This window comes from Micromonospora sp. DT62, assembly GCF_049847285.1.
Taxonomy (GTDB): domain Bacteria; phylum Actinomycetota; class Actinomycetes; order Mycobacteriales; family Micromonosporaceae; genus Micromonospora; species Micromonospora reichwaldensis.
Genome location: NZ_JBNCOB010000012.1, coordinates 111571 through 166314, shown reverse-complemented (window position 1 = coordinate 166314; position 54744 = coordinate 111571). Strand labels below are relative to the sequence as shown.

At 73.3% G+C, this 54744-nt stretch carries 56 protein-coding genes and 2 pseudogenes (2 of these 58 cut by a window edge); 27 read left to right on the top strand and 31 right to left on the bottom strand.

Annotation, left to right across the window (positions count from 1 at the left end; all coding sequences use genetic code 11):
• Positions 1-594, top strand: partial view of an NUDIX hydrolase gene (locus ACPXCB_RS18725; RefSeq protein WP_425876928.1) — the 3' portion only. 240 nt of this gene lie to the left of the window's left edge; 594 of the gene's 834 nt are visible here — the last part of the coding sequence; the start codon falls outside the window, past its left edge; it ends in the stop codon at positions 592-594.
• 91 nt (positions 595-685) lie between these two features.
• Here the strand turns inward: ACPXCB_RS18725 and ACPXCB_RS18720 are convergent, their stop codons facing one another.
• From ACPXCB_RS18720 to ACPXCB_RS18685, 8 genes are all read right to left on the bottom strand, one after another.
• Positions 686-1099 (bottom strand): VOC family protein, encoded by a 414-nt coding sequence (locus ACPXCB_RS18720; RefSeq protein WP_358122781.1) that lies wholly within the window; start codon positions 1097-1099, stop codon positions 686-688.
• A gap of 142 nt (positions 1100-1241) precedes the next feature.
• Positions 1242-2018 (bottom strand): phosphate ABC transporter ATP-binding protein PstB, encoded by a 777-nt coding sequence (gene pstB, locus ACPXCB_RS18715; RefSeq protein ID WP_425876927.1) that lies wholly within the window; start codon positions 2016-2018, stop codon positions 1242-1244.
• Between the two features lie 20 nt (positions 2019-2038).
• A complete protein-coding gene (gene pstA, locus ACPXCB_RS18710) occupies positions 2039-3127 on the bottom strand; it encodes a phosphate ABC transporter permease PstA (RefSeq protein WP_425876926.1) in 1089 nt (362 codons plus the stop codon).
• Positions 3124-4215, bottom strand: coding sequence for a phosphate ABC transporter permease subunit PstC (gene pstC / locus ACPXCB_RS18705; RefSeq protein ID WP_425876925.1), 1092 nt, complete (start codon positions 4213-4215; stop codon positions 3124-3126). The genes pstA and pstC overlap by 4 nt, the downstream gene beginning before the upstream one ends.
• A gap of 52 nt (positions 4216-4267) precedes the next feature.
• Complete coding sequence (pstS, locus tag ACPXCB_RS18700; RefSeq protein ID WP_425876924.1) at positions 4268-5365, bottom strand: phosphate ABC transporter substrate-binding protein PstS; 1098 nt, start codon at positions 5363-5365, stop codon at positions 4268-4270.
• 280 nt (positions 5366-5645) lie between these two features.
• A complete protein-coding gene (mshD, locus tag ACPXCB_RS18695; protein WP_425876923.1) occupies positions 5646-6572 on the bottom strand; it encodes a mycothiol synthase in 927 nt (308 codons plus the stop codon).
• A 112-nt stretch (positions 6573-6684) separates the two neighbouring features.
• A complete protein-coding gene (locus ACPXCB_RS18690; RefSeq protein WP_425876939.1) occupies positions 6685-7614 on the bottom strand; it encodes a polysaccharide deacetylase family protein in 930 nt (309 codons plus the stop codon).
• 108 nt (positions 7615-7722) lie between these two features.
• Complete coding sequence (locus tag ACPXCB_RS18685; protein WP_197697787.1) at positions 7723-8442, bottom strand: winged helix-turn-helix transcriptional regulator; 720 nt, start codon at positions 8440-8442, stop codon at positions 7723-7725.
• 246 nt (positions 8443-8688) lie between these two features.
• Here ACPXCB_RS18685 and ACPXCB_RS18680 point away from each other — a divergent pair, with 246 nt between their 5' ends.
• From ACPXCB_RS18680 to ACPXCB_RS18655, 6 genes are all read left to right on the top strand, one after another.
• Positions 8689-9750, top strand: a complete 1062-nt coding sequence (locus tag ACPXCB_RS18680; protein ID WP_425876922.1) for a hypothetical protein — start codon at positions 8689-8691, stop codon at positions 9748-9750.
• Between the two features lie 82 nt (positions 9751-9832).
• Positions 9833-10621 carry an LmeA family phospholipid-binding protein gene (locus ACPXCB_RS18675; protein ID WP_311411780.1) on the top strand — a complete coding sequence of 263 codons (789 nt, stop codon included), beginning with the start codon at positions 9833-9835 and terminating at the stop codon, positions 10619-10621.
• Positions 10622-10806: 185 nt separating this feature from the next.
• Positions 10807-10884, top strand: coding sequence for an Ms5788A family Cys-rich leader peptide (locus tag ACPXCB_RS18670; RefSeq protein WP_311202345.1), 78 nt, complete (start codon positions 10807-10809; stop codon positions 10882-10884).
• A 203-nt stretch (positions 10885-11087) separates the two neighbouring features.
• Positions 11088-11936, top strand: a complete 849-nt coding sequence (locus ACPXCB_RS18665; protein WP_425876921.1) for a sulfurtransferase — start codon at positions 11088-11090, stop codon at positions 11934-11936.
• Between the two features lie 3 nt (positions 11937-11939).
• Positions 11940-12263 (top strand): DUF1416 domain-containing protein, encoded by a 324-nt coding sequence (locus tag ACPXCB_RS18660; RefSeq protein WP_132230747.1) that lies wholly within the window; start codon positions 11940-11942, stop codon positions 12261-12263.
• Positions 12264-12362: 99 nt separating this feature from the next.
• Positions 12363-13217: a hypothetical protein gene (locus tag ACPXCB_RS18655; protein WP_425876920.1), complete on the top strand. Its 855-nt coding sequence runs from the start codon at positions 12363-12365 to the stop codon at positions 13215-13217.
• An 8-nt stretch (positions 13218-13225) separates the two neighbouring features.
• Here the strand turns inward: ACPXCB_RS18655 and ACPXCB_RS18650 are convergent, their stop codons facing one another.
• From ACPXCB_RS18650 to ACPXCB_RS18640, 3 genes are read right to left on the bottom strand one after another with little or no spacing between them, the layout of a single operon-like run.
• Positions 13226-15271, bottom strand: coding sequence for a glycogen debranching N-terminal domain-containing protein (locus ACPXCB_RS18650; RefSeq protein ID WP_425876919.1), 2046 nt, complete (start codon positions 15269-15271; stop codon positions 13226-13228).
• Positions 15268-15648: an SCP2 sterol-binding domain-containing protein gene (locus ACPXCB_RS18645; RefSeq protein WP_132230750.1), complete on the bottom strand. Its 381-nt coding sequence runs from the start codon at positions 15646-15648 to the stop codon at positions 15268-15270. Before ACPXCB_RS18645 ends, ACPXCB_RS18650 begins: the two co-directional genes overlap by 4 nt.
• 54 nt (positions 15649-15702) lie before the next feature.
• Complete coding sequence (locus ACPXCB_RS18640; RefSeq protein ID WP_425876918.1) at positions 15703-16077, bottom strand: DsrE family protein; 375 nt, start codon at positions 16075-16077, stop codon at positions 15703-15705.
• Between the two features lie 12 nt (positions 16078-16089).
• On the opposite strand from ACPXCB_RS18640, the gene mtfM reads away from it, so the two are divergent.
• Together mtfM and ACPXCB_RS18630 are read left to right on the top strand one after the other, a co-directional pair.
• On the top strand, positions 16090-16194 hold the full coding sequence (gene mtfM, locus ACPXCB_RS18635) for a small membrane protein MtfM (protein WP_267897534.1): 105 nt from the start codon (positions 16090-16092) through the stop codon (positions 16192-16194).
• Positions 16191-16784, top strand: coding sequence for an FABP family protein (locus ACPXCB_RS18630; RefSeq protein WP_425876917.1), 594 nt, complete (start codon positions 16191-16193; stop codon positions 16782-16784). Before mtfM ends, ACPXCB_RS18630 begins: the two co-directional genes overlap by 4 nt.
• Before the next feature lie 15 nt (positions 16785-16799).
• Here the strand turns inward: ACPXCB_RS18630 and ACPXCB_RS18625 are convergent, their stop codons facing one another.
• Positions 16800-17648, bottom strand: a complete 849-nt coding sequence (locus tag ACPXCB_RS18625; RefSeq protein WP_425876916.1) for an aminotransferase class IV — start codon at positions 17646-17648, stop codon at positions 16800-16802.
• A 70-nt stretch (positions 17649-17718) separates the two neighbouring features.
• Between ACPXCB_RS18625 and ACPXCB_RS18620 the strand changes: the two genes are divergently transcribed.
• The 4 genes from ACPXCB_RS18620 to ACPXCB_RS18605 all read left to right on the top strand — a co-directional run bounded on the left by ACPXCB_RS18620 (position 17719) and on the right by ACPXCB_RS18605 (position 21247).
• Positions 17719-18147 (top strand): Fur family transcriptional regulator, encoded by a 429-nt coding sequence (locus tag ACPXCB_RS18620; protein WP_132230754.1) that lies wholly within the window; start codon positions 17719-17721, stop codon positions 18145-18147.
• Positions 18144-19256, top strand: coding sequence for a YgfZ/GcvT domain-containing protein (locus tag ACPXCB_RS18615; protein ID WP_425876915.1), 1113 nt, complete (start codon positions 18144-18146; stop codon positions 19254-19256). The genes ACPXCB_RS18620 and ACPXCB_RS18615 overlap by 4 nt, the downstream gene beginning before the upstream one ends.
• Before the next feature lie 92 nt (positions 19257-19348).
• A complete protein-coding gene (locus ACPXCB_RS18610; RefSeq protein WP_425876914.1) occupies positions 19349-20191 on the top strand; it encodes a 3-keto-5-aminohexanoate cleavage protein in 843 nt (280 codons plus the stop codon).
• Between the two features lie 96 nt (positions 20192-20287).
• On the top strand, positions 20288-21247 hold the full coding sequence (locus ACPXCB_RS18605; protein ID WP_425876913.1) for an asparaginase: 960 nt from the start codon (positions 20288-20290) through the stop codon (positions 21245-21247).
• Between the two features lie 69 nt (positions 21248-21316).
• On the opposite strand, the gene ACPXCB_RS18600 is transcribed toward ACPXCB_RS18605, so the two are convergent.
• From ACPXCB_RS18600 to ACPXCB_RS18590, 3 genes are all read right to left on the bottom strand, one after another.
• A complete protein-coding gene (locus ACPXCB_RS18600) occupies positions 21317-22276 on the bottom strand; it encodes a sulfotransferase family protein (RefSeq protein WP_425876912.1) in 960 nt (319 codons plus the stop codon).
• Between the two features lie 151 nt (positions 22277-22427).
• Entirely contained in the window at positions 22428-23225 is a 798-nt protein-coding gene (locus ACPXCB_RS18595; RefSeq protein WP_425876911.1) for an alpha/beta fold hydrolase, read from the bottom strand.
• Positions 23226-23330: 105 nt separating this feature from the next.
• Positions 23331-23972, bottom strand: a complete 642-nt coding sequence (locus ACPXCB_RS18590; RefSeq protein ID WP_425876910.1) for a GNAT family N-acetyltransferase — start codon at positions 23970-23972, stop codon at positions 23331-23333.
• A gap of 165 nt (positions 23973-24137) precedes the next feature.
• Between ACPXCB_RS18590 and ACPXCB_RS18585 the strand changes: the two genes are divergently transcribed.
• The 4 genes from ACPXCB_RS18585 to ACPXCB_RS18570 all read left to right on the top strand — a co-directional run bounded on the left by ACPXCB_RS18585 (position 24138) and on the right by ACPXCB_RS18570 (position 26847).
• Positions 24138-24761 carry a helix-turn-helix domain-containing protein gene (locus ACPXCB_RS18585; protein WP_425876909.1) on the top strand — a complete coding sequence of 208 codons (624 nt, stop codon included), beginning with the start codon at positions 24138-24140 and terminating at the stop codon, positions 24759-24761.
• Positions 24761-25579: a hypothetical protein gene (locus tag ACPXCB_RS18580; RefSeq protein WP_425876908.1), complete on the top strand. Its 819-nt coding sequence runs from the start codon at positions 24761-24763 to the stop codon at positions 25577-25579. Before ACPXCB_RS18585 ends, ACPXCB_RS18580 begins: the two co-directional genes overlap by 1 nt.
• A gap of 69 nt (positions 25580-25648) precedes the next feature.
• On the top strand, positions 25649-25963 hold the full coding sequence (locus ACPXCB_RS18575) for a DUF2516 family protein (protein WP_151452982.1): 315 nt from the start codon (positions 25649-25651) through the stop codon (positions 25961-25963).
• Complete coding sequence (locus ACPXCB_RS18570; protein ID WP_151452983.1) at positions 25960-26847, top strand: alpha/beta fold hydrolase; 888 nt, start codon at positions 25960-25962, stop codon at positions 26845-26847. The genes ACPXCB_RS18575 and ACPXCB_RS18570 overlap by 4 nt, the downstream gene beginning before the upstream one ends.
• Before the next feature lie 148 nt (positions 26848-26995).
• Here ACPXCB_RS18570 and ACPXCB_RS18565 read toward each other — a convergent pair whose 3' ends face one another.
• Together ACPXCB_RS18565 and ACPXCB_RS18560 are read right to left on the bottom strand one after the other, a co-directional pair.
• Positions 26996-29293: a trypsin-like serine protease gene (locus ACPXCB_RS18565; protein ID WP_425876907.1), complete on the bottom strand. Its 2298-nt coding sequence runs from the start codon at positions 29291-29293 to the stop codon at positions 26996-26998.
• 152 nt (positions 29294-29445) lie between these two features.
• Entirely contained in the window at positions 29446-30141 is a 696-nt protein-coding gene (locus ACPXCB_RS18560) for a nucleotidyltransferase domain-containing protein (RefSeq protein ID WP_425876938.1), read from the bottom strand.
• Between the two features lie 76 nt (positions 30142-30217).
• On the opposite strand from ACPXCB_RS18560, the gene ACPXCB_RS18555 reads away from it, so the two are divergent.
• Positions 30218-31132 carry an SDR family oxidoreductase gene (locus ACPXCB_RS18555; RefSeq protein WP_425876906.1) on the top strand — a complete coding sequence of 305 codons (915 nt, stop codon included), beginning with the start codon at positions 30218-30220 and terminating at the stop codon, positions 31130-31132.
• Here the strand turns inward: ACPXCB_RS18555 and ACPXCB_RS18550 are convergent.
• On the bottom strand, positions 31123-32109 hold the full coding sequence (locus ACPXCB_RS18550) for a helix-turn-helix transcriptional regulator (protein WP_425876905.1): 987 nt from the start codon (positions 32107-32109) through the stop codon (positions 31123-31125). The two genes, ACPXCB_RS18555 and ACPXCB_RS18550, sit on opposite strands and share 10 nt — an antisense overlap.
• Positions 32110-32162: 53 nt before the next feature.
• On the opposite strand from ACPXCB_RS18550, the gene ACPXCB_RS18545 reads away from it, so the two are divergent.
• Positions 32163-32954 carry an EI24 domain-containing protein gene (locus tag ACPXCB_RS18545; RefSeq protein WP_425876904.1) on the top strand — a complete coding sequence of 264 codons (792 nt, stop codon included), beginning with the start codon at positions 32163-32165 and terminating at the stop codon, positions 32952-32954.
• A 1-nt stretch (position 32955) separates the two neighbouring features.
• Positions 32956-33471, top strand: coding sequence for an O-acetyl-ADP-ribose deacetylase (locus ACPXCB_RS18540; RefSeq protein ID WP_425876903.1), 516 nt, complete (start codon positions 32956-32958; stop codon positions 33469-33471).
• 9 nt (positions 33472-33480) lie between these two features.
• Here the strand turns inward: ACPXCB_RS18540 and ACPXCB_RS18535 are convergent, their stop codons facing one another.
• From ACPXCB_RS18535 to ACPXCB_RS18500, 8 genes are all read right to left on the bottom strand, one after another.
• The gene (locus tag ACPXCB_RS18535) at positions 33481-34377 is read right to left on the bottom strand and encodes a GNAT family N-acetyltransferase (RefSeq protein WP_425876902.1); all 897 of its coding nucleotides are present in this window, start codon (positions 34375-34377) and stop codon (positions 33481-33483) included.
• A 1-nt stretch (position 34378) separates the two neighbouring features.
• Positions 34379-34780 carry a RidA family protein gene (locus ACPXCB_RS18530; protein ID WP_425876937.1) on the bottom strand — a complete coding sequence of 134 codons (402 nt, stop codon included), beginning with the start codon at positions 34778-34780 and terminating at the stop codon, positions 34379-34381.
• Between the two features lie 74 nt (positions 34781-34854).
• On the bottom strand, positions 34855-35859 hold the full coding sequence (locus ACPXCB_RS18525) for a LacI family DNA-binding transcriptional regulator (protein ID WP_425876901.1): 1005 nt from the start codon (positions 35857-35859) through the stop codon (positions 34855-34857).
• Between the two features lie 19 nt (positions 35860-35878).
• Positions 35879-37249: a GH1 family beta-glucosidase gene (locus ACPXCB_RS18520; RefSeq protein ID WP_425876900.1), complete on the bottom strand. Its 1371-nt coding sequence runs from the start codon at positions 37247-37249 to the stop codon at positions 35879-35881.
• Entirely contained in the window at positions 37246-38079 is an 834-nt protein-coding gene (locus ACPXCB_RS18515; protein WP_425876899.1) for a carbohydrate ABC transporter permease, read from the bottom strand. The genes ACPXCB_RS18520 and ACPXCB_RS18515 overlap by 4 nt, the downstream gene beginning before the upstream one ends.
• Positions 38076-39086, bottom strand: a complete 1011-nt coding sequence (locus ACPXCB_RS18510; RefSeq protein WP_425876898.1) for a carbohydrate ABC transporter permease — start codon at positions 39084-39086, stop codon at positions 38076-38078. Before ACPXCB_RS18510 ends, ACPXCB_RS18515 begins: the two co-directional genes overlap by 4 nt.
• 75 nt (positions 39087-39161) lie before the next feature.
• Positions 39162-40463 (bottom strand): ABC transporter substrate-binding protein, encoded by a 1302-nt coding sequence (locus ACPXCB_RS18505; RefSeq protein ID WP_327029674.1) that lies wholly within the window; start codon positions 40461-40463, stop codon positions 39162-39164.
• Between the two features lie 241 nt (positions 40464-40704).
• On the bottom strand, positions 40705-41466 hold the full coding sequence (locus ACPXCB_RS18500) for a maleylpyruvate isomerase family mycothiol-dependent enzyme (RefSeq protein ID WP_425876897.1): 762 nt from the start codon (positions 41464-41466) through the stop codon (positions 40705-40707).
• A 70-nt stretch (positions 41467-41536) separates the two neighbouring features.
• On the opposite strand from ACPXCB_RS18500, the gene ACPXCB_RS18495 reads away from it, so the two are divergent.
• Entirely contained in the window at positions 41537-42628 is a 1092-nt protein-coding gene (locus tag ACPXCB_RS18495) for a UDP-N-acetylmuramate dehydrogenase (protein WP_425876896.1), read from the top strand.
• 17 nt (positions 42629-42645) lie between these two features.
• Here the strand turns inward: ACPXCB_RS18495 and ACPXCB_RS18490 are convergent, their stop codons facing one another.
• Together ACPXCB_RS18490 and ACPXCB_RS18485 are read right to left on the bottom strand one after the other, a co-directional pair.
• Entirely contained in the window at positions 42646-43443 is a 798-nt protein-coding gene (locus tag ACPXCB_RS18490; protein ID WP_425876895.1) for a class I SAM-dependent methyltransferase, read from the bottom strand.
• 23 nt (positions 43444-43466) lie between these two features.
• Positions 43467-44228, bottom strand: a complete 762-nt coding sequence (locus tag ACPXCB_RS18485) for an SDR family NAD(P)-dependent oxidoreductase (protein ID WP_425876894.1) — start codon at positions 44226-44228, stop codon at positions 43467-43469.
• 181 nt (positions 44229-44409) lie between these two features.
• On the opposite strand from ACPXCB_RS18485, the gene mshA reads away from it, so the two are divergent.
• From mshA to ACPXCB_RS18470, 3 genes and pseudogenes are all read left to right on the top strand, one after another.
• Complete coding sequence (gene mshA, locus ACPXCB_RS18480; protein ID WP_425876893.1) at positions 44410-45774, top strand: D-inositol-3-phosphate glycosyltransferase; 1365 nt, start codon at positions 44410-44412, stop codon at positions 45772-45774.
• Between the two features lie 125 nt (positions 45775-45899).
• Positions 45900-46445: a YbjN domain-containing protein gene (locus tag ACPXCB_RS18475; protein WP_425876892.1), complete on the top strand. Its 546-nt coding sequence runs from the start codon at positions 45900-45902 to the stop codon at positions 46443-46445.
• A 925-nt stretch (positions 46446-47370) separates the two neighbouring features.
• Positions 47371-48039 (top strand): annotated as a pseudogene (locus ACPXCB_RS18470) (hypothetical protein); the annotation flags it as partial.
• A gap of 456 nt (positions 48040-48495) precedes the next feature.
• Here the strand turns inward: ACPXCB_RS18470 and ACPXCB_RS18465 are convergent.
• Positions 48496-49911 carry an MFS transporter gene (locus tag ACPXCB_RS18465; protein ID WP_425876891.1) on the bottom strand — a complete coding sequence of 472 codons (1416 nt, stop codon included), beginning with the start codon at positions 49909-49911 and terminating at the stop codon, positions 48496-48498.
• Positions 49912-50132: 221 nt separating this feature from the next.
• A pseudogene (locus ACPXCB_RS18460) lies at positions 50133-51451 on the bottom strand (MDR family MFS transporter); the annotation flags it as partial.
• A 150-nt stretch (positions 51452-51601) separates the two neighbouring features.
• On the opposite strand from ACPXCB_RS18460, the gene ACPXCB_RS18455 reads away from it, so the two are divergent.
• Complete coding sequence (locus ACPXCB_RS18455; protein WP_425876890.1) at positions 51602-52369, top strand: phosphoglyceromutase; 768 nt, start codon at positions 51602-51604, stop codon at positions 52367-52369.
• A 74-nt stretch (positions 52370-52443) separates the two neighbouring features.
• Here the strand turns inward: ACPXCB_RS18455 and phoU are convergent, their stop codons facing one another.
• Entirely contained in the window at positions 52444-53097 is a 654-nt protein-coding gene (gene phoU, locus ACPXCB_RS18450; protein ID WP_425876889.1) for a phosphate signaling complex protein PhoU, read from the bottom strand.
• Positions 53098-53361: 264 nt separating this feature from the next.
• On the opposite strand from phoU, the gene ACPXCB_RS18445 reads away from it, so the two are divergent.
• Complete coding sequence (locus ACPXCB_RS18445) at positions 53362-54648, top strand: sensor histidine kinase (RefSeq protein WP_425876888.1); 1287 nt, start codon at positions 53362-53364, stop codon at positions 54646-54648.
• A 23-nt stretch (positions 54649-54671) separates the two neighbouring features.
• Positions 54672-54744, top strand: partial view of a response regulator transcription factor gene (locus ACPXCB_RS18440; protein WP_334604020.1) — the 5' portion only. Its footprint extends 611 nt past the window's final position; only the first 73 of its 684 coding nucleotides appear in the window; the start codon lies at positions 54672-54674; its stop codon lies beyond the right edge, outside the window.

The following is a 54744-nucleotide window of genomic DNA, read 5'->3' as shown; positions in this document are numbered from 1 at the left end:
GACTGGGCCGGCCCGACGCCGGCCGGGTGGGGTGAGCGGCTGGGGCTGGCCCCGGAGGCCGCCCAGGCGGTCGTCTGCGCCGCGGCCCGGGAGGTCTTCGAGGAGGCCGGGGTCCTGCTCGCCGGCCCCGACACGCAGGCCGTGGTCGGCGACGTGAGCGGCGACGACTGGGAGGCCGACCGGGTGGCGCTGGAGCAGCGCCGGGGCGGCTTCGCGGACCTGCTCGCCCGGCGCGGGCTCACCCTCCGGTCGGACCTGCTGCTGCCGTGGAGCCGGTGGATCACGCCGGAGTTCGAGCCGCGCCGCTTCGACACGTACTTCTTCGTGGCGCTGCTGCCGGAGGGGCAGCGGACCCGGGACGTCTCCGGGGAGGCCGACCACACCCTGTGGGTCCGCCCGGCGGACGCCCTGGCCCGGGCGGAGGCCGGCGAGCTGACCATGCTCCCGCCCACCCTGGTGAACCTGGCCCAGGTGGCGGCCGGCGGCGACCTGGCGGGCGTGGCCCGCGCGGCGGCGACCCGGGACGCGTCGACCCCGGTCACCCCGCGCCTCGACGTGCCCGACGACGGCGAGCCCCGCTTCGTGCTGGCCTGACCCGTTACGGATCCTGGCAGGAAGCGGCCCCGGGAAGGGCCGGTTCCTGCCAGGATCTCTCAGCGGACCAGGGCCGGGGAGGGCGGCGGCGCTAGGCCACGAAGATGCAGAACGGGTGACCGGACGGATCCGCGAAGACGTACAGCGGCTCGTCGGGGTCGTCGGTCCGGTCGATCAGGAGTTTCGCGCCCAGGGCCTCCGCCCGCGCACGCTGCCTCTCCAGCTCGGACGCGTCCGGGACCGTGAAGTCGAGGTGCAACTGCATCGGCACGTCGTGCCGGGGCCAGGTGGTCCGAGGCAGGCGGTCGACGAGTTGGAAGGCGAGCTGGGCCGCCCCGTCGGAGTCTCTGAGCACGAGCCAGTCCCGGTCGTCGGCCGTCCCGTCCGTCGGCGGTTCGTCACCGGGCCGGTATCGCAGCCCGAGCAGTTGCCGGTAGAACTCGGCGAGCTCCCGTGGGTTCGTGCTGTCGAGCACGGTGTGCAGCAACCGGGGATATCCAGACATGCCCGTCCTCCGCAGCGACCGGTGGGCGTTTCCGACCCGACCCTAGGGCAGATCCTCCGATGCTGCCGGGTCTGCCGGCGTGGGCGCGGAGAGGAATGGCCCCTTCCTGTCGGGAGAGCGAGAGAAGGGGCCGCCGCACGGCTCAGCCGAAGCGGCCGGTGATGTAGTCCTCGGTCTTCTTCACCCCGGGGTTGCTGAAGATCTTCTGCGTGTTGTCGTACTCGATGAGGCGGCCCGGGTCGCCGGTCTTCTCGATGGAGAAGAAGGCGGTCCGGTCCGAGACGCGGGCGGCCTGCTGCATGTTGTGCGTGACGATGATGATGGTGAACTTGTCCTTGAGCTGGAACATCAGGTCCTCGATGGCCAGCGTGGAGATCGGGTCGAGCGCCGAGCAGGGCTCGTCCATCAGCACCACCTGCGGCTCGACGGCGATGGTCCGGGCGATGCAGAGCCGCTGCTGCTGACCGCCGGAGAGGCCGGCGCCGGGCTTGCCGAGCCGGTCCTTCACCTCGTCCCACAGGTTGGCCGAGCGCAGCGCCTTCTCGGCCGTCTCCTCCAGGATCGACTTCCTCCGGACCCCGTTGAGCCGCAGCCCGGCCACCACGTTCTCGAAGATGCTCATGGTGGGGAACGGGTTCGGCCGCTGGAAGACCATGCCGATCATGCGGCGGACGGCGGTGACGTCCACGTCCCGGTCGTAGATGTCCTGGTCGTCGATGGTGAGGCTGCCCTCGACCCGGGCGCCGGGCAGCACCTCGTGCATCCGGTTGATCGACCGCAGGAAGGTCGACTTGCCGCAGCCGGACGGGCCGATCAGGGCGGTCACCGTCTTCGGCTCGACCGTCAGGTTGATGTTCTCGATCGCCTTGAAGGCGCCGTAGTAGGCGGTGACGCCCGAGGCTTCGATGCGCTTGGCCATGGTGGTGGTACCTCCGGGGTTCATCGGCCGAGCCGGTTGCGACGGGCCAGCAGCTTCGCCGCGACGGTCAGGATCAGCACGAGGGCGACCAGGGTGAGTGCCGCGGTCCACGCCCGTGCCGGCGCGTACCGGGACGCGTCACCGGCCTGCTGGTAGACGAAGAGGGCCAGCGACGACTGGTTGTTCTCGAACGGGTTGAAGTTGATCGCCGCGCCGCCGCCGGCGACGAGCAGCACCGGGGCGGTCTCGCCGGCCGCGCGGGCGATGGCGAGCATGACGCCGGTGACGATGCCCGGCAGGGCGGTCGGCAGTACGACCCGCAGGATGGTCTTCCACTTCGGCACGCCGAGGGCGTACGCCCCCTCGCGCAGCGGCGCCGGGACGAGACGCAGCATCTCCTCGGTGGAGCGGACCACGGTGGGCAGCATCAGCACGCTCAGCGCGAGCGCGGCGGCGAAGCCGGAGAAGCTGGGCCGCCCGTCGTTGAACCACGGCGAGACGATCAGCACCCAGAACGCCAGCACGAACAGGCCGGCGACGATCGACGGGATGCCCGTCATCACGTCCACGAAGAACCGGATCGCGGCGGCGAACCGGCCCCGGCCGTACTCGACGATGTAGATCGCGCAGAGGATGCCGAGCGGGACGGTGATCAGGGCGGCGATGCCGACCTGCTGGAGCGTGCCGACGATCGCGTGGTAGGCGCCGCCGTTCGGGTCCCGTGCGCCGATGTTGTTCATCGAGGTGAGGAAGAAGTCGCCGTCCAGGCGCTCCGCGCCCTTGCTGACCAGCGTCCAGACCACCGAGGCCAGCGGCAGGACGGCCAGCACGAACGCGGAGTGGATCAGCGCGCTCCAGGTGCGGTTGCGGGCCGACCGCCGCCCCTCGACCCGGTTCGCGGCGGCGAACAGGCCGGCCAGGTAGAGCAGCGCGGCGACCACCACGACCAGCACCGGGCCGCCGGTGCCGGTGCCGTACACGAACGCGGCGGCGACCAGCAGGGCGGCTGCGGCGATGGCCGGCGCGGCGTACCTGGGCAGGCGCCGGGCCTTGAGGGTGGGCGGCTGGGCGGGCGGACGGGGCCGGTGCGACGTAACGACTGTGGTCATGCGGCCGACTCCGTGAACTCCCGGCGGCGGTGGATGATCGCCCGCGCCGTGATGTTGACGATCAGCGTGATGGCGAAGAGCACCAGGCCCGAGGCGATCAGCGCGCCCCGCCCGGTGTCGTTCGCCTCGCCGAACGTGTTGGCGATGTTGGCGGCGATGGTGTTGCCGCCGCTGGAGATGAGGTTGAACGAGATGCCGAAGGTGATGCCGAGGGTCATCGCCAGAGCGATGGTCTCGCCGAGCGCCCGGCCCAGGCCGAGCATCACCGCGGCGACGATGCCGGGGCGGCCATACGGCAGCACGGCGGTGCGGATCATCTCCCAGCGGGTGGCGCCGAGGGCGAGGGCCGCCTCCTCGTTGGCGGTCGGGGTCTGCAGGAACACCTCGCGGGAGAGCGAGGTGATGATCGGCAGCACCATGATCGCCAGGACCAGCGCGCCCAGCATGATGGACTTCCCGAACGGGCCGTCGCCGCCGAAGATCGGAATCCAGCCGAAGTACGTGTTCAGCCAGGCGGAGAAGTCGCGTACCGGGTTGATGAAGACGTCGCGGCCCCAGAGGCCGAAGACCACGCTCGGCACGGCGGCCAGCAGGTCGATCAGGAAGCCCAGCGTGGTGCCGAGCCGGCGCGGCGCGTAGTGGGACAGGTAGAGCGCGATGCCCAGGGCCACCGGCACCGCGATCAGCAGGGCCAGCGCGGAGCTGAACACGGTGCCGAAGGCGAGCGCCCCGATGCCGAACTTCGGCTCCGCGTCGTTCGGGAACCAGCCCTCGAAGGTCCAGAAGCTCTCGGTGTTGGCTCCCAGCGCCGGTACCGCCTTGGCGACGAGGAAGACCGCGATCGCGGCGATGACGACCAGGACGGTGGCGCCGGCGCCCAGGGTGAGGGCGCGGAAGGCCCGTTCGGCGCCGAACGCCCGGGCCCGGGGCAGCGCGCCGCCGCCGCCCAACCCGGCTCCGCCCGGCGTACGGGTGCTGACTGGTGCCTCGGCCGGACGCGCCGAGGCACCGGCGGGCCGGTCGTGACCTTCGGTCACGCGCGTCCCGCCGGTGCCGGCGTGGGCCGAGCGGTGGGGGGTTTCACCCATCTGCTCGCTCGCTTCGGGTTGAGGTGGTGGTGACGGTGTCGGTGCGGGCGGCTCAGGCGAGGTTCTTGACCGCGGCCTCGACCTTGGCGCGGACCGTCTCGGGCAGCGGGGCGTAGCCCAGCTCGGTCAGGTCGGCCTGGCCGGCGGTGCTCGCGGCGTGGCCGAGGAAGCCCTTGACCAGCGGGAGCTTGTCGGCGGCGAGGCCCTTGGAGCAGACGATCTCGTAGGTCACCAGGACGATGGGGTAGGCCCCGGCCTCCTTGGTGTTGTAGTCGATCTTCATCTTGAGGTCGTCGCCCTGGCCGACCACCTCGGCGCCGGCGATGGTCTTGCCGGCCGACTCGGCGGTCAGCTCGGCGAACTCGCCCGCGCCGTTGCCGACCTTGGCGGTCTTCAGGCCGCCGTTCTCGGCGTACGACCACTCGACGTAGCCGATGGTGCCGTCCTGACCCTTGATGGCGCTGGCCATGCCGTCGGACTTCGCCGCGCCGGTGCCGCCGGGGGCCTTCCACTCCTTGGCCTTGCCGAACGTCCAGTCGGACGCGGCGGTCTTGGTCAGGAAGTCGGTGAAGTTGTCGGTGGTGCCGGAGGAGTCCGAGCGGTGCACCGCGTTGATGGCGGTCGACGGCAGCTTGGCGTCCGGGTTGTCGGCCTTGATCGCCGGGTCGTCCCACTTGGTCACCTTGCCGGCGAAGATCTTCGCCAGGGTGGCCGGCTTGAGCTGGAGGTTGTCCACGCCGCTGACGTTGTAGGCGATGGCGACCGGGCCGATGACCATCGGCAGGTTGATCGCGGCGCCGCCGACGCACTTGGCGTCGGCCTGCGGCTGCTCCTCCTCCTTGAGGGCGGAGTCCGAGCCGGCGAAGTCGGCGGTGCCGGCGATGAAGGCCTGGATGCCGGCGCCCGAGCCGGACGGCTCGTAGTTGATCTTGGCGCCGGAGCACTTCTGCTGGTAAGCCTTGATCCACTCGTCCATGGCGTTCTTCTGCGCCGACGAGCCCTGGGTGTTCAGCGTGCCGGTGGCGCAGTCGGCGGCGGCCGACCCGGAGGCGCTGCTCGCGGGCTCGTTGTTGTCCGAGCCGCATGCGCTGAGAGCGAGCGTCGCGGTAAGAGCGAGGCAGGCGAGGGTGCCGTGCCGCTGGAGCTTCACCTGAGGGGTTTCCCTTCACGTCTGACTTCGCCCCCGGATTGGGGGCCCGGGGCACCGGCGCTCACCGGCTGATCCAAAAGTTAGGAGCGCCAGGTAGCCGGTTCGCCGGTCGGAAGTGAACGGGGAGTGAACAGGTGCGACAGGGCAGATGACCGCTCGCTGAGGGCGGGTTGTCCGTTCTGTGAACTCGGCTGCCGCTGTCGGAAGTATGGGGATCTTCCGGGGCGGCGGCACGCGCGGCACGGGGCCCGGGCCGTCGCGACCCGGGCCCGTCCCGACGTCAGGCCGGCTGGTAGTTGACGTGCGCCGACCAGCGGGCGAAGCCGAGCCGTTCGTAGAGCGCGACGGCGGCGGCGTTCGACTCGTCGACGTAGAGCATGACCCGGTCCAGGTCCCGCCGGTCCCGCAGGTACGCCAGGCCGGCCGCGGTCAGCGCCCGGCCGAGCCCGCCGCGGTGGGCTGACGGGTCCACGCCGAGGACGTAGACCTCGCCGATCCGGGCCGAGCCCGGTCGTTCGTGGACCTTCGTCCAGTGGAAGCCGAGCAGCCGACCGGTGGACCCGTCGACGGCGAGCAGGAAGCCCTCCGGGTCGAACCACGGCTCGTCGAGGCGTACCCGCAGGTCGGCGGGGGACCAGCGGCCCTGTTCCGGGTGCTCGGCGAAGGCCCGCGCGTTGAGCGCCAGCCACTCCTCGTCGTCGGCGCCGGGCCGGAACGCGCGCAGCGTCACCCCGTCCGGCAGCGGGTGGTCGGGGATCGGGGCGGTCAGCGGGCGGCGCAGCTGCCAGAGCACCCGGGCCCGGCGCAGGCCCAGGTCGACGCCGAGCGCGGCGGCGGAGGGGTGGTCGCCGTGCGCCCAGACCCGCAGCGGGCCGTCGGCCGCCGCCAGGACGCCCTGGGCCAGCGCGCGGCCCGTCCCGCGCCGCCGGTACGCCGGGTGCACCACCAGTTCCACCCCGATCCCCGTGCCCGGGTCGGTGGTGTCCAGGTGCGCGTACCCGGTCAGTGTGCCGTCGTCCGCCCGGGTGGTCAGGTGCACGGCGGGCGCGTTCGGGTCGCGCAGCCGGAGCAGGACGTGCTCGTCGAACGGGTCCGCCCCGTCCGCGTCGCCGGCGACCCGGGCGAGGGTCGTCACGTCGGCGATCTCCGTGGGGCTGAGGCGGTCGGCCCGGGTCACCCGGCCGCTGCTCGCTTCGGGGTTGCTCATGACGTCACCGTAGTCCGGTCGATCCCCGGCGCCGTCGCGCTCGGCCGGCCGCCGGGGCGGTGCGGCGGTCGCCCGGCCGGACCGCCCGTGGTCGGGCCGTCCGCCGGCCGGCTCACGTCCCACCGTCGGGCAGCGCCTCCACCTCGAACCGGCTGGTCAGGTCGGGCAGGATGCGGTGCAGGGCGTCCACCGTGCCCTGCCGGTCGCCGCCGGCGTCGTGCAGCAGCACGATCGAGCCGGGTACGACGCCCGCCACGACCGTCGCCGCGATCCGGGCGGCTCCCGGCAGCTCCCAGTCCGCCGGGTCCACGGTCCAGTGCAGCGGCGTCATGCCGAGTTCGTGGGACACCGACACCACCTGGCCCGTCCAGGCGCCGCCGGGCTGCCGGTAGTACGCGATCGGCGCGTTGGGCACCGCCGCCCGGATCGCCTCGCTGGTGCGCAGCAGGTCCGCCCGGATGACGGCGGGCGACCGGCGGCCGAGGTCGACGTCGTGGTTCCAGCTGTGGTTGCACAGGGTGTGCCCGTCAGCCGCGATGGCCCGGATGAGGTCCGGGTGGCGCTGCGCGTTCTCGCCGACCACGCAGAAGGTGGCCCGCACCCGGTGCTCGCGGAGCAGGGCGAGCACCTGCGGCGTGTACTGCGGGTCCGGCCCGTCGTCGAAGGTCAGCGCGACCAGCGAGGTGCCGCTGGTGGTCTGCGCGCCGAACGGCCCGTCGGCCGGCCCCGGCGACGGCGTGCCGTCAGGGCTGGCGCCGCCGTCCTGCCCGGCCTCCGCCGGGCTGGTGCTCGGCTCGCCCTCCGGGGTGCGGCGCGGAGTGTCCTTCGTCGGCGGCTGGTCGGCGTAGTGCGGGCCGGTGGCGCTGGTGGTCACGCTGGACCGGGACGTCGACGGGTCGGGGACCAGGCTGCGCCCGAGGGCGTACGCGGAACCGAGCAGCGCGGCGACCACCAGCGTGACGAGCCCGATGGTGCGCGCGGCCGAGGGATCCCGGATCAGTGGGCCCCACCGTGTCCATCCGCCGCCGCCCCCGTGGTCGATGCGCACTCCGCTGCCCCCTTTTATGTCGCAAACCCGGCAGTCAGAATAGAACCGGCGAGCTGCGCAAAAAGGGCATATGCGAAACCGTCCCTGAAAGGGCGGGGGAGGTCAGACCGGCAGGGGCGCGTGCTCGCTCTCCGGCAGGGACCGCGAGGGCGGTACGACGAACTTGTAACCCACCTGCCGCACCGTGCCGATCATCGACTCGTACTCGGAGCCGAGCTTGGCGCGCAGCCGCCGGACGTGCACGTCGACGGTGCGCGTGCCGCCGAAGTAGTCGTAGCCCCACACCTCGCGCAGGAGCTGGTCCCGGGTGAACACCCGGCCCGGGTGCTGGGCCAGGAACTTCAGCAGCTCGAACTCCTTGTAGGTGAGGTCGAGCGGCCGGCCCTTGAGCTTCGCGGCGTAGGTGTCCGGGTCGATCGTCAGCTCCCCGGCGCGGATCGAGCCGCCGGCCCCGGAGGTGGCGTTGCTCAGCCGCCCGACGGCGAGCCGCAGCCGGGCCTCCACCTCGGCCGGCCCGGCGGCGGCGAGGATGACGTCGTCGACGCCCCAGTCGGCGTTGAGCGCGATCAGGCCGGCCTCGGTGACCACCGCGACCAGGGGCACCCCGAGCCCGGTGGCGTGCAGCATCCGGCAGGTCGCCCGGGCCTCGCTGAGCTCGGAGCGGGCGTCGACCAGCACCGCGTCCGGACTGGGGCCGGCGACCAGGGTGCGGACGTCGCGTGGCGCGGTGCGGACCGAGTGCGGCAGCAGGTCGAGCGCCGGCAGCACTGCGGATGGTTCCCCTGCGCGCGCGGTCACCAGCAGCAGGATCTCCACGATCACCTCCGTCCCGGCGGCCGTCGGCCGCGCGCGACCAGCGCACTCCGTGGCGGGGCGTGACGCTGATGAACTTGCGTGGGTCCCGGCGTCGCTGACGGGCGGGTAACGGCTTGAGCGTAACCGAAGGCCCCGGTCGCGCCTCCGAGTCCTTTCCTGTTTGCCCGGCTTGCCCCTGATCGTGACCCCAGGTTTTAACGTTGCCGAAACCGTGGCCCCCGCGTCGGCCGCCGGGTCTGGCACGATCGGGGCGTGTTTCCCTCCAGCTCGCCCGAGACCGGCCGCGACCAGTGGCCCGATGGGCCCCGCCCCGGGCCGTCCGGCCCGTCCCGTGGCCAGCCGCCGGCGCCGCGCACCGGGCCGGCCCCCGACGACGACGGCGAGCGCCGGGAGCGCAGCGGCCCGCGCCGCGCCCGGCGGGCCGGTGAGCCGGCCCGCCGGCCCGACGACGAGCCGGACGACGAGCCGGACGAGGAGCTGGTGGAGCCGGTCGAGGTGCGCCGCCCGCTCGCGCTGACCGTCGCCGGGTTCGCCGCGCTGCTCGGGGTGGGTCTGGTGCTCGGGGCGCAGACCGCCGGCCCGGGGCACCGCCTGCCCTTCGCGTTCGTCGTCTTCGGCGTGCAGTTGCTCTTCGTGCTGGCCTGGACGATGGCCATGCGACCGCCCGCGCTGCTGCTGGTGGCCGCCGTCAGCACCGGCGCCGCGGTGGCGGCCGACACCGCGGCCGTGCAGACGGACGTCGCCGGCCTGGCGCCGCTGGGCTACGTCGCGGCGGGCGGCTTCGCCCTCGGGGTGCTCGGCCAGCTCGTCCGGCGGGTCGACCGGGTGCGGGTGACCGACTCGCTCGGCAGCACCCTGCTGATCGTGGTCGGCGTCGTCGCCTTCGCCACCCTGATCGTGCTCAGCCGGATCCCGGCGGGCACCCAGGCCATCACGGTGTGCCTCACCGCCAGCGCGGTCGCGCTCACCGTCGCCCGGCTGACCGACGCGGTCGCGCCGTGGCCGCGGCTGGCCCCCCAGGTGCCCCGGGGCGCGGCCGGCGTGGTCGCCGGCGCGATGGTCGGCACGCTGGTCAGCGCCGGACTCGGCAGCTACCTGGTGACGCCCTTCACCCCGACCCGCGCCGCGATCATCGGGCTGGTCGCGGCGGTCACCGCCGTGTTGGCCGACCTTGCCGTGGGCTACGCCGAGGCGGGCCGGCTGATGGCGGGGGAGCCGCCGACCATGTGGGTGGCCCGGCACATGCAGGGGCCCCTCGGTGGCTTCGCCCTGGCCGCGCCGGCCGCGTACGCCATGTGCAAGCTCGTTCTCTGACGCGGCGGTTGAGCTTTTCCCCGATCGGGTACCACCGGTGGGCCGCTTCGCGGCACCCTCGGCACTGACGACAGGAGGCGGTGTGGCGCACGACGACACGTACGAGGAGCGGCCCCGGCGACGCGGGCGCAAGGTGCTCATCACCCTCGTCGTGCTGCTGCTGGTCCTGGGCGGACTGATCGTGGTGGCCGACCGGGTAGCCGTGGGGGTGGCCGAGCGGGCCATCGCCGACCAGGTCCGGCAGGAGATCGCCAAGCAGGGGGCGCAGTCCTCGCCGCCGAAGGTGGAGGTCGGCGGGGTCCCGTTCCTCACCCAGGTGCTCGACGGCCGGTACGAGCGCATCTCCATCGCGCTGCGCGACGTGCAGGGCTCGGTGCGCGGCGACGCGGTCGCGCTGCCGAAGCTCGACGTGGACGCCCGCAACGTGCGCGCCTCGCTCGACACCATCCGCTCGGGGCAGGGCGACGTGGTCGCCGAGACGGTCGACGGGACGGGCACCATCAGCTACGACAGCCTCGCCAAGCTGCTCGACCGGCCGGGGCTGACCCTCGGCGAGCAGAACGGCCGGCTGGCCGTCACCGCCCCGGTCGACATCCTCGGCCAGCGGCTCACCGTGACCGGCACCGCCGACATCACGGTCGGCAAGGAGGGGCAGGTGGCGCTGAAGTTCAACGACCTGAACGCCGACGGCCTGCCGAACCTGCCGCTGGCCCGGACGCTGCTCAGCAACTACGCCCGCAGCATCTCCATCGACGTGCCCCTGCCCGAGCTGCCGTTCCAGCTCGCCGTCCGGGAGGTCCGGCCGCTGCCCGAGGGGCTGGCCGTCACCGCGGACGCCCGGAACGTGCCGATCAACTCCGCCGCCGGCTGACCGACCCGACCGATCCACCGCCTCCGGCCCGCCCGCGCCCGCGCCTGCCGGTCAGGAAGGGCCCCTTCCTCTGCCGATTGCGATGGGAAGGTGCCCTTCCTTGCACCCCGGGCTACCAGTACGCGCGTCCCGGATGCTGGTCGGCCCCCTGGTATGCCCGCCCCCGGCTGGTAGGCTCCCTGCTCATGGGGACGCTCCTCACCAAACGGCGCGCGGTCGACCTGTGCCGCGTGGCCACCTGCCTGTGTCGCCCCGTCATCTGACGGCGGGGCTGTCCTCGGCCGCCTAGCGGCCACCGGCACACAGGGATCTTTCTTCTCCCGTGCTCTCTTTCAACGCCCGGCAGCGGCGCCGTCGCACGAACCCGTGATCCGTCCATACGGTGGATCCCGCGCGTGGTGCGATCGTCACGACTTTCGATGCCCTCGTGCTGGTTCACCATCCATCCTCACCAGGGAGTGATCTGATGAGTCGCGACACCGCACTCGTCTCGGCCGAATGGGCCGAGAAGAACCTCGACGCCCCGGGCGTCGTCTTCGTCGAGGTCGACGAGGACACCTCGGCCTACGACACCGGCCACATCGCCGGCGCGATCAAGCTGGACTGGAAGACCGACCTCCAGGACCAGGTGCGCCGGGACTTCGTCAACAAGAGCCAGTTCGAGGCGCTGCTCTCCGAGCGGGGCATCAGCAACGACGACACCGTCATCCTCTACGGCGGCAACAACAACTGGTTCGCCGCGTACGCGTACTGGTACTTCAAGCTCTACGGCCACCGCGACGTGAAGCTGCTCGACGGCGGTCGCAAGAAGTGGGAGCTCGACGCCCGTCCGCTGGTCCGGGACGCGGTGAGCCGCCCGGCGACGCAGTACGTGGCGCAGGAGCCGGACACCTCGATCCGGGCCTTCCGCGACGAGGTGGTGGCCGCCATCGGCACCAAGAACCTGGTCGACGTGCGCAGCCCCGACGAGTTCGCCGGCCGGCTGCTCGCCCCCGCCCACCTGCCGCAGGAGCAGGCGCAGCGGGCCGGGCACATCCCCACGGCGATCAGCGTGCCGTGGTCCAAGGCGGCCAACGAGGACGGCACCTTCAAGTCCGACGACGAGCTGCGCAGGATCTACGCCGACGCCGGGCTGGACGACGGCCGCGAGACCATCGCGTACTGCCGGATCGGCGAGCGCTCCTCGCACTCCTGGTTCGTGCTCCAGGAGCTGCTCGGCCACCGCAACGTGAAGAACTACGACGGATCCTGGACCGAGTACGGCTCGCTGGTCGGCGTGCCGGTCGCGCTCGGCGACGAGCCCGGGGAGGCCTGAGCCATGACCGCACCCACCGCTGCCGGCTGCGCCGCGCCCGACCAGGCCGCCCCGCTGCCCGCGAGTCTGGACCTGGAGAAGGAAACCGTGATCACCGGCGTCGTCCGCTCCGACGCGGGCGAGGCCGTCCCGGGCGCGTACGTCCGGCTGCTCGACTCGACCGGTGAGTTCACCGCCGAGGTGGTGACCTCGCCGGCCGGCCAGTTCCGGTTCTTCGCCGCGCCGGGCGCCTGGACCCTGCGGGCGCTCTCCCGGCACGGCAACGGCGACACCGCCGTGACCGCCGCCCGGGGCATCAACGAGGTCGCCGTCACGGTCGCCTCCTGACCCTCCCACGCTCTGATCGGCCCGTGGCCCGTCGCCTTCGCAGGTGGCGGGCCGCGACCGTCTCCGGGCGCGGTCGACCGGCGTGACACGATTGCCCCCGTGAACGGCGTGGAAGCGGCGGGGCAGGCCCCGCCTACCGGTCCCGATCGGCCGGCGGCCCCCCGACGACGGCTGCCCTGGCTGCTCGCCGGCACGGTGGCGTGGGCGGCGCTGCTGGCGGCGCTGACCTGGCTCTCGGTGCGCGACGATCCGCCGACCGTCCGGGAGCAGCGCACCCTGACCGAGGCCGGTCGGGTCGTCGACCGCGCGGTCGGCGCACTGGTCGCGGCGGCCGGCGACACCGCCGTGCTGACCCCGCCCGTGGTCGATCGGGGCTGCCGGGTCACCCCGTTCGCCGCCGGCGCCGACCTGTCGCGCGGGGTGGACGTCTTCGTCGCGACGGGCGGGGAGGCGACGCTGTTGGCGCAGGTCGCCGACCGGCTGCCGGCGGACTGGCGGGCCGGGGTCCGGGTCACCTCGGACGGTCCCCGGTTGCGCGCCGACGCGGGCGAGTTCGTCACCGTCTCCGGCGGAGTCGCGGGGGACGGCCGGGTCCGGCTGACCGTCGACACCGGCTGTCGGCCGGTGGGCGACGGCTACGACGTACCCGCGACCGGTGCCGCCGGTGCGGAGGCGGACGCCCTGGAGGAGGCCCTGCGGGCCCTGGGGGCTCCGGCCGGTCCGGCCCTCCAGGTGGTCACCGCGCCCTGCCCCGGCGGCGGCTCCGCCCGCTCCGCGCGTTCCGCCGGTGTCCCGGCCCCCGCGTCCCCGGCCGCGTCCCTGGCCCCCGTCACCCGCCTTCCGGTGCTGAACGACCCGCAGGCGTACGCCTACCGTCGGGGCCCGGTGACCGTCGTCGCCGACCTCTCGGGCGACCGGGTCGTCGTCTCGGCCAGCACCGGCTGCCCTGCCTGAGCCGTGGGTCAGTGGTCGTGCGGGGCGCGGCTGCGGCCCAGGGCGTCGACGTGGCCCCAGCGGCCGGGGATGTCGAGCAGCTCGATCCGCCCCATCCCCTCGGGCACGGCGGGGTTGATGATCAGGTGGTCGCCCTGCGGCTCCAGGCCCAACATCACCCGGAGCAGCAGCAGCGGCGTACCCGCCGACCAGGCCTGCGGGCTGCACGCGGTGGGGTACTCCACCGGGTAGTCGGTGAGGTCCCGCTCGTAGCCGGCGAAGGCCTCCGGCAGCCGCCCGCCGAAGAACGGGGACGCGGCCAGCATGGCCTCGCAGATCTGCCCGGCCTCCCGGCGGAAACCGTACCGCCACAGCCCCCAGGCGATGATCGAGTTGTCGAACGGCCACACCGTCCCGACGTGGTAGCCGACGGGGTTGTAGCGCCCCTGGTCGTCGGCCAGGGTGCGGACGCCCCAGCCGGAGTAGAGCCGCGGCCCCATCAGGTGTTCGGCGATCCGCCCGGCCCGCGACTCGTCAACGATGCCGCTCCACAGCAGGTGCCCGATGTTGGAGGTGAGGGCGTCCACCTGCCGGCCGTCGGCGTCCAGGGCGAGCGCGTAGTACTCCCGTTCCGGGATCCAGAAGTCCCGGTTGAACCGTAGCTTCAGCTCGGCCGCCTCCCGCTCCAGCCGGTCGGCGTACGCGGGGTCGCCCCAGAACTTCCGGGCCAGCCGGGCGCCGCGGATCTTCGCGTCGTACGTGTAGCCCTGGAGTTCACAGGTGGCGCGGGGGAAGCCGGGGAACCGGCCGTCGCGGTACGAGATCGAGTCCCAGGAGTCCTTCCAGCACTGGTTCGCCAGCCCGGTCTGCGGGTTGCGGGTCTGGTACCAGAGGTAGCCGGTGCCGAGCAGGTCCCCGTACGTGTCGATCCAGGCGAGGGCGGCCCGGGTCTGGGCCTCCAGTCCCCGTACCAGCCGGTCGTCGCCGGTCCACCGCTCGTACTCGTCGAGCAGGATGACGAACAGTGGCGTCGAGTCCGCCGAGCCGTAGTACGGCGAGTGGGGCTGCTCCTCGAAGCCCGCCGTCTCGCCGTAGCGCAGCTCGTGCAGGATCTTGCCCGGCTCCTCGTCCCGGAAGTCGTCGATCCGGTGCCCCTGGAGGCCGGCCAGCATCATGAGGGTCGGCGGGATCAGCTCCGGCAGGAAGGGCACCACCTGGAGCGAGGTGATGATGCTGTCCCGGCCGAACAGCGTCATGAACCACGGCAGGCCGGCGGCCACCAGGCGTACGCCGAGGGTGATCGACTCGTAGCGCAGCGCCGCCAGGTCGCGGAGGCTCTGTCGGTACGCCCCGCCCAGCGGCTCGCAGTCGCAGCCGAGCTTGGGCGCCCGGGCGACGAGCTCGTCCTGCTCGGCCCGGATCGCGTCCGGGCCGCGACTGCCCCCGTACTGCGGGAGGTTGGCCCGGATGTCCTCGCCGCGCGCGCCGTAGACGACGGTCGACACGTGCAGCCGCGTCGTCCACTCACCGCGCGGGCCGACCCGGACCCGGTAGGTCATGCCGGAGATCTCGATGTGCGCGGGCACGCTGGTGCGGATGACCGTCTCGCGGTGGAACCTGTCCCGGCGGTAGGTCAGGCGCAGCTCGTTCTCGCCGACGGTGGCGGTGGAGTGGCCCTCCTTGCGCCGGACGTGCTTGATCTCGAACAGGTCCGCGAAGTCGGCGCCCATGTCGAGGTGGACGACGAACTCCATCTCCTCGCCGGAGTGGTTGAGCAGGGTCAGCTCCTCCTCGAAGCTGCCGCCGATGGTCCGGCTGCGGATCATCGAGACCTTCGCGTCCAGGTAGTGCGTCGGTTCGCCGGGCACGAGGAAGAAGCGGGTGCGAAAGGACTCCGCGGTGTCGGCGGAGAGGGCGTGCAGCCGTTCGCCGTCGAGGGTCAGCAACCAGGTGGAGAGGTGCCGGGTGTCGAACGAGAAGAGCCCGGTCGGGAAGTCGAGGGACGGCTCGATGTCGCCGCGACTGTCGCTGACCAGGAAGGTGTTGCCGTCCAGGATGCTGACCAGCTGCTTCACGGCAGCCGCCCGGCCTGTCTGCGGGCGACCGTGCGGGGGTCCCGGGTGCCGGGCGGGTCGGGGAAGAACCGGTGGAACAGCAGGAAGAGCACGACGTCGCCGCTGAAGCTGCTCTCGTTGCGCAGCACCGACGAGATCGCCTGGGCCCGGCCGGTGACGAGCCGGTCGAACAGGTCCGCGCTGGTGTACCAGATCGCGTCGGCGGGCCCCCGGTCGCGGCTCACCTCGATCTCGCCCGGACGGAGGCGGACCAGCCAGTGCACCGTCTGGCCGCCTTGCGCGAGGTCGATCTGCATCGTCCCGCTGACCGGGCTGACCAGCACCTCGGGGGCGCGCGCCGGCAGTGATTCGAAGAATCGCTCCGTCGCCTCGGTCACACCCGAATCGTAGGCATCTGCCCGACCTGTCGGGCCGGTATCGGCGGGCGGCGGTCAGTAGACCAGGGCCTGGGCCCCTTCGGCCGTCGCCTCCTCGACGAAGACCGCGGCGCCGGCGATGCGGACGCCCGGCAGCACGTCGTCCGGCCCGATGTCCCGCCGGGCGGCGCACTGCGTGCAGGCGGTCACCGTGCCGGTGGTGAGGATCACGTGCAGCAGCTCGGCGAGCGGGGCCGAGTGCGGCAGCTCGAACTCCTGCGCGCGGCCGGGCAGCGCGAACCAGGTCGACTCCCCGGTCAGCCAGAGCGACACGTGCACCCCGGCGGCGGCCGCGGTGGCGGCGACGGTGAATGCCTGGGCGCACCGCTCCGGGGCGTCCGCGCCGGCGGTGGCCTTGACGACGAGAGTGCGGGCCATGGGGCCCAGCATAGGATGGTCACGATGGTTACCGAGATCGGGTTCGTCAGCCTGCTGGTCGCCGGCCTGGGCGCGCTCGCCGGTGGCCTGGTCTACCTGGCCGTACGCATATCGAGAGGACGCTGGTGAGCGACGAGAACCCCCTGCAGCCGCCGCCGTGGCTGAACGCGCCGCCGGTCGACTCGTATCCCTACGAGGAGAGCCACGACCTGCGCGTCGGCCCGAAGCTGCATCCCACGCTGGACGGCCTGCTGCCGTACGTCGGGGTGTGGCGCGGTCGGGGGCGGGGTGGCTTCCCCACCATCGACGACTTCGACTTCGCGCAGGAGATCCGGATCAGCCACGACGGCCGGCCGTTCCTGTTCTACGAGTCGCGCGCCTGGCTGCTCGACGACCAGAGCCGCCCGGTCCGCCCGGCGGGTCGCGAGGTCGGCTGGTGGCGGCCGGTGATGGACGGCGACCGGGTCACCGACGAGCTGGAGGCGCTGATGAGCGTCCCCACCGGGGTGATGGAGCTGCACATCGGCAAGCGCAAGGCCACCCAGATCGAGTTCGTCACCGACGCGGTGGTCCGCACGGCGACCGCCAAGGAGGTCACCGCCGGTCACCGCCTCTTCGGCATCGTCGAGGGCGCGCTGCTCTACGCCCAGGAGATGGCCGCCGTGGGCCATGGCCTCTCCCCCCACCTCTCCGCCCGCCTCACCCGGGTGGCCGGCTGACCCTCCTTCCGGGGGTCACGGGCGGGGAAAGCCCAGGAGCGCCTGGAGGGCGGGGGTGTGCGCGCAGCGGCGCAGCGGGTCGGCGTCCAGGGTGCGGATCTCCGCGAGGCCACGGACGGACGAGCTGAGCCAGACGCCGTCGGCGGTACGCAGCTCGGCCGGGGTGACCAGGCGCTCCTCGGCGCGCAGGCCGAGCGCGTGGGCGTGCCCGAGGAGCCAGGCGGCGGTCACGCCCGGCAGGATGCCGGTCTCGGCGGCGGGCACCGTGCAGAGGGTGTCACCGGCCAACCAGACCAGGTTGGCCGTGGGCCCCTCCAGCGCGTACCCGTCGGAGGAGACCCAGAGCGCGTCGTCCACGCCGGCGCGGGCGATCCACCGGCGGGCGGCGGTGCTCACCGCGTACGAGATGGACTTGACCCCGGCCGGCAGCCAGTCGAGTTCGGCGCGGGCCCGCGCCGCGACGCCGAGCGGCAGGGTCGCCACGGTGATCCCGTCCCGGCGCGCCGCCCGGGTCGCCGCCGGCACCTCGCCCAGCGTGGCGTAGCCGGTGGGCGGGCCCCCGCCCTCCGGGCCCCGGGTGCAGACCAGGCGCAGCGCCCCCTCCACCTCGGCGGGCCAGCCGGCGCGGACGGCGTCCAGCAGTTCGACCAGCACGGCGGCGGCGGGCAGCATCAGGTCGACGGCCGCCGCCGCCCGGGCGAGCCGGGCCAGGTGCGCGTCGCGCAGCCACGGCCGCCCGTCCCGCAGGTGCATCGTCTCGAAGAGCCCGTCGCCGTGCAGCACGCCCCGGTCGTCGCCGCGCAGCACCGGCTCGCCGGGCGGCACCAGCCCGCGACCCGGCACGGCGATCCTCGACACCACCATGACCGCCGAGCCTAGCGGCGGGCCGGACGACACCGGCGGCGCGCGTGGCGGGGCGAACTATGATCGGACGGTGTCCGAATCCTCCCTCGCGGAAATGCTCCGCGCCCGTGGGCTACGGCTGACGGCGCAACGGCAGTTGATCCTCCAGGCCGTGCTGGACCTGGGGCACGCCACCCCGGAGCAGGTGCACACCGCCGTCCGGGAGGTGGCCGCAGGGGTCAACATCACCACCATCTACCGCACGCTGGAGCTGCTGGAACGGCTCGGCCTGGTCACCCACACCCACCTCTCGCACGGCTCGCCGACCTATCACGCGGCCGGCGAGGACCAGCACGTCCACCTCGTCTGCCGGGGCTGCGGCGCGATCGACGAGATCGATCCGGAGCTGCTGCGCCCGCTGGCCGACCAGTTGGCGAGCCAGCGCGGGTTCCGGGTGGACATCGGCCACGTCTCGTTCTTCGGCCTCTGCGTCCGCTGTGAGAACGGGGACCGGAAATGATCGACATCGCGGGCGCGGTGAGCGTCAAGAGCATCGACGAGGCCAGCCGCGACCAGCCCGAGCCGGCGCACGTGGCGGCCGGCGTGCGGGGCGTGGCGGCGCACTACGGCGACCCGATGCGCGAGCAGCGCACCCTCGACACGGCGGTCGGCCTGGTCGACCGGTCGCACCGGGGCGTCGTCGCGGTGCCGGGCGAGGAGCGGACCGGCTGGCTGCACACCCTCACCAGCCAGCACCTGGCGCAGCTCGGCGCCGGCCAGGGCACCGAGCTGCTGGTGCTCTCCCCGCACGGGCACGTCGAGCAGCACGCCATGGTCGCCGAGGACGGCGTCACCACCTGGCTCGACACCGAGCCGGGCGCCACCGCCGGCCTGCTGTCGTACCTGGAGCGGATGCGGTTCTTCAGCAAGGTCGAGCCGCGCGACGTGACGCCCGAGCACGCGCTGCTCTCCCTGGTCGGGCCGGAGGCGCCCGCCGCGGTGGAGACGCTCGGCGCGACCGGGCTGGCCGCGCCCGACGTGGTCGCGGTGCCGGGCCCGAAGTTCCGCTCCGGCGAGCTGCCGCCACGGCCGACCGCGCTGTACGACGTGCGCCCGCTGCCCGTGGGCGGCTGGGCCCGCCGGGGCCCGCTCGGCGTGGACCTGCTGGTGCCCCGGGCCGCGATGGAGCAGGTGGTCACCCAGCTGCGGGGCAACGGGGTGCCGGTCGCGGGGCTGTGGGCGTACGAGGCGGTGCGGGTGGCCGCCCGGCGGGCCCGGGTCGGGGTGGACACCGACCACCGGACGATCCCGGCCGAGGTGGACCTGGTCGCCCCGGCCGTGCACCTGGACAAGGGCTGCTACCGGGGCCAGGAGACCGTGGCCCGGGTGCACAACATGGGCCGGCCGCCGCGTCGGCTCGTACTCCTGCACCTGGACGGGGTGACCACCGACCAGCCGCCGGTGGCAGGCACGCCGGTGACCCTCGACGGCCGGGCGGTCGGCTTCGTCGGCACGGCCGTGCACCACCACGAGCTGGGTCAGGTCGCCCTGGCCGTGGTCAAGCGCAACGTCGCCGACGACGCCCGCCTCCTGATCGGGGAGACCGCCGCCGCGATCGATCCGGCCTGACCGCCCATCGGCGAAAGAATCTCTGCTTCGTGGCGCTGAGGCCGGAAAAGTTCCGGTCGACTGGCTCGCTGACCTCGGTCTAGGATCCGGGCATGACGACAGGGACGTTGATCACGGTTGCCCCCACCGGCGCGGAGTCGGCCAAGGCCGAGGTGCCGGCGCTGCCGGTGACGCTCGACGAGCTGCTGCTGACCGCCAAGGAGTGCGAGGCGCTCGGCGCCGCCGTGATCCACGTCCACATCCGCGACGACGAGGCCAGGCCCACCCTGGACCAGGGGCGGCTGCGGGAGACCGTGACGGCGCTGCGGGAGAGCACCGACCTCGTCGTGCAGCTCTCCTCGGGCGGCGCGGTGACCGACCCGGAGGCCGACCGGCTCGCCGTGCTCGACGCCGGGCCGGACATGGCCTCCTGCACGATGGGCACGCTCAACTTCGGTGACGACGTCTTCCTCAACCGGTGGGAGTTCATCGTCGACCTGCACACCCGGATGCAGGAGCGCGGCATCGTGCCCGAGTACGAGATCTTCGACCTCGGCCACCTGACGGCCCTGCAACGGCTGCTCGGCAAGTACGGCCTGCCGGCCGGCGGGCACGTGCACGTCGACTTCGTGATGGGCGTGCCGGGCGGCATGCCGGGCACCACCCCGGCCCTGGTCGCCGCCCACCAGGCACTGCGCGACCTGCCCGAGGGCACCACCTTCTCCGCCACCGGCATCGGCCGCAGCACCATCCCGGTCATGCTGGCCTCGCTCTCGGCCGGCGGGCACCTGCGGGTCGGCATGGAGGACACGGTGACCTACGCCAAGGGCCGCCCGGTCGAGTCCAACATGCAGCTCGTCGCCCGGGCGGTCGGCTTCGCCCAGCTCGCCCAGCGTCCGCCGCTGACCCCCGCCGAGGCGCGCGGGCTGCTCGGCGTGCCGGCCGCCGGTAGGTAAGCGGCGACCCGGGCCGGCACTGCTGTACACCGGGTCGTCGACGACCTGCTCACCCGCCCGCCGACCGCTGCCCGAGGTGCCGGTACCGTCCACCCTGTGGGAAAGACGTACGAGGGCGGCGCGCCGCTCGCCGAGGTGGTCCGGTCGGGGTTCGTCGAGGGCGTGCACCGGGGTTCGGTGGTGGTGCTCGACGCCTCGGGGCAGACGGTGGCCGGCGCAGGGGACGTGACCTCCCCGGTCTTCCCGCGCTCGTCCAACAAGCCGATGCAGACGGTCGGGATGCTCCGCGCCGGGCTGACGCTGGCCGATTCCGCCGACGTGGCGCTGGTCTCGGCCAGCCACGCCGGGGAGGAGTTCCACCTGGCCCGGGTCGGGGCGCTGCTCACCCGCGCCGGGCTGGACGAGTCGGCCCTGCACTGCCCGCCGGACCTGCCCGTGGGCGACGAGGCGCGGACGGCCGTGCTGCGGGCGGGCGGCGGTCCCACCCGTACGCAGATGAACTGCTCCGGCAAGCACAGCGGGATGCTGCTGACCTGCCTGGCCGCCGGCTGGCCGCTCGACGGGTACTGGCGTCCGGAGCACCCGTTGCAGCAGCGGCTGCGGGACGCGGTGGAGGAGTTCACGGGCGAGCCGGCTGCGGCGGTCGGGGTGGACGGCTGCGGCGCCCCGGTGCTCGCCGTCTCGCTGACCGGCCTGGCCGGGGCGTACCTCCGGCTCGTCTCGGCGGAGCCCGGCACCGTGGCGCGGACGGTGGCCGACGCGATGCGCGCCCACCCGGACCTCGTCGGCGGCACCCGGGCCGAGGACAGCCGGCTGATGCGGGGCGTGCCCGGGCTGCTCGCCAAGATCGGCGCCGAGGGGGTCGTCGCGGCGGCGGTGCCCGGGGTCGGCGCGGTCGCCCTCAAGATCGACGACGGCGCGGGCCGCGCCCGGATGCCGGTGCTGGTCTCCGCCCTGCGCCGCCTCGGGCTGGACGCGCCGGTGCTGAGCGAGTACGCCGAACTGCCGCTCTTCGGCGGCGGCCTGCCGGTCGGCGCCGTCCGGCCGCTCTGGTAGCCGCTTCGCCCGTCGTCGCGGCGTTCGAGGGGCGCGACGCGGCGTCGTCAGGGTGGCGAGCCAGGGTCGTCACTCGTATCCCATGGCCGGGATGACCTTGCCGAGTGCTTCTTCGATGAACCCGCGGGTTTCGTCGTCGAACTGGTCGTTGCGCTGCGCCAGCTTGTGCGACTGGAACGTCGAACGGGTGTCGAAGTCGTCGACGTCGAGCCGCTCGAAGAGGGCGCGGCGCCGCCCGGGCCAGTCGGCTGCGAGATCTTCCGCCTTCACCTCGACGTATCGCCTGCCCGTCAGGTCGACCGTGTCCTTCCAGGTGCGCCATCGGTCGTAGATCGGCTTGAGGTAGGCGAGCGCGCCGTCAACAGTGGACGGCGCCCATGGCTGGGCCAGGTGGGATGCGAGCACCGACACCGGGTGACGCGTGATGTGCACGATGGTCGCCTCGGGGACCAGTTCCCAGAGGAACTCCATGCACAGCAGGTTGAACGGCGTCTTCTCGCACCAGGTCGGCTTGCCCGCGTCGGCGGCTGCTCCGCCGAACATGGTGTCGACCATGCCCCGCAGGATTCCGAGCAGTTCGCCCCGGTCGCTGAAATACCTGGGAACCACTCGCCGGCGGCTCAGCGGCTCGAACGGTCCGGCAGGACGGTCGGCGTTGCCGAAGCCTTCCGCGGGCGCAGGCTCGTCGAATGTGTACGCGATCAACTGCGGCCAGAGCTGTTCCACCGCGTCCCGGTAGCGCCGCTCGCCGACCAGTTCGGGAACGGTCCTGCCGCGATCGTCGCGCCGGCCGGGCACTCGTACGGTGAGGAAGTCGCTCAGCCGGTGCAGGGCGTCCTCACCGACGGTGGGGTCGTATCGACCGGTGAGCGCGTCGGCCAGGTCCCGAAAGCCGCCCGGGTCGACGAGGAACCTGGTCTCCATGGGAATCCGATGGATCAGCGGATGTTCGCCGATGATGTCGGCGAGCCGTGACGTTCCCGAGCGACCCGTACCCGCAACGAAGACCGGTGAGGGGGAAGGGGGCATGGCGCGCAGTCAAACTCCCAGCCCGGCGCCCGTGCAATCCATTTGTCACCTGCACCGGCCATCGCGAGCGATCGCCTCCACCGCCCACCTCCGCACCTCGCGGAAGCGGACGACGGGCCGTACCGCACCGTCGTCGACGACGGGGCGGGTGTCAGGGCAGGAAGTCGAGCAGGGCGGCGTTGACCGGGGCGGGCCGCTCCAGCGGCAGCAGGTGCCCGGCGTCGGGCACGTCGGGCAGGCGGACAGCGTCGGGCGCCTCGGCGGCGATCCGGTCGGCGAGCCGGCTGATGTCGGGCACGTCGGCCGCGCCGGCGCCGACCAGGACGGGCATCCGCAGCTCGTGCAGGCGGCCGATCGCGGGCGGGTCGAGTTCGGCGACGTCGACCGCGCTGAGCGCCAACTCGGCGGCGAGCGCCCGCTGGTCCATCTCGCGGGCGAAGGCGAGCAGCTCCGGGTCGACCTCGGCGGGCTCGCGGCCCGGGCCGACCACCCAGAAGCGCACCTCGCCAGCGGCGCTGGCGGCGAAGTCCTCCGGGTCGACCTCGCCCACCAGGCTCTCCCAGAGGTCGTTCGCCTCGTCCGACCACTCGTGGCCCGAGGCGGCGGTGCCGAGGAGGGCGAGCGCGCTCACCCGCTCCGGGTGGGCCAGCGCGGTGTCGATGGCGACGGCGCCGCCGAACGAGCAGCCGACCAGGGCGGCCCGGGGGAGGTCGAGCGCGTCGAGCAGTCCGGCCACGTCGTCGTGGTGGGCGAACGGGGTCGGCGGCAGCTCGGAGTCCCCGTAGCCGCGCAGGTCGAGGGCGATCACCCGGTGCCGCGCGGCCAGCGGGCCGATCTGCTCCCGCCACATCCGCCGGTCGGCGATGCCGGCGTGCAGCAGGACGACGGGCGTGCCGCTGCCGGTGTCGTCGTACGCGAGCAGGGCGCCGTTCACCTCGATCTTGGTCACTGCGGCAAGGTACGCACCGGGAGACCGGGGCGCAACCGCCTGTGCCGGCGCGGGCCTCGGGCGAGCGGACCCGGGCGCGACTGCCGGGTGGTGCGGGGATCCCGGTCAGCGGCCGAACATCGGCAGGCAGGCCGCCACGCCGTGGACCGTCGCCGTCGGCCGCTCCTGTCGGCTCCACTTCGTGCGGGTGAGCCGTAGGCGATCGGACACGAGGGCCTCGTCACCGCGGGCGTCGACGGAGATGCCGTCGTGCTCGTAGCCGAGCTTGCGGGAGACCCCCTGGGACGAGTGGTTGTCCTGGAAGACCTCGGTGAGTGCGGCGTCGGCGCCGAGGTGGTCGAAGGCCAGCGTGAGCAGGCCGGCGCGGGCCTCGGTCCCGTAGCCCCTGCCCTGTTGTTCGATTCCGAGCCACGCCGACGTCGTGACCTGCCGGACGACCCGGAAGTCGCGTGCGCCGAGCGTGACCACGCCGAGCGGATCCCCGCGCCGGAAGACGCCCAGCCCGAGCCGCCACGCCGAAACACTCCACCCGCCGAGCCGGTCCCAGTGCCCCTGCAGCACGGCGCGCGCCCGATCCTCCGGGCTGCCGTCGGTCCACGGCGTCAGGAACGGTTGTTCGTCCGGACGGTGCACGCCCCGGCCCGCGAGATGCGCGAGTTCCGCCAGCTCCTCCTCGCGGGGCAGGCGAAGCTGAAGTCGTGGTGTGGAGATGGTGAGGCCGTACAGGGGCCACAGGTCGGCGAGCACGTGCTCGATCGTGACGATCGGGACCGCCGTGACGCCACCGGTTTACCGACGGCGACCGGTCCGCCGAATTCAGCGCGGGCGTGGCCGGCTCGGCGGGATGAGACGTCGCTAACTCTGGTTAGCGTTTTGCTTGCAGGAGCTAGCAGGGCGCGTTAGCGTCGGGCCATGGCCACTGGTAAGGACCTTCCCGACGTCGGCGGGTTCATTCGCGACCTGCGCCGCAACGCGAAGATCTCGCTGCGGCAGCTCGCCGAGCAGGCGGGGGTGAGCAACCCGTACCTCAGTCAGATCGAGCGCGGTCTGCGCAAGCCGAGCGCGGAGGTGCTCCAGCAGCTCGCCAGCGCGCTGCGCGTCTCCACCCCCGCGATGTACCTGCGGGCCGGGCTGCTCGACGACAAGGAGGGCCAGGGCGTGCTCGCGGCCATCTCCGTCGACCCCGACCTGACCATGGCGCAGAAGCAGTCGCTCACCCAGATCTACGAGACGTTCCGCCGGGAGAACGCGCGGCTCGCCGAGGCGACCGCGGCGGCCACCGGCGCGACGCCCACCACCGGGGCCGACGCCGCCGCCGGCGCGGGCACGCCGGATCCCGTCGAGGCCGCGCCCGACCTGGCCAACCTCGCCGCCACGGGCCCCACCACACCGGAGGGCACCCCGACCGAGGCCGTGCTGGAGTCGGTCGCCGTCACCGAGGCCGGCCCCGCCCCCGCACCGATCGACACCACCGAGAAGAAGGCCGCCCGCGACGCGGCCAGGAAGGCCGCCGACGCGGCCGAAGAGGAGAAGTGATGACCCAGCCGAAGACCAGCCGCATCCCGGCCCCGATCTACGCCGCCGCGGGCGCGGGCGAGCTCGCCCTCCAGCAGCTGCGCAAGCTCCCCGCCGTGGTGACCGACCTCGGCACCAAGGTCGTCGCCGACCTGGGTGGCAAGGCCGTCGTCACCGGCGTCGAGCTGCGCCAGAAGGCCAACGACACGCTGCGTACGGCGAACCTGACCGCCGAGGGCCTGCGCGAGAAGGCCGTCCCGACCGAGCTGGACCTGAAGCGCCTGCGTGAGGCCGCCGACCTGAACAAGCTGCGTGAGGTCGCCGACCTGGAGCGGCTGCGCGAGGTCGCCGACCTCGACCGGCTCCGTGCGCTGGCCACCCGCAATGCCGCCGTGGTGGTCGCCGGCGCCCAGGCCGCGCAGGAGCGGGCGCAGGCCGCGTACGTCGCGCTGGTCGCCCGGGGTGAGCGGGTCGTCGGGGCCGGCGTGCTGGAGGCCGCCGAGACCGTGAACGCCGACATCGAGGCGACCGAGGCCGAGCCGGCCGAGGCCGTCGCGAAGCCGGCCACCGTGCGGCCCGTCACCGCCGACGTGCCGACCCAGGCCGTGACCGCCGACGTGCCGACCCCGGCCGCGACCGACGAGGTGCCGACCCCGGCCGCGACCGACGAGGTGCCGACCCCGGCCGACGTGGCCGAGGTGCTGGAGGCCAAGCCGGCCGCCGCGAAGAAGGCGACGACCCGGGCCACCAAGGCCGCCAAGGCCGCCGCCGAGCCGACCGTCACCCCGTCGGCGAAGCTGCCCCGGGCCACCAAGCGGACCCGCCCGGCCGCCGAGTAGTTCGTTCCGCTGGTGACCCCGGATGCGTCCTGTCGGACGATCCGGGGTCACCGGCATAAGCTTGCCGACATGGCCTACGCCGCGCCGCTCTTCGCCTTCGATGTTCGCTACGTGATCGAGCTGATCCTGCTCGTCTTCGCGTTGGTCGTGCAGGGCATCGCCCTGGTGCACGCCATCACCCAGCGTTCCGACGCCTTCTCCGCCATCGGCACCCTGCCCAAGGGCGGCTGGATCGCCATCCTCGCCGTCTGCCTGGTGCTGACCCTGCTCGGCTTCGGCCCGATCAGTCTCTTCGGGCTCGTCGGCATCGCCGCCGGCCTGATCTACCTGCTCGACGTCCGGGTGGGGCTGCGCGACCTGAGCGACGGCAAAGGCTTCTGGTGAGGGGTTTCCGCTGGCCGCCCCCGCCGGACGGCGGGCCCCGCACCTGGGGGCCGGGCCCGGGTGGCCCGCGTACCGGCCGACCGGCCCTGCCGGAGCCGGACACCGAGCTGGTCGCCACGCCGCACGGCGTACACCTGGAGCAGCTCGTCACCGGCGCGGGTGACCCGGTCACGGTGTTCGCCCACGGGCTGGGCAACGGCATCGCCACCACCCGGCCCTTCGGCAGCGGGGTGACGGGCCGCAAGCTGTTCTTCCAGTTCCGCGGGCACGGCCGCTCCGACGCGCCGCCCGGCCCGTGGAGCTACCTGGACCTCGCCCGCGACCTGCGCGCGGTCGCCGACCTCGGCGGCGCCACCCGGGCCTTCGGCGCCAGCCTCGGCGCGGGCGCGCTCTGCCGGCTGCTCGCCGAGAGCCCCGAACGTTTCGAGCGACTCGTCGTCTTCCTGCCCGCGGCGCTCGACCGGCCGCGCGGCGAGGTCGCCCGGGCCCGGTTGACCGCCCTGTTCGAGGCCGTGGAGAGCGGCGACGCCGCCGCCGTGGCCGACGTGGTCCAGGCCGAGCTGCCGCCCGCCGTACGCAACACCCCGGCCGGCTGGGCCTACCTGCGCCAGCGCCTCGACCAGCTCCTGCGCGACGGGCTCGCCCCGGGGCTGGCGAGCCTGCCCGAGCAGGCACCCCTGCGCGACGCCGGTTCGCTGGCCGCCGTCACCGCGCCGGCCCTGGTGATCGGCTGTGCCGGTGACGACCTGCACCCGGTCGAGGTCGCCGAGCAGCTCGCCGCCGCGCTGCCCCGGGCCACCCTGCACGTGTACGACCGGCCCGGCGTCCTCTGGACGGAACGCGCCGACCTGCGAAGCCGGATATCCGCCTTCCTGAACGAGTAACGTGCCGGGCACCGGGCCCGCCGGGAGCCGCGGCGGGCAGCGCCCCGCGCCGGGACTGGGGCGGGCCCGCCGCCCACAGGGCAGCGGTCGGGCCGGACGGAACCACACCGTCCAGCCCGACCGAGCGGGCCCCGCGACCGGCAGCGGATCAGCCCAATGGCCCGAACTCCACCGCGTCCGCGGCGACGCCGCCACTGGGCAGGCCCAGGTGCAGCAGGGCGCGGCCGGTGCCGACGTCAGCGACCAGGACATCGTCGTGGCCGTCGGCGTCGGCGCGGAGCGCCACCAGCTCGTTGCGGCCGGCCCAGTTCCCCGGGGCGAGTTCGACCCGGGCGCCGAACGGCCCGCCCGCGGTGGTGCCCGGGTAGAGCCACAGCTTCCCCGTCGCCTTCTCCACCGCCAGCAGGTCGTCGTGGGTGTTCCGGTCGATCTGGCCGCGGCTCAGCGCGCCCAGATCGTTCCAACCACCCTGGCTGACGATCGTGCTGGGGCCCCAACCGTTTCCGGCAGCGGTGCCCGGGTAGAGCCGCAGCCTGCCCGTGCTCTTCTCCACGGCCACGACGTCGTCGTACTCGTCACGGTCGAACCGGCCACCGGTCAACCGCTCCAGCCCGAGCCAGTTCGCGCCGACCTGCTTCCGGGCCCCCCAGCCGCCCTGCCCGTTGCCGGGGTAGAGCCAGAGCGTCCCGCTGCTCAGCTCGATCGCCAGCAGGTCGTCGTGGGCGTCCCGGTCGAACCGCCCCGCCACGAGGTCACGGTAACCGTTCCACCCGTTCCCGATCGGCACGCGCCTGTCGAAGAGGCCGAAAGCGGTGCCTGGATACAGCCAGAGCCGCCCGGTGCCCTTCTCCAGACCGATGAGGTCAGCGTGGTCGTCCTGGTTGAACTTGCCGGTGACCGCCTCCTGGAGCCCGTGGGGCTGGAGGTGAGGGACACGACCGAGTGGTTGCACCCGAGCGGCGAGTGCGCCGCCCGCGGTCGTGCCCGGGTAGAGCCAGACCTGGTCGCCCTCGACGGCGAGCAGGTCGTCGTACCCGTCCGGGTTGAAGCGACCCGCCGCGACAGAGGTCAGGCCCCTGCCGCCGACAGCGATCGTCAGGATCTGGCCCCAGGTCGAGCCGCCGGCGGCCGTGCCCGGGTACATCTGGATGTCACCGCTGCTCTTGTCGACGGCGACGAGGTCGTCGTAGGTGTCGCCCCGGTTGAACCGACCGGCGGTCAGTTCCCGCTTCAGCGTCCAGCCGCTGTTGCCGAGGATGACGTGTTCGCCGAAGACGAGACCGCCGGCGGCCGTGCCGGGGTACAGGAGCAGTTGGCCGCTCTGCGCGTGGATGGCGGCCACGTCGTCGTAGGCGTCGCGGTTGAACCGGCCCACGACCAGGTCGTTCAGGTCCTGCCAGCCGGACCCGGCCTGCACGCGGCTGCCGAAACCGTTCCCCTGGGCCGTGCCGGGGAACATCCAGAGCGTGTTCGTGGCGGTCTCGACGGCGAGCAGGTCGTCGAAGGTGTCGCCCTCGAACTGGCCGACGACCAGGTCACGGTAGCCGTTCCAGTCGATGCCCTGTCCGAGCTGTACCCGGTCGCCCCACTGGCGGTCGACGGCTGTGCCCGGGTACAACCAGAGCTTGCCGGTGCTCGGCTCGACGGCGACCAGGTCCTCGCGTCCGTCCCGCGTGAACTCGCCGGCGACGGCGTGCGCGAGCGCGTACGGCTGGGTCCCGACGACCTGGTGGAACCAGGCGCCCAGGTCGTCGAGGCGGGTCTGGGTCGCGCCGTCGCGCGTCTCGGTCTCGCCGAGGCAGCCCTTCTGCCAGCTGGTGTTGTTTATCGCGACCAGCTCTGCGCCGCCCGTTGTCTCGCGGAACGCCGGCCCTCCGGCGTCGCCCTTGCAGATGGTGGCAGCGGTGGTGGCGCCCGTGACCGTGACCGTGGTGGGGCCGACGCTGCCCACGGTGAACGTCCCGGTGTGCAGCCGGTCGGGCACCCACTCGGTGCTCGTCCGCCCGTAGCCGGTCACCCGCAGCGTCTCGCCGCTGCCCGGCGCGGTGCCGGTCCACAGGGCGGGGGTGATGTCGCCGACCGGCGCGGACAGCTCGGCCAGCAGCACGTTGCGGTCGGGGTGCGGGACGATCGAGGTGACCGCGAGGCGGTGCCCGGCGGTGCCGGCGAGGTTGGTCCGGCCGACCAGGGCGGTGGTGGGCCGGGCCGGTGGGCCGTCCGCCGGCGCGGTGGCGCCGTCGACGAAGCAGCTCTTCGCCGTGACCACCCAGCGGGCGTCGACCAGCGCCCCGGTGCAGCTCCGGACGTCCCCGAAGGTGATCTTCGCCGTGAAGGCATGGACGCCGTCGGGTACCGGCTCGGCGCCGGCCATCGCCGAGGCCGCGCCACCTCCGATCGTCGTGACGAGGAGGCAGGCGGCCATGAGGCCACCACCCCAGGTGGTCATACGTCTGTTATGCAATGGTTCCCCCGTATAGGTGTGGTGCCGGCTCTGCGGCGCTGACGAAGCGCAGTTTATCGATCTCGATGCGTCACGGGGCGCCGCGAACCATCCGGCGGCCGGCGGGCCCCGCCGTCCGCCGTCCCCGCGACCGCGGCTCAGCGGGTGGCCGGCTGCGGCGGCAGGTGGGCGGCGCGCACGTCGAGCAGCCAGCGTTCCACGGCCGCCTCGTCCGGGCGGTCCGGCAGCGGGGTACGGATCCGGTCGAAGTCGCGCTCCGCCTCGGCGATCAGGGCCCGTGCCTCGGCCAACGCGCCGCCGGCCACCCGCTCGCCGAAGCTGCGGAACCACTGCGGGTCGGCGAGCCGGATCTCCAGTACGCCGGTGGCGTAGAGCAGCCGGCCCTGGTGCACCAGCCGCGCCAGGTGCCGGGCGTGCTTGGCGGTGCGCCGCCGGGTGTCGGCCGAGAACGTGCCGTCGCCCCGGGACTCCAGCTTGCGGAACTGCTGGCCGGCGTAGCCGAGGTAGGCGTCACGGACGCGGGGCGCGCTGAGGAACGCCGAGCGGATGGCGACCAGCCGGTCGCCGAACTCCGTACGGGTCTCGTAGCAGTCCTCCGGCAACCAGGCCAGCTCGGTGGCGGTCGGGTTGCCGCTCAACGCCAGGCGGCACCACTTCGCCGCCTCGTGCAGGGTGATGTCGGGGTCGGTGGTCACCACCGACTCGCGGGGCGGGCGCAGCCCGTGGAAGGCGACGGTGGGCGCGGCGAAGACGCCGATCCGGTCGACGTCGGAGCCCGGCCCGGCCAGCCCGTACGCGACCGAGCCGACGATCCCGGAGAGCAGCAGGTGCATGCCGGCGAGCATGACGGACGACACGGCTTCGCGAAACCGGACTTCGGCTGTCAGGTATCGCTGACAGGCTCGCCGCATGACGAAACCGCTGACAGGAAAGATCGCGCTCGTCGCCGGGGCGACGCGGGGCGCCGGCCGGCAGATCGCGGTGCAGCTCGGCGCCGCCGGCGCCACGGTCTACGCCACGGGCCGCAGCAGCCGGGCCGGCCGCTCCGAGATGGACCGCCCGGAGACCATCGAGGAGACCGCCGAACTGGTCACGGCCGCCGGCGGCACCGGCATCGCGGTCCGGGTCGACCACCTCGTCCCCGACCAGGTCCGTGACCTGGTCGCCAGGATCGACACCGAGCAGGGCCGCCTCGACGTGCTGGTCAACGACATCTGGGGCGGCGACCCCCTGACCACCTGGGAGAAGCCGGTCTGGGAGCAGCCGCTGGAGGCCGGCTTCCGCAGCCTGCGCCTGGCGATCGACACGCACGTCGTCACCGCCCACTTCGCCCTGCCGCTGCTGATCCGCCGCCCCGGCGGACTGGTCGTCGAGGTCGGCGACGGCACGAAGGCGTACAACGACGACCACTACCGGCTGTCGGTCTTCTACGACCTGGCGAAGACGTCGGTCAACCGGCTCGCGTACGTCTGGGGGCACGAGCTGAAGCCGCACGGCGGCACCGCCGTGGCGCTGACACCGGGCTGGATCCGGTCCGAGGCGATGCTGGAGCACTTCGGGGTCACCGAGGAGAACTGGCGGGACGGCGCCGCGAAGGATCCGCACTTCCTCATCTCGGAGACCCCGGCCTTCGTCGGGCGCGCGGTCGCCGCGCTCGCCGCCGACGAGGACCGGGCCCGCTGGAACCAGGCGTCCGTCTCGGCCGGCGAGCTGTCCCAGGTGTACGGGTTCACCGACGTCGACGGCAGCCGGCCGGACGGGTTCCGCTACATCACCGAGGTGGTGGAGACGGACAAATTGGCCGACGTGACCGGCTACCGCTGAACGGGCGCCACCCGGTAGACCGCGGCGGACCGCCTGGCGGCGTCGACCATCAGCTCCCGCAGTTCCGGCGGGTCGAGGACCTCCACCTCCGGCCCCAGGGACAGCAACTGGGGGTACGCGACGTCGACGGACTCGACGGGCAGGCGGGTCACCACCCACCCCTGCCCGTCGGGCTCGCCGGCCGCGGCAAGCGCCTCGTCGTACGCGAAGGGGGCGTCGGCGACGAAGCGGAGCCGGCGCAGGCCGACGGGGCTCAGCCGCATCCTGACCTCGGCCCGGAGCATGCTGCGCAGGAACTCCTCGGCCTGCTCCCGCCAGTATCCGGCCAGGTCGAAGCCGGCGTCCCGGTCGAAGGTCGCGGTCTGGACCCCGACGTGGGTGACCCGGTCCACCCGGTACGTGCGGTACGCGCCGCCGACCCGGCCGACCAGGTACCAGACCCCGCTCTTGAGGACCAGCCCGTACGGGTGCGCCTCCCGTTCGACCTCGCGGTCGCCGCGCCGGTAGCGCAGCTCGACGATCCGGTCCCGCCACACCGCACCGGCCAGCTCGGTCAGCCACGGCGGTGGCCCGGACTCCCGGAACCAGCCCGGCACGTCCAGGTGGAAGCGCTGCCCGGTGCGCACCGGCGCGTCGCGCAGGCTCGGTGGGAGCGCGGCGAGCACCTTCAGCTCGGCCGAGGCCACCGCGTCGGCGAGCCCCATGTCGCCCGCCGGTCCCGGCAGCCCGGCCAGGAAGAGTGCCTCCGCCTCGTCCCGGGTCAGCCCGGTCAGTCGGGTCCGGTAGCCGCCGAGCAGCCGGTAGCCGCCGGCGCGGCCCCGGTCGGCGTAGACCGGCACCCCGGCGGCGGAGAGCGCCAGCACGTCCCGGTAGACGGTCCGCTCGGAGACCTCCAGCTCCCCCGCCAGCTCCGCCGCGGTCATCGTCTCCCGCGCCTGGAGCAGCAGGACCAACGAGATCAACCGGGCCGCCCGCACCCGTCCATCCTGCCCGGTCGCCCGGTCGCCCGCGCCCACTAGGCTCTGCGGTCGTGAACGCACCCCGCACCGCCGCGCCCGTGGCCGGCGCCGCCAGCCGGTTCTTCGCCGGCGTGGGCCTGCTCCTGCGCGGCCTCGGTCTCTACGTCCGGAGCCCCGGGCTGATGCTGCTCGGCGTCATCCCGGCGTTGATCTCGGGCGCGATCTTCGTGGCCGCGTTCGCCACCCTGGCGTACTTCGTCGAGGACCTGGCCGCGCTGGTCACGCCGTTCGCCGACGACTGGTCGACCACCGGGCGCAGCCTCGTCCGGGTGATCGCCGGGCTGGCCTTCCTCGGCCTCGGCGGCCTGCTCGCGGTGGTCACCTTCACCGCCGTCACCCTGGTCATCGGCGACCCGTTCTACGAGAAGATCTCCGAACGGGTCGAGGAGCGCCTCGGCGGCACGCCGAACGCCGTCGACGTGCCGTTCTGGCCGTCGCTGCGGCGCAGCATCGCCGACTCGGTGCGGCTGGTGGGCCTGTCGATCCTCTTCGGCATCCCGCTCTTCGCCGCCGGCTTCATCCCGGTGGTCGGCCAGACCGTGGTGCCGGTGATCGGGGCGGCGGTCGGCGGCTGGCTGCTCGCCATGGAGCTGGCCGGGGCCCCCTTCTACCGGCGCGGGATGCGGCTGCCGGAGCGGCGGGCGCACCTCAAGGCGGACCGGCCGACCACGCTCGGCTTCGGCGTGGCGGTCTTCGTCTGCTTCCTGATCCCCCTCGGCGCGGTGCTCGTCATGCCGGCAGCCGTCGCCGGGGCGGCCCTGCTGGCCCGCCGCTCGCTCGGCCAGTCCGTCACGGAGGGCTGACGTGGAGATCACCCTGGTCGGGGGCGACATCACGACGCAGCGGGTGGACGTGATCGTCAACGCCGCCAACTCGTCGCTGCTCGGCGGCGGGGGAGTGGACGGCGCCATCCACCGGCGGGGCGGGCCGGCCATCCTCGACGAGTGCCGGGCGCTGCGCGCCTCCCGGTACGGCCGCGGCCTGCCGACCGGCCAGGCGGTGGCCACCACCGCGGGCGACCTGCCGGCGCGCTGGGTGGTGCACACGGTCGGGCCGGTCTGGTCGGCCGACGAGGACCGCTCGGCGCTGCTGCGCGACTGCTACACGAACAGCCTGCGGATCGCCGACGAGCTGGGCGCGACGAGCGTGGCGTTTCCGCTGATCTCGGCCGGCGTCTACGGCTGGCCGGTCGAGGACGCCGTACGGCAGGCCCTGTCGGTGCTCAGCCCGGCCACCCCGGCGCACGTCGCCGAGGCCCGGCTGGTGCTCTTCGGCGCCGAGACCCTGGCGGTCGCCCAGCGGGTGCGGGCCGCCGGCTGACCCGGGCCGTCAGGCGAGTTCGCGCAGGCAGGACCAGCTCGAACCGACCGGGCGGTAGCCGAGCCCGACGTTGATCGCCAGCATCGGCGCGTTCGCCTCGTCGTTCGAGGTGTAGGCGACGCGTACCCCGCCGGCTGCCGCGCGGTGCAGCGCCGCCGTCTTGACCAGGCGGGCCAGCCCGCGCCCCCGGTGCGTCGGCAGCGTGCCGGTGTAGTCCGACCACATCCGGTCGCCGTCGCGCTTGACGAGGCTGAACGACACGATCTCGTCGCCGACCTCGGCCACGGTGCTGGCCGCGCGGTCCAGGCCCGGGTTGTCCCAGACCTCGGAGTACCAGTTCTCGTAGCTGATCGAGTCGGCGGGCACGTCCTCCGGCTCGTCGGCCGCCGCCGCCACCTCGGCCCGGTGGACCCGGCGCGGGTCGAGGTCGGTCAGCGGGAGCAGCCGTACGCCCGGCGGCGGCTCCGGCATCAGCGGGGCCGGTCGCAGGTCCAGCGCCGAGTAACGCAGCTCCCGGCTCGGCGTGAACCCGTGCCGGCGGGCGAACGGCAGCGACTCGGGCAGCGCCCAGGTACGCACCCGGCGCGCCCCGATGGCCCGGAGGTGCTCCAGCGCGGCGGTCAGCAGCGCGGTGCCGGCGCCCCGGCCCCGGTGCTCCGGGTGCACCTGCAGGGTGGACACCTCGCCGACGTCGGGCTCGGAGGTCCGGTCGTTGCGGTACGCCGACACCCAGCCGACCACGGTGTCGTCCACCTCGACCACGTACGCGGTCCACTGCTCGCCGGGCGGGGGCTGGGCGATCATCTGCCGGGTCGACTCGACGCCGCGCACCAGGTAGGGGTACACGAGCGCGCGCAGCGCCACCACGGCGGGCGCGTCGTCGGGGCGGGCGGTGCGGATCCGCATCTCAGCCCTCCCCGCGTACGGCGGCGACGGCCTCGACCTCGACGAGCTGGTCGGCGTAGCCGAGCACGGCCACCCCGAGCAGGGTGCTGGGCGGCTCGTGGTCGCCGAACGCGTCCCGGACCACCTCCCACACGGCCACCAGGTCCTCCTGGCGCGACGACGCCACGTACACCGTGGTCTTGACGACGTCGGTGAGCCGGGCCCCGGCCGCCGCGAGGGCGGTCTCCAGATTGGCCATCACCTGCCGGGCCTGGCCGACGGGGTCGCCCGGTGCCACGGTCCGGCCCTCGGCGTCGAGCGGGCAGGCGCCGGCGGTGTGCACGAGCCGGGCCGGCGGCTCGACCGTGGCCGCGTACGCGTACTCGGCGACGTCGGAGAGGGCGGGTACGCGGATCAGGTTCACGGTCACGCGCGCGACGCTACCGGCGCCCGCACCACGCCTCCACGGATTAACTCCGGCACTCGTCGGGCGGCGGGTCAGGCCGACTCGCGGACGATCAGTTCGGTGGGGAGCACCAGGGGTTCGATCGTCTCGCCGGCGGCCAGCCGCAGCAGCAGCCGGGTCATCTGCCGGCCCAGCTGCACGATGGGCTGCCGGACGGTGGTCAGCGGCGGCTCGGTGTACGCCGCCGTCTCGATGTCGTCGAAGCCGATCACCGCCACGTCGTCCGGCACCCGCCGCCCCGCCTCGCGCAGCGCCCGCAGGGCGGCGTGCGCCATCAGGTCGGAGGCGGCGAAGACGGCGTCCAGGTCGGGGTGCTCGGCGAGGAGCTGCCGCATCGCCGTCGCCCCGGACTCGCGGGTGAAGTCGCCGGTCGCCACCAGCTCCGGCAGGCCGGCCTCGGCGACCGTGTTCCGGTAGCCGGCGAGGCGCTCGATGCCGGCCACCATGTCCTGCGGGCCGGCGATGGTGGCGATGCGGCGGCGTCCGCTGTCGAGCAGGTGCCGCACCGCCGTGGCCACCCCGCCGACGTGGTCGACGTCGACGTAGGGCACGTCGGCGCCGTCGAGCGGGCGACCGCTGCACACGACCGGGATGCCCAGCCGGGCGAGCCGGCCGGGCAGCGGGTCCTCGCCGTGCAGCGAGGCGAAGAGCACCCCGTCGACGTGTCGCCCGGTCGTGTAGCGCTCGACCCGGTCGTGCCCGGCGGGCGAGCCGGCCAGCATCAGCACGAGCTGCTTGTCGGCCGCCTCCAGCTCCTGCGCCGCGCCGCGGATGATCCCGGGGAAGACCTGGTCGTCGGAGAAGACCCGGGTGGCGGCCTCCGGCAGCACCAGGGCGATCGAGTCGGTCCGCTGGGTGACCAGGCTGCGGGCGGCCAGGTTCGGCACGTACCCCAGCTCGGCCACCGCCTGGCGGACCGCGTCCCGGATGGGCTCGGCGACCGTCGTGGAGCCGTTCACCACCCGCGACACGGTTGCCCGCGAGACGCCCGCCCGCCGGGCCACCGCCTCCAGTGTCGGCCGCTGCGCCGTCGTCATCCCCGTAACCACCGCCTCGTCACAGCCCGTTCCGGGAGATCACCTCCTGGTACCACCGGGCGCTGGACTTCGGTGTGCGTCGCTGCGTCAGGTAGTCGACGTGGATGATCCCGAACCGTCGACGGTAGCCCTCGGCCCACTCGAAGTTGTCCAGTAACGACCATACGAGATAGCCCCGGAGGTCCACTCCCCGGGAGATCGCCTCGTGCACGGCGCGCAGGTGCCCGTCGAGGTAGGCGATGCGGTCCGCGTCCATCACCTGCCCGGCGCCGTCGGCGTCGGCCTTGTCGGGGAACGCCGCGCCGTTCTCGGTGACCATCAGCGGCACGCCGGGGTAGTCCGTGGCGATGCGTTCCAGCAGCCGGGTCAGCCCGGCCGGTTCGATCATCCAGCCCATGTCGGTCAGCGGCCCGGTCGGCGGGAGGAACTCCACCGCGCCGGCGGTGCCCGGGTAGGCGCCGCCGCCCGCGCCGTCCGTCCGGCCGGCGACGTAGGTGGGGGCGTAGTAGTTGACGCCGAGCAGGTCGATCGGGGCGGCGATCAGCTTCTCGTCGCCGTCGCGGATGAACGTCGGCTCGACGATGCGGGCCACGTGCTCCAGCACGTCGTCGGGGTAGGCCGCGCGCAGCAGCGGGTCGAGGAAGATCCGGTTGTGCAGGCCGTCGACCAGGCGGACCGCCGCCGCGTCCGCGGCGCTGTCCGCGTCCGCCGCGCGTACGTCGGCCGGGTTGACCGTGATCCCGACGGTCTGCGCGCCGGCCGCGCGCAGCGCCCGGGCCGCCAGGCCGTGCCCGAGCAGCAGATGGTGTACGGCGGTGAAGGCCGCGCCCGCGTCCTGCTCGCCGGGGGCGTGCACCCCGTTGCCGTAGCCGAGGTAGGCCGAGCACCACGGCTCGTTGAGGGTCGTCCAGGTGCGGATCCGGTCTCCGAGGCGGGTGTGCACCGCCGTGGCGTACGTGGCGAAGTGCTCGGCGGTCTCGCGGTTGGTCCAGCCGCCCCGGTCCTGGAGGGCCTGCGGCAGGTCCCAGTGGTAGAGGGTGACGATCGGGTCGATGCCCCGGGCCAGCAGCGTGTCGGTCAGCCGGTCGTAGAAGTCCAGGCCGCGCGGGTTGACCGGGCCGGTGCCGTCCGGCTGGATCCGGGGCCAGGCCACCGAGAAGCGGTACGCCTTCAGCCCCAGCTCCGCCATCAGCGCCACGTCGTCGGCGTACCGGTGGTAGTGGTCGCAGGCCACGTCGCCGGTGTGGCCGTGGTGGACCTTGCCCGGCGTACGGCTGAAGGTGTCCCAGATCGACGGGCCGCGACCGTCGTCGGTGGCCGCCCCCTCGATCTGGTACGCGGCGGTGGCCGCCCCCCAGACGAAGTTGTCGGGGAATCGCAGAGTGCTCACGCCTTGACCGCACCTTCCATGATGCCGCCGATGATCTGGCGGCCGAACAGGACGAAGACCAGCAACAGCGGGAGGGTGGCGATGGCCGTTCCCGTGAACACCTGGGACATGTCCGTGTAGTACCCATCGGACAGCGTGCGCAGGGCGAGCTGCACGGTGGGGTTCTCCGGGTCGTTGAGGACAGCGTACGGCCACAGGAAGTCGTTCCAGGTGGTCATGAACGTGAGCAGCCCCAGCACGGCGGCGGCCGGGCGCAGTGCCGGCAGCACGACGTTCCAGTAGATCCGCGCCGTGTTGCAGCCGTCCACCCGGGCCGCCTCGATCAGCTCGTTGCTGACCGCCTGGCCCGCGTACTGCCGCATCATGAACACCCCGAAGCCGGTGACCAGGGCCGGTACGATCACCGCCGGCAGCCGGTCGTTCCAGTTCAGCTTCGTCATCAGCAGGTAGAGCGGGATGACGCCGAGCTGGGTGGGCACCATCATCGTCGCGATGATCACCATGAGCAGCGCGTTGCGTCCCCGGAACCGCAGCTTGGCGAAGGCGAACCCGGCCAGCGTGGAGAAGAAGACCACCGAGACGGTGACCGTGATCGCCACGATCGCCGAGTTGATGAGACCGGCGACGAAGTACGCGTCGGTGTTGTTCAGCAGCCGGGACACGTTCGCGCCGAAGTTGCCGCCGGGGGTGACCGGTGGTGGCAGTTGGCCCATCGCGTCGTTGGAGCGGCTCGCCACCACGAACATCCAGTAGATCGGGAAGATCGACAGGACCCCGGCGGCGATCAGCGCGGCGTAGGTGAGCCGGCTGGCGGCCCAGAGGCGGGTCATCGCGCTCCCTCCTTCGACTTCGCGTCCTCCTTCGGGGGCTTTGCGCCGCCGAGCCGGCGCAGGAGCAGCACGTTGATCGCCGCGACGACCGCGATCAGGGCGAAGAGCAGCCACGCCACCGCCGAGCCGTAGCCGAAGTTGTAGTGGGGCGCGAAGGCGTTCTCGAACATGTACATGGTCACGGTCTGCGACTCCCGTAGCGTTCCGCCCCGGATCGGGTTGGTTCCGGAGTGGAACAGCCGGGGCTCGGTGAAGAGCTGGAGCCCGCCGATGGTGGAGATGATGACGGTGAAGATGATCGTCGGCTTGAGCAGCGGCACGGTGATCGACCAGAACTGGCGGGCCCGGCCGGCCCCGTCGATGGCGGCCGACTCGTAGAGGTCGCGCGGGATGGCCTGCATCGCGGCCAGGAAGATCAGCGCGTTGTAGCCGGTCCACCGCCAGTCGACCATCGTGGAGATGGCCACCCAGGACGCGAACCGGTTCGACTTCCACTCGATCGCGTCGATCCCGACCAGGTCGAGCAGCCAGTTGACCATGCCGAACTCGCGGCCGAAGAGCACCCCGAAGACGATCGCGACCGCCGCCGTCGACGTGATGTTCGGGATCAGCACCGCCATCCGGAACGTCGTCCGGGCCCGCAGTTGCCGGTTGAGCAGGTTGGCCAGCCAGAGCGCGGCCAGCAGCTGCGGGACGGTGGAGATGACGAAGATGCCGAGGGTGTTGACGACGGAGTGCCAGAAGTCGGGGTCCTCCAGCAGCCGGCTGTAGTTCTCCAGCCCGACGAACGGGTGGTTGCTGCCGAGCAGGTCCCAGTCGTGCAGGGAGACCCAGAAGGTGTAGATCAGCGGGTACGCCCCGAACACCCCGAAGAGCACGAAGAACGGGGCGATGAACAGGTAGGGCGAGTACTTCGTGTCGAGGCGGCTGAACCGCATCGCCGGTGTGCGTCGACCGGTGCGGGGCGCCGGTGCGACCGGCGGGCGCGGGTCGAGCTGGACGGTCATGCCCGGACCACTCCTTTCCCGGGTGCGGGCGGGACCGGCGCCCCCGGCGCCCGCCCGCCCGCACTCCGGCTCGGGCTACTTGGCGGCGGCCTTCTTCGCGTTGTTGACCGCGTCCGTCCAGCCCTGGTCGGGCTTGCGCTGACCCAGTTCCACCGTCCGGACGGCGTTCTCGACCTCGGTGCGGACGGCCTGGTTCTTCGGCCCCATGTAGACGGGCTTCAGCGTCTTGGCGCCCTCGCCGAAGATCTGCCCGACGGGGGCGTCGGAGAAGTACGCGTTCTTGGCGTCGACGATCGCGGGGTCGGCCAGCGCCTGCGGCGAGGAGGGCAGCGGGCCCTTGGCCTTGAACGCCCCGATCTGGCCCTTGGCGCTGGTCAGGAACTTCGCCAGCTCGATCGCCTCGGCGCGGTGCTTGCTCTGGGTCGGCACGGCGAGCCACGACCCGCCCCAGTTGCCGCCGTTGCCGGGCACCCGGGCGATGTCCCACTTGCCCTTGGCCTCGGCGCCGGCGTTGCCCTCGATGACGCCCGTCATCCAGGCCGGGCAGGCGATGGTGGCGAACTTGGCCTGCTTGAACGCCGACACCCACTCCTCGGACCAGGAGCCGTACTTGCCGGAGAGGCCGGAGTCGATGATGTCCATGGTGGTGTCCCAGGCCTGCCGGACCGCCGGGTTGCTGTCCACCACCAGGTTTCCGCTGGTGTCGTAGTAGTGGTAGCCCTGCGCGTTGCCGGCCGTCTGGAGCACGATCGTGTTGAAGATGTTGGTCGCGGCGTCCAGGAACGAGGCGCCGGTGTTCTTCGCCTTGAACTGCTCACCGACCTTGACGTAGTCCTGCCAGGTCGGCCAGAGCTTCGACACGGCCTCGCGGTCGGTGGGCAGGCCGGCCTTGGCGAACAGGTCCGTGCGGTAGCACATGGCCATGCCGCCGACGTCGGTGCCCAGGCCGATCAGCTTGCCGTCCTGGGTCATCCCGCCCTTCCACTTCCACTCCAGGAAGTTGCCCTGGAGTTCGGCCCCGCCGTGGTCGAGCAGGTTGACGAAGTTGTCGGGGTTGGCCTTGTACTCGACCATCAACCCCTCTTCGATGGCGACGACGTCGCCCGCGCCCTTGCCGGCGGCGAGCCACTGGGTCAGCTTCGGCGAGTAGTCGTCGAGGTTGGTGCCGGTGCCACGCTCGACGATCTTCACGTTCGGGTGGCTGGCCATGTACTCCTTGTAGAGCTCTTCATAGCCGAACTGGCTGAACACGTCCACGGTCAACGTGATCTTGCCGTCCTTGGCGGGTTCGTCGCCGGCGCAGCCGGCGGTGGCGAACAGCGCGGTGGCGGCGACGAGGGCCACCGCCGCCAGGCGGCGGCGCGGAAAGACACCCATATCGGTCGGACCCCTCTCAGGTCGTCTGAGGTGGTGAGGCAGGTGGTGGAGCAGAGCTGAGAGAGCGCTCTCACGACAGGGTGGTGGTTGGTCCGGTCCGGTGTCAAGAGAGCGCTCTCCGCTGGTTGCCGATCGAGACCGGACGCAAAGAGAGTGGCCGCCTGTGCCGGGCGGCCACTCTCGTCGTACGTGCGGTGGGACTGCGCGGAGCCCTCGGGGCCCGGCTCCGCGCGGCGGTGGATCAGCCGACGCGGAGGCCCTCCAACAGGGCGCGGTCGCCGGCCACGTCCAGCGTGTCGAGGCCGACCCGGCCCCAGAGCGCCAGCAGCAGGTCGCTCGCGGTGCCGCTGACCTGCGCCCGCGCGTGGTGGTCGTCGTGGTCGAAGATGGTGGCCGTGTCGAGCAGCGCCACGCCCTCGCCGCGCAGCCGCAGGAACCACTCCTGACCGGCGTCGACCGCGGAGATCTGCACCACCCCGCGCCACTGGCCGGCCGTGCGGCGCCGACCGGCCGGCAGCCACGTGTCCAGGATCTCGCTCACCCCGTCGGCGGCGAGCTTCGCCTCGACCGGCTCGCCCGCTGCGATGGCGAGCTGGGCGTCCCACCGGTGCACCGCGGTCTCGTGCGCCATCCGGCGCGGCCAGAAGCCCGCCTTCTTCGGCTGCGGCGCCCAGTTCCACGCCGGGGCCTCCGGGTCGAGGCCGTCGAAGAGGGTCATCAGCCGGTCGTACGCCTGCTGCCAGAGCTGGAGCGGGGTGATGCCCGGCTCCAGCTCGACCGGCTCGGACCTGCCGGGCGACGGGGTGGCCGCGCCGGTGCCCACGAACGAGTGCACCCAGCGGTAGAGGGAGGTGAGGTGCAGGGTCAGGTCGGCGACCGTCCAGCCGGGACAGGACAGCACCGGTGTCTCCGGCGGGGCTTCCGCCGCGGCGGCGGCGAACGCCGGGCCCTCCGCCCGGAGCGCTCCCAACCAGAAGTCCTTCGTTGCGTGCAGTCTGCTCATCGCCATCCTCCCGGGGGTGACCGGGCCACCAGTGGGCGCCGCGGCTACCCCTCAGCCTAGGGTGAAAGGCGTGTCAGACGTCTACGCCCAGCCGACAACCGGAACCGAACCCGCCACGACGTGCGACCTGGCGCGATACACCACCTTACGCCTGGGCGGCCCCGCCGGCCGTGTCGTCGCCGGCACCGACGCCGACGCGATCGTGCGGGCCGTGCGGGAGGCCGCCGGACGCGACGAGCAGGTCCTGCTCCTCGCCGGGGGCAGCAACGTCGTGATCGGGGACGCCGGCTTCCCCGGCACCGTCGTCCTGGTGCGCTCCCGGGGCGTGCGGGTGGTCGCCGAGGACGCCGACACCGTCACCGTACGCGTCGAGGCCGGCGAGCCCTGGGACGAGCTGGTCGCCACCACCGTCGCCAACGGCTGGTCCGGCCTGGAGTGCCTCTCCGGCATCCCCGGCTCGACCGGCGCCACCCCCATCCAGAACGTCGGCGCGTACGGCCAGGAGGTCGCCGAGACCATCACCGGCGTCGGAGTCCACGACCGGGTCGAGGGGACCATCGGGCGGATCGATGCCGCCGACTGCGGGTTCGCGTACCGGTCCAGCATCTTCAAGTACAGCGACCGCTGGGTGGTGCTCTCCGTCGACTTCCGGCTCGCCCGCTCGCCGCTGTCCGGCCCCGTGCGCTACGCGGAACTGGCCCGGGCACTCGGCGTGCAGGTGGGGGACCGGGTGCCGCTGGCCGACGCCCGGGCCACGGTCCTGCGGCTGCGCGCCGGCAAGGGCATGGTGCTCGACGCGGCCGACCCGGACACCCGCTCCGTCGGCTCGTTCTTCACCAACCCCGTGCTCGACGTCGCCGCGTACGAGCTGCTGCGGGAGCGCGCCGCCGACATCGGCGAGCCGCCGTCCTGGCCCTGCCCCGGGGACATGGTCAAGGTCAGCGCCGCCTGGCTGATCGACCGGGCCGGCTTCGGCAAGGGCCACCCGGGACCCGAGGGCGTCGCCATCTCCAGCAAGCACACCCTCGCCCTGACCAACCGCAGCGGCACCGCCAGCACCGCGTCCCTGGTCGAGCTGGCCCGGGAGATCCGCGACGGCGTCCACGACCACTTCGGCGTGACCCTGCACCCCGAACCGATCCTCATCAACTGCACCATCTGACCCGCCCCAGGCAGCCGTCAGGTGGGGGCGATCTCGGGCCAGGGGAGGGTGAGTTCGCCGTGGCGCCAGCGGCGGGGGCCGTCCAGGACCGGCCAGCCCGCCGCACGGACCGCGGAGACCGCGCGTAGCCAGCGTTGGCGCGGGCCGTACGGGGCGTAGCCGGCGGCGGCGTGCCAGGCGTCGTCGAGCGCCCGGATCAGGTCGTGGATCCGCTCGCCGGGGACGTTGCGGTGGATCAGCGCCTTGGGCAGCCGCTCGGCCAGCTCCGCCGGGGTGTCCAGGGTGGTGAGCTTCGCGGCGAGGGTGAGCGTACGGGGGCCGTCGGCGTCGATCAGCAGCCAGCCGCCGAGGCGCCCCAACTCGTCGCAGGTGCCCTCGACCAGCAGCCCGCCCGGGGCCAGCCCGGCGGTCATGGTGCGCCAGGCGTCGGCGACCTCGCGTTCGTCGTACTGGCGCAGGACGTTGAACGCGCGGACCAGGGCGGGCCGCAGCCCGGCCAGCTCGAAGCCGCCCCGGGCGAAGGTGAGGTGGGGCGGGTCGGCGGACGGCTCGGCGGCGGCGACGCGTACCGGATCGATCTCCAGCCCGACGACCCGCACGTCGGGACGGACCGCGGTGGCGAGCCGGGCGCGCAGTTCGACGGCGGTCACCGGGCTGGCGCCGTAGCCGAGGTCCACCACCAGCGGGTCGGCCGCCTCGCGCAGCGCCTCCCCGCAGGTCTCGACGATCCAGTTGTCCACCCGGCGGAGCCGGTTCGGGTTCGTCGTCCCCCGGGTCACCACGCCGAGCGGCCGGTGCCGCGCCGTGCCCGCCATCGTCCGCGACCGTCCGGGCCGGCTCAGCCGACCCGGTGCACCTTGTGCTGGGCGGCCTGGGCCAGCGGCCGTACGACGAGGCGGTCCACGTTGACGTGCTGCGGGCGCGTCGCGCACCAGGCGACGCAGTCGGCGACGTCCTCGGCGACCAGCGGCTCGGCGACCCCGGCGTAGACCGCCGCCGCCCGCTCGGCGTCCCCCGCGAAGCGGACCAGACCGAACTCGTCGGTCCGGACCATGCCCGGGTCGATCTCGATCACGCGCACCGGTCGGCCGCAGAGTTCCAGCCGCAGCGTGCCGGCGATCGCCGTCTGCGCGTGCTTCGCGGCGGCGTAGCCGCCCCCGCCCTCGTACACGGTGAAGCCGGCGGTCGAGGAGACGACCACGATGGTGCCGGCTCCGGACGACTCCAACGCGGGCAGCAGCGCCTGGGTGACGCGCAGCGTGCCGAGCACGTTGACGTCGTACATCCACTGCCAGTCGCCGACCGACCCGGACTCGACCGGGTCCAGGCCGCGCGCGCCGCCGGCGTTGTTGACCAGGAGGGTGACCGGGCCCAGGGCCGCCGCCGCCCCGGCCAGGCCGGCCACCGACTCGTCGGAGGTGACGTCGCAGGCCACGGCGGTGGCCGCGCCCTCCGCGGCCTCGATCTCGGCCACCAGGGCGGCCAACCGGTCGGTACGCCGCGCGGCGGCGAGGACGTGGAACCCCTCGGCGGCGAGCCGGCGGGCGGTGGCCGCCCCGATTCCGCTGGAAGCTCCGGTGACGACGGCGACAGAGGTCATCCGGCCATTCTCCCCCGCGTCACCGGGGCGGGTGCCGGCGGCGTGGTGATGAGGTCCGTCACGCCCGGGCGCCGCCCTGGCGCATTACAGGTCCCCGATGGGGAAGATGACATCGGCCGGGGACGTTGTCCGTAGGGCGCCGGGCGTGCGGACGGCATAAACCGTGACAAAGGGAGCGGACGTGGCGGAGTTGCACACCGGTGTGGGTCGTCAGCGCGGTGCGCGCCCGTGGCCCCGCCCCCGGCGGATCGCGACGCTCTCGGTGCACACCTCACCCCTGCACCAGCCGGGCACCGGCGACGCCGGTGGCATGAACGTCTACATCCTGGAGGTCGCCCGGCGGCTGGCCGAGGCGGACGTCGAGGTGGAGATCTTCACCCGGGCCACCTCCGGCGACCTGCCCCCGGTGGTCGAGACGGCACCCGGCGTGCACGTCCGGCACGTCACCTCCGGCCCCCTCGAAGGGCTCACCAAGGAGGAGCTGCCTGGGCAGCTCTGCGCCTTCACCGCCGGCGTGCTCCGCGCCGAGGCGTCCCGGCCCCCTGGCCACTACGACCTGATCCACTCCCACTACTGGCTCTCCGGGCAGGTCGGCTGGCTGGCCAAGGAGCGCTGGGGGGTGCCGCTGGTGCACACCGCGCACACGCTGGCGAAGGTCAAGAACGCCCAGCTCGCCGCCGGGGACCGGCCCGAACCGAAGGCCCGCGTCATCGGCGAGGAACAGGTGGTCACCGAGGCCGACCGGCTGGTCGCGAACACGACGGTCGAGGCCCGGGACCTCATCGACCGGTACGACGCCGATCCGGCCCGCGTCGCCGTGGTCGAGCCCGGCGTGGACCTGGACCGGTTCCGCCCGGCCCCGGGGAACCGCGACCGCGTCGCCGTCGAGGCCCGCCGCCGGCTCGGGCTGCCCGCCACCGGGTACGTGGTGGCCTTCGTCGGCCGCATCCAGCCGCTGAAGGCCCCGGACGTGCTCATCCGCGCGGTGGCCGCGCTGCGCGAGCGCGACCCGGTCCTCGCCGACCAGGTGACCGTGGTGATCTGCGGGGGCCCCAGCGGCAGCGGGCTGGACCGGCCGACCGCCCTGATGGAGCTCGCCGGCACGCTCGGCGTCGCCGACCGGGTGTGTTTCCTGCCCCCGCAGACCGGTGACGACCTGCCCGCCCTGTACCGGGCCGCCGACCTGGTCGCGGTGCCGTCGTACAACGAGTCCTTCGGCCTGGTCGCGCTGGAGGCGCAGGCCTGCGGTACGCCGGTGGTGGCCGCCGCCGTCGGCGGCCTGGTGACCGCCGTGCGGGACCAGGTCAGCGGCGTGCTGATCGACGGCCACGACCCGGTCGACTGGGCCCGTACGCTCGGCCGCCTGCTGCCGGACCGGGCCCACCGCGCCGAGCTGGCCCGGGGCGCCGCGCGGCACGCCCGCAACTTCTCCTGGCACCGCACCGCCTCAGGGCTGCTCACCGTCTACGGCGAGGCGATCGCCGCGCACCGGGCCCGGCTCGCCTCCGAACTGGCCTGCGGCCCGGCGATGTCCTGCTCCTGGTGACCGGTCGCGCGCCGGCCTGCCAGCCTGCGGTCGCGCGCGCCGACACCCGTCGCCTGGTGCCCGCCGCTGTCGTGCCGGCTGTCGTCGTCCGGTGCCGGGGCGGTGCCGGCCGTAGAGTGGATCTGATGAGCGGGAAGAGTGATCTTGCGGCCCTGATCGAGTCGGTCTGCGACGAGCGGGAGCTGGCCTGGGAGTCGACCGGCCCAGGCTCGTACGCGGTCACGCTGCCGGGCACCCACAAGCTGAAGACGGTCTGCAACCTCATCCTCGGCGAGCACGCGCTGCGGATCGAGGCGTTCGTGATGCGCCAGCCGGACGAGCGGCGCGAGGAACTGTGGGCCTGGCTGTTGCAGCGCAACGCCCGCATGTACGGCGTCTCGTTCTCCGTCGACGCGGTCGGCGACGTCTACCTGACCGGTCGCGTCAATCCGGCCGGGATCGACGCCGACGAGCTGGACCGGCTCCTGGGCGCGGTGCTGACGTACGCCGACGAGTCCTTCGACACGATGCTGGAGATCGGCTTCGGCAGCTCGATCCGGCGTGAGTGGGAGTGGCGGGTCAAGCGGGGCGAGTCCACCGCCAACCTCGCGGCGTTCGCCCACCTCTTCGAGCCGTCCCCGGGCGTGGGCGGGCAGCCGGGCTCGGCCGGGCAGCCGGGCGCAGCCGGGTAGTCGGGCGCCGCCGGGCAGTCGGGCGCCGCCGGGCAGTCATGCCGCCAGGCAGTCGCCCGTGGCCGGCCGACGGGCGCCGTCGGCAGACGGATGCTGTCGGGCAGCCTGGTGCCGTCGGGCAGTCGGATGCCGTCGGACAGCCTGGGTACCGCCGGGCCGTCCGGTGCCGCCGGGCCGACCGGGTGCCGGGCCGACCGGGGTGCCGGGCCGAACGGGGGTGCCGGGCCGAACGGGGCTGTCGGGCCGAACGGGGCTGTCGGGCCGACCTGGGTGTCGCCGGCGACCGCCTCGGGTCGTGCTCGCCGGGATGGTCCTGGCCGCGCTCGTCGACCGGCCTGGACCACGGGTGCCCCGGTCGGAGGTTCGGACCGGTCCTGACGGGTATGCCGCACCGCGCGGTGCGGCACTGGGACCCGCCGCGCGCCGAGGACCAATGGTCGAGGAGCGTGAGCGTCCCATGGCTCAGCGGAACAGCTCAGGTCGCGGCGGGACTGCGACCAGGACGAAACGGCAGCCGGGCAACCAGACCCCGAACACCCCGGAGATCTCCGAATCCGAGATCTCCGGGATGAAGGTGGACGAGATCCGGGGGCAGCTGCGCAAGCGCGGGGTCTCCGGCATCTCCGCCCTGCGCAAGCCGGAACTGGTGAAGACGCTGGCGAAGACCCTGCGGGCGGAGCGTCCCTCGGGCGGTGCCGCGCGTCGCAGCACCGGGCCCGCCGGTCGGGCGACGGGGACCCGGGCGTCCGCCGGACGGGCCGCCGCCACGAAGAAGGCGGCGTCGGGCCGGGCGGCGAACAAGGCCGCCCCGGGCCGGGCACAGGCGGCGAACAAGGCTGCTCCGGCCAAGAAGGCGGCGGCGAAGAAGGCAGCGGCGAAGAAGGCGGCGGCGAAGAAGACGGCGGCGAAGAAGGCGGCCCCGGCGGCGAAGAAGGCGCCCGCGGCGAAGAAGACGGCGGCTGCGAAGAAGACGGCGGCTGCGAAGACGGCCCCGGCGGCGAAGAGGACGACTGCGGCGAAGAGGGCTCCGGCTGGGAAGAAGGCACCGGCGGCGAGGAAGACGGCTCCGCCGGCGAAGGCGGCGGCGAAGCGGGCTCCGGCCAGGAAGGCCGCCGCGAAGGCGGCCCCGGCGAAGAAGACCACGTCGGCGGCCCGGAAGTCCACGGCGGCCCGCGCGTCCGCATCGGCGCGGGCGGGCACGACGCGCGGCGGTACGGCGACCGGTGTCCGGACCGGGCGGAGCACCTCGCGGTCGGTGCGCTCCTCGCAGCTCATCTCGTCCACCGCCGACCGGCCGGAGCGCCCCGGCCGAAGCCTGGTGACCACCAACCACGACGTGATCCGCAACTGGGCGCGGGAGCGCGGCGCCGCACCGGCGACGATCGCGGGCACCGAGCGGGAGGGGCGGGTCGGCGTACTCACCTTCAACATGCCCGGTTACCGCGAGAGCAGCCGGGTACGTGAGATCACCTGGGACGAGTGGTTCCGGACCTTCGACGAGCGGAAGCTGAACCTGATCTACCAGGAGCAGCTCCGTGACGGCCGGCCGAGCAACTTCTTCCGTACGGAATCGCCCGACCGTGAGGACGCCTGACGTGTTTGGGGGAATGGTCGACGGGTAACCGCTGTTGGTCACCACCGAGGCCCGAAGTGACGGTACTCCCGGTGGGACACCGGAGCTGTGACCGGCGAGACAGCCCATCCAGGTTGTCTTCGTAATCCCGGGCGAACTAACTTTATTGCACCGCGCCACGCTTGGAACCGTTCGGGGGAGCGGTGGATCGATCAGATCCGTGCACCAGGTGAGGCGCAGGGGACGGGTGGAACAACACCGTTGGGGGACGGTGGCCACCTGTTTGGACCGGCGGCGCGAGCGGGCGACGCCTACGGGGGTGGGCTTCGCCCGCCGCCGCCGGTCATACGGTGCGAACGCCCATCGCGATCACGAGTCGCGATGGGCGTTCTGCTGTCCCCTCACCCCTGGCCTCTTCCCCACCCGCCACCTGTGGTGATCATGAGGTTGAACCCCCAAAGCGCTGCCCACCTGTGGTCACCGCACCGAGGACGGCGTGGGGGTCGCGGGGTGGGCAAGTGGGGTGGAGAGCTGGCGGAGGGCGGCTACGCGGCGGTCGCGGGGTGGGCCGGCGAGCAGGTGGCAGCCGGCGGCCAGCAGCCCGAGCCCGCCGACGATGAGCCAGTGCCGGTCCCCGAGGTACTGGAGGCTGACCCCGCCCAGGGTGGGCGCCACGAACGACGCGGCCGGGAAGGCCAGGTAGAACACCGACTGGTAGCGGGCCCGCAGCTCGAGCGGGGCGAGGTCGGCGTTGATCTGCGCGTTGGGCGGCGCGGCGAGCATCTGGCCGACCGTCCAGACCACCGCCGCGGCCAGGTAGACCGCCACGTCGTCGGCGAACGCGAGGGTGGCGAAGCCGAGCGCCAGCAGCGCGGTGGAGACGGCTAGGACGCGGTCCTTGCGGTGCCGCTCGATCAGCCGCGGCACGAAGAGCTGCCCGAGCACGATCAGGACTCCGCCGAGCGCCACCACCGCCCCGTACGCCGACGGGCGCAGGCCGTCCGACCGCATCGCCAGGGGCATGATCGTCGACGTCTGCATGGTCAGCACGGCCAACACGAAGGTCAGGCCCACGAAGGTGAGGAAGGTGCGGTCGGTCAGCGCCGTGTGCAACCCCGGCTGCCGCTCCCGCCCCACTCCCCGCTCCCGCCCCACCCGCCCCACTCCCCGCTCCCGCCCCACCCGCCCCACCCGCCGCGTCACCGCTCCGCTGCCGCGGATCGGCGCCAGCCGAAGATCTTGGACACTTTCCGTCCGGTCGGAGCGGGAAGTGTCCAAGATCGGGGCAGTCCTGGCGGCGCGGTGGGGGAGCGTCTCCGGGACCTTCCAGGCGATGACCGCCGCCGCGAGCACGGTGGCGGCGGCGTCGACCAGGAAGAGCGCGACGAAGCTCGCCTCGGCGAGCAGGCCGGCCAGCAGCGAGGCGACGGCCATGCCCAGGTTGAACGCCCAGAACTGGAGGTTGAAGGCCCGGGAGCGCCGCCGTTCGGGCACCACGTCGACGATCGCCGCCACGAAGGCGGGGCTGGGCATCGAGTGCGCCACCCCGACCAGGGCGGCGAGCGCCGCGATCATCGCCAGGTGCCGGCTGAAGGCCAGCCCGACCATCAGACCGGCGGTGGCCAGGTGGGCGGCGAGCAGGGTGGACCGCCGCCCCCACCGGTCGGCCAGCACCCCGCCGAGCAGCACGCCGCCCGCCCCGCCCAGCCCGTACGCCCCGACGACCGTGCCGGTGAGCGCCTCGCTCGCTCCCCGCGCCTCGGTCAGGTAGAGCGACAGGAAGAGCATCGCGAAGGCGCCGGCCCGGTTGATCAGCAGGCCGGCCCAGAGGTACCAGAAGGTGGCGGGGAGCCCGCCCGCGGTGTCGTCCAGCCAGCGGCGCAGGGCCCGCACCCGTCCTCCCGACAGTCCTGTTTCCTAACCGAAGCGTCCTCGGCCGAAGCGTCCTGAGCCGAAGCGTCCTCGACCGTAGGAAGCCGAGGGTCGCCGCGCCAGCGTGTCGCTGGTCACCGCGCTCCCGTCGGCTCCGGCGCCCGCCCCGGGCCCTTGTCCGGCAGGCCGTCGCCCCTTGCCGGTCCGACGGGCCGCCCCGGGCCCTTGTCCGGCAGATCGTCGGCCCTTGCCGGACCGACCGGCTCGGCGGGGGCCGTCGCCGCCGCCTCGGCGGCCTGCGGTGCGGGCGGGCGGATCGCCACCACCGGCACGACGGGACCGGTGGCCGCCCGCAGCAGTGTGGCCCGCCGCTCCCGGGCCGGGCCGGAGATCAGGTGGGCGAGCGCCATCAGCCCGCCGATGGCGGCGCAGCCGAACCAGAGCTGGGCGTTGCCGGCCTGCTCCCGGACCAGGCCGCCGAGGACCGGCGCGACCGCGGCGGCTCCCTGCCAGGAGAGCGAGAAGACGCCCTGGTAGCGGCCGCGCAGCTCGGCGGGGGAGAGTTCGGCGATCAGGGTGGCGTTGGATGGCGAGTTGAGCATCTCGCCGACCGTCCAGACCAGCACGGTCAGGCCGTAGAACCAGGCGGTGTCGGCGAAGGCGGTGAGCCCGAACCCGACGCCCATCACCACCGACGCCAGGGCGAGCACGTGCGACCGGCTCCGGCCCCTGATCAGCCGGGGTACGAAGAGTTGGCCGACCACGATCAGCACCCCGTTGAGCGCGATGACCGAGCCGTAGGTGGTGGGGCTGAGCCCGGAGTCGCCCATGGCGATCGGCAGCATCGAGATGTGCTGGAGGAAGACGAGCGCAGCGAACAGGTTGAGCGTCACGAAGCCGAGGAAGACCCGGTCGCGCAGGATGGTGCGCAGCGCCCCGACCGGGGCGCCGGTGCCCCGCTGGCCGCCCCCGCCGGCGGGGGCCCGCCGGGTCTCGCCGACCTTGAGGAAGATGACCAGTGCGGTGATCACGGTGGTGGTCGCGTCGACCACGAAGAGCAGCAGGAAGCCGGCCTCGGCGGCGAGGCCGGCGAGGATCGCCGCGCTGGCGAAGCCGAGGTTGATCGCCCAGTAGTTCAGCGAGAAGGCGCGCAGCCGGTCCTTCTCCGGCACCACGTCGATCACCATCGCGCCGAACGCGGGCCGGGCCGCCTCGGCGAACATGCCGAGCAGCAGGGCGCCGAGCGCCACGGCCCACAGTTCCCGGGCGAAGCCGAGGGCGAGCATCATGGTGGCCGCGCCGAGATGCGCGGTGAGCAGGGTGGGCCGGCGGCCCCAGCGGTCGCTCAGCGTGCCGCCGGCGGTGGTGCCGAGACGCCCCACAGGCCGAGCACCAGCCCCGCCTGCGACGCGGAGAAGCCGCGCTCCTGCGTCAGGTAGATGGCCAGGAAGACCAGGACGAACGAGCCGAGCCGGTTGATCAGGGTGCCGGCCCACAGGTACCAGAAGCTGACCGGCAGGCCGCCGGTGGTGTCCCGGAACCAACCCCGCATCGTCCGCACGCCAGCGCCCCCGCCCCGTAATGACCGTCTTGACTGTCGCGCCTTACAACCTAGTGCCGGGCCGGATCTCCGGGCAGCGCATTTTCCACGTGGTGGTCGTCACGACCACCGCCCGCGCGTCGCCCGGCGAGGTGCGGCAGGATGATCGGCATGACTGCTAGCGAGGGGCCCACCGTCGGGACGCTGGTCCTGCTGCGGCACGGCGAGAGCGACTGGAACGCCAAGAACCTCTTCACCGGCTGGGTCGACGTCGACCTGACCGAGAAGGGTGAGACCGAGGCACGCCGCGGCGGCGAGCTGCTGCGCGAGCACGACCTGCTGCCGGACGTGGTGCACACCAGCGTGATGCGCCGCGCGATCCGTACCGCCGAGCTGGCGCTCAACGCCGCCGACCGGCACTGGATCGCCGTGCGCCGGTCGTGGCGGCTCAACGAGCGGCACTACGGCGCCCTCCAGGGCAAGAACAAGAAGCAGACCCTGGAGGAGTACGGCGAGGAGCAGTTCATGCTCTGGCGCCGTTCGTACGACACCCCGCCGCCGCCGATCGCGGACGACGACGAGTTCTCGCAGGTCGGCGACCCGCGTTACGCGCTGCTGCCGGTCGAGCTGATGCCCCGCACCGAGTGTCTCAAGGACGTCGTCGAGCGGATGCTGCCGTACTGGTACGACTCGATCGTGCCGGACATCCTGGCCGGCCGTACGGTGCTGGTGGCCGCGCACGGCAACTCGTTGCGCGCCCTGGTGAAGCACCTGGACCAGATCTCCGACGAGGCGATCGCCAAGCTGAACATCCCCACCGGCATCCCGCTGCGCTACGACCTGGACCCGCAGCTGCGCCCGCTCACCCTGGGCGGCACGTACCTGGACCCGACCGCCGCCAAGGCGGCCGCCGCCGCGGTGGCCAACCAGGGCCGCTGACGTAGCCACGGAAAGGCCCCTTCCCGGCGCGACGCGCGGCGCGACGCGCGCGGGAAGGGGCCTTTTCCGTGCGCTCAGCCCGCCGTGGGGGTGGTCTGTCCGGTGATCAGGTAGACCACGTGCTCGCCGACGTTGACGGCGTGGTCGGCGAAGCGCTCGTAGAAGCGGCCGAGCAGGGTGGCGTCGATGGCGGTCTCCACCCCGTACGGCCAGTCCTCGCCGAGCAGCAGCCCGAACAGGCTGCGGTGCAGGTCGTCCATGGCGTCGTCGTCGCCGTCGAGTTCGGCGGCGAGCTCGGCGTCGGGCTTGGCGAGCACCGAGCCGATCTTGATGGCCATCCGGTCGGCGATGGCGGCCATGTCGGTGAAGGTCGGCCGCAGCTCCGCCGGAACGGCCGGCGACGGGTGCCGGCGCAGGGCGGTCTTGGCCACGTGGTCGGCCAGGTCGCCCATCCGCTCCAGGTCGGCCGCGACGTGCAGCGCGGTGATCATCGCGCGCAGGTCGGAGGCGACGGGGGCCTGCCGGGCGAGCAGGTCGCAGACCCGCTCCTCGACGTGCCGGTAGAGCTCGTCGATCTCGGCGTCCCGCTCGATCACCGTCTCGGCCGCCCGGCGGTCCGCGGTGAGCAGGGCGTGGGTGGCCTGCCGCATCGCGGCCCGGACCCCTTCCGCCATGTCCACCAGCAGTTGGCTGACGATCTGGAGGTCAGCCCGGAACTCGTCGCGCATTGTCACGTCCTGTGGTCGCTGGTTGTCGGTCGCCCGGCCGGGGCCGGCGCAACGGTCGCCGGCTCCGTGGCGCGTGCGAAGGTCGCTGGTCGCCGACCCCGGGCCGGCGGGAGCAGGTGCGCCGCCCACGGTAGGTCGGGCGGGCAGACCCGAGGTGAACCTCGGTGAACGACGCCGGACGCGGGAGTGAACTTTGCCGGAAGCGAAGGTGATTCATCCTATTTGTGGTGGTTGCCAGGTTAACAATGACCCTACGATCGCCGGGTGGAATGGGCGGTGACGGTCGCGGTGGCCGTGGGGCTGGCGGTCGGACTGGTCGCCGGGGTGCTGCTGCCCCGGCTCGTTCCGGCGCTGGGCGAACGCGCCACGCGGGCAGGGAGCCGGTCCGGCTTCCCTCACACCTCCGGGAGGCTCCCGATAGCCGAGGATCCGCAGTCCGGCATCGGCCGCCGGACCATCGACTCCCTACGGGCCGGCGTGGTCGTGCTCGACCCCGACGACCTGCCCGTCCTGGTCAACCCGGCCGCCCGCGCGATGGGGCTGCTCCGCACCGGCCCCACCCAGGGCTCGATCGCCGCCCACCCGCTGATCCGTACGCTCGCCGGGCAGGTGCGGCGCACCGGCGTGCGGCGCGAGATCGAGCTGGACCTGCCACGGGGCCGCGACAGCGCCGAGGTCAACCCGCTGGGGGTGCACCTGCGGGCGATGGGGATCGGGGCGGGCTTCGTCGCCGTCGAGGCCTCGGATGTGACCGAGTCCCACCGGCTGGCCCGGGTCCGCCGCGACTTCGTCGCCAACGTCAGCCACGAGCTCAAGACCCCCATCGGGGCCCTGCAACTCCTCGCCGAGGCGCTGCTGGACGCCACCGGGCCCGCCGGGGCGGGCACGCCCGACCTCTCCGAGGACCTGGTCGCCGCGCGTCGGTTCGCCGAGCGCATCCAGCACGAGTCGACCCGGCTGGGCCGCCTCGTGCAGGAGCTGCTGGAGCTGACCCGCCTCCAGGGCGCCGAGCCGCAGCCGCCCCCGGAGCCGGTCGCGATCGACTGGGTGATCGCCGAGGTGATCGACCGGACCCGCACCTCCGCCGCCGCCCGCCGGATCGAGGTGGCCGTCGACGCCGAACGGGGCCTGACCGTCCACGGCAGCGACGCGCAGCTCGCCACGGCCGTGTCCAACCTGGTGGAGAACGCTGTCAACTACTCGGGCGAGGACACCACCGTCCGGATCACCGCCCGCGCCGCCGACGAACACGTGGAGATCTCCGTCGCCGACCAGGGCATCGGGATCGCCCCGACCGACGTCGACCGGATCTTCGAGCGGTTCTACCGGGCCGACCAGGCCCGGTCCCGGTCGACCGGCGGCACCGGCCTCGGGCTGGCCATCGTGAAACACATCGCCGGCAACCATGGCGGAAGGGTGGAGGTGTCGAGCACTCTTGGTGGTGGATCGACGTTCACCCTCCGGCTGCCCACCCGTCCCCCTGACGAGAGCCTGGCGACACCGCCGTCCGCTGGGATCGAGGCCGGTCCGGCCGAGCTCCGGCAGGCCTGACAGCACATGGAAAGGAAGTCCCGTTGAGCCGCGTACTGGTGGTCGAGGACGAGGAGTCGTTCTCCGACGCCCTGTCGTACATGCTCCGCAAGGAGG

What these genes read in the sequence shown, in the direction of transcription:
- ACPXCB_RS18500 (WP_425876897.1), bottom strand. Translation starts at nt 41,466, where the DNA reads ATGAGCAGACTGCACGCAACGAAGGACTTCTGGTTGGGAGCGCTCCGG.
- ACPXCB_RS18555 (WP_425876906.1), top strand. Translation starts at nt 30,218, where the DNA reads ATGACGAAACCGCTGACAGGAAAGATCGCGCTCGTCGCCGGGGCGACG.
- pstB (WP_425876927.1), bottom strand. Translation starts at nt 2,018, where the DNA reads ATGGCCAAGCGCATCGAAGCCTCGGGCGTCACCGCCTACTACGGCGCC.
- ACPXCB_RS18490 (WP_425876895.1), bottom strand. Translation starts at nt 43,443, where the DNA reads ATGGCGGGCACGGCGCGGCACCGGCCGCTCGGCGTGGTGACCCGGGGG.
- ACPXCB_RS18670 (WP_311202345.1), top strand. Translation starts at nt 10,807, where the DNA reads ATGGGGACGCTCCTCACCAAACGGCGCGCGGTCGACCTGTGCCGCGTG.
- ACPXCB_RS18515 (WP_425876899.1), bottom strand. Translation starts at nt 38,079, where the DNA reads ATGACCCGCCTCTGGGCCGCCAGCCGGCTCACCTACGCCGCGCTGATC.
- ACPXCB_RS18585 (WP_425876909.1), top strand. Translation starts at nt 24,138, where the DNA reads ATGGCCACTGGTAAGGACCTTCCCGACGTCGGCGGGTTCATTCGCGAC.
- ACPXCB_RS18455 (WP_425876890.1), top strand. Translation starts at nt 51,602, where the DNA reads ATGACTGCTAGCGAGGGGCCCACCGTCGGGACGCTGGTCCTGCTGCGG.
- pstA (WP_425876926.1), bottom strand. Translation starts at nt 3,127, where the DNA reads ATGACCACAGTCGTTACGTCGCACCGGCCCCGTCCGCCCGCCCAGCCG.
- ACPXCB_RS18510 (WP_425876898.1), bottom strand. Translation starts at nt 39,086, where the DNA reads ATGACCGTCCAGCTCGACCCGCGCCCGCCGGTCGCACCGGCGCCCCGC.
- pstC (WP_425876925.1), bottom strand. Translation starts at nt 4,215, where the DNA reads ATGGGTGAAACCCCCCACCGCTCGGCCCACGCCGGCACCGGCGGGACG.
- ACPXCB_RS18610 (WP_425876914.1), top strand. Translation starts at nt 19,349, where the DNA reads ATGACGACAGGGACGTTGATCACGGTTGCCCCCACCGGCGCGGAGTCG.
- ACPXCB_RS18525 (WP_425876901.1), bottom strand. Translation starts at nt 35,859, where the DNA reads ATGACGACGGCGCAGCGGCCGACACTGGAGGCGGTGGCCCGGCGGGCG.
- ACPXCB_RS18565 (WP_425876907.1), bottom strand. Translation starts at nt 29,293, where the DNA reads ATGACCACCTGGGGTGGTGGCCTCATGGCCGCCTGCCTCCTCGTCACG.
- ACPXCB_RS18720 (WP_358122781.1), bottom strand. Translation starts at nt 1,099, where the DNA reads ATGTCTGGATATCCCCGGTTGCTGCACACCGTGCTCGACAGCACGAAC.
- ACPXCB_RS18485 (WP_425876894.1), bottom strand. Translation starts at nt 44,228, where the DNA reads ATGACCTCTGTCGCCGTCGTCACCGGAGCTTCCAGCGGAATCGGGGCG.
- ACPXCB_RS18560 (WP_425876938.1), bottom strand. Translation starts at nt 30,141, where the DNA reads ATGCACCTGCTGCTCTCCGGGATCGTCGGCTCGGTCGCGTACGGGCTG.
- ACPXCB_RS18535 (WP_425876902.1), bottom strand. Translation starts at nt 34,377, where the DNA reads ATGCGGATCCGCACCGCCCGCCCCGACGACGCGCCCGCCGTGGTGGCG.
- ACPXCB_RS18475 (WP_425876892.1), top strand. Translation starts at nt 45,900, where the DNA reads ATGAGCGGGAAGAGTGATCTTGCGGCCCTGATCGAGTCGGTCTGCGAC.
- ACPXCB_RS18580 (WP_425876908.1), top strand. Translation starts at nt 24,761, where the DNA reads ATGACCCAGCCGAAGACCAGCCGCATCCCGGCCCCGATCTACGCCGCC.
- mshD (WP_425876923.1), bottom strand. Translation starts at nt 6,572, where the DNA reads ATGAGCAACCCCGAAGCGAGCAGCGGCCGGGTGACCCGGGCCGACCGC.
- ACPXCB_RS18575 (WP_151452982.1), top strand. Translation starts at nt 25,649, where the DNA reads ATGGCCTACGCCGCGCCGCTCTTCGCCTTCGATGTTCGCTACGTGATC.
- ACPXCB_RS18505 (WP_327029674.1), bottom strand. Translation starts at nt 40,463, where the DNA reads ATGGGTGTCTTTCCGCGCCGCCGCCTGGCGGCGGTGGCCCTCGTCGCC.
- ACPXCB_RS18660 (WP_132230747.1), top strand. Translation starts at nt 11,940, where the DNA reads ATGACCGCACCCACCGCTGCCGGCTGCGCCGCGCCCGACCAGGCCGCC.
- ACPXCB_RS18600 (WP_425876912.1), bottom strand. Translation starts at nt 22,276, where the DNA reads ATGCCCCCTTCCCCCTCACCGGTCTTCGTTGCGGGTACGGGTCGCTCG.
- ACPXCB_RS18665 (WP_425876921.1), top strand. Translation starts at nt 11,088, where the DNA reads ATGAGTCGCGACACCGCACTCGTCTCGGCCGAATGGGCCGAGAAGAAC.
- ACPXCB_RS18640 (WP_425876918.1), bottom strand. Translation starts at nt 16,077, where the DNA reads ATGCTGGGCCCCATGGCCCGCACTCTCGTCGTCAAGGCCACCGCCGGC.
- phoU (WP_425876889.1), bottom strand. Translation starts at nt 53,097, where the DNA reads ATGCGCGACGAGTTCCGGGCTGACCTCCAGATCGTCAGCCAACTGCTG.
- ACPXCB_RS18615 (WP_425876915.1), top strand. Translation starts at nt 18,144, where the DNA reads ATGATCGACATCGCGGGCGCGGTGAGCGTCAAGAGCATCGACGAGGCC.
- ACPXCB_RS18625 (WP_425876916.1), bottom strand. Translation starts at nt 17,648, where the DNA reads ATGGTGGTGTCGAGGATCGCCGTGCCGGGTCGCGGGCTGGTGCCGCCC.
- mtfM (WP_267897534.1), top strand. Translation starts at nt 16,090, where the DNA reads ATGGTTACCGAGATCGGGTTCGTCAGCCTGCTGGTCGCCGGCCTGGGC.